The organism is Streptomyces sp. NPDC005752 (genome assembly GCF_040630715.1).
Classification (GTDB): Bacteria; Actinomycetota; Actinomycetes; order Streptomycetales; family Streptomycetaceae; genus Streptomyces.
The window spans coordinates 56,415-112,006 of sequence record NZ_JBEXYB010000025.1; the positions used below are offsets into that span (position 1 = coordinate 56,415).

Sequence of the window (55,592 nt, forward strand, 5' to 3'; positions counted from 1 at the left end):
AAGCTGTCGCTGGACGCGATGATCCAGCGCGATGTGCCGGAGGAGGTGCGCACCTCGGCCTTCGCGCGATCGGAGACGCTGCTCCAGATGTCCTGGGTGGTCGGCGGCGCGATCGGAATCGCGCTCCCCCTCAACGGAGTACTCGGCATGTCCGTCGCCGCCGGGCTCCTCGCCCTCGGCGCGGCCGCCTCCGTACGGGGCCTCCTGGGGGCCGCACGGCGCGGCTCACCGCACCCCCGCGTGGCATGAGCGGCACCGACCGATAACCTTCGGCGCATGACCGTTGCGTTCTTCTCCGGTAAGGGCCGTCGAATCGGCGTCGCTCTTGGTGCCGTGTCCGCGGGACTTCTTGTCCTGTCCGCCTGCGACAAACCGACGCCGCTCGCCACCGTGACGGTCGGCGACAACTCGGTGAGCTCCGAGGCCGCCTGCTACAACGACGGCAACGCCCTCAAGGAGTCCGAGATCCAGGGCTGCCTGAACAAGAAGGCGGAGAAGTCCGTCAAGGTCGCCATGGACGACAAGGTCCGCTTCGGCGTCGACCCCGAGGTCGCGGACAACGGCTGGTCCCTGTTCATCAACGGCCAGCAGGCCGAGCAGGAGCCGTACAAGCGGACCTACCGGTCGATCCCCGGCAGCGCCTTCTTCGCCAGCCAGACGGGCGAGACCACGGCGGACAAGACGCAGGTCAGCATCGTCGAGACCAAGGGCCAGAAGCTCACGGGCATCTGGCACTTCCAGCTCACGAAGACGTCCTGACCCCCTGACCCCGAGGACCTCCGCCGTGCGGATGCTTGTCGTGACCGCTGTCCCGGCCGAACGGGACGCGGTCACGCGTGCGTTCGGGGGTGAGCCGCGGATACGTGAGGTGCCGGGCGCCGAGCTGCACCGGGCCGGCCCCTTCGACGTCCTCTCGGGCGGCGCCGGACCGGCCGCCGCAGCCGCCGCCACCGCCTTCGCCCTGGCCGCCGCGCCCGCCTCGGCCCCTTACTCGCTGGTCTTCTCGGCCGGCATCGGCGGCGGTTTCGCACCCGCCGCGCCCGTCGGCTCCCTCGTCGTGGCGACCGGCATCGTCGCCGCGGACCTGGGCGCCGAGACCCCGGACGGATTCGTGCCCGTCACCGGTCTCGGCTTCGGCAGGGACACCTTCGCACCGCCCGGAGACCTCGTACGGGACGTGGCGGAGGCGACCGGAGCGGTGCGGGGCACGGTCCTCACCGTCTCCACCGTGACCGGCAGCGCGGCCCGCACCGCCGAGCTGCTGGCCGCGCATCCCGGAGCCGTCGCCGAGGCCATGGAGGGCTTCGGCGTCGCGGAGGCCGCCGACCGGTTCGGCGTGCCGGCGCTGGAGCTCCGGGCCGTATCGAACACCGTGGGGCCGCGCGACCGCGAGGCCTGGCGCATCGGCGACGCCCTGACGGCGCTCACCGAGGCGTTCGGCAAGACCGCACCCGTAGTGGAAAGTTGGACCCGGCATGACCGACTCGACCGACACCGTGACTGACACCGCCGCCGGCTCCGCGGGCGCACCGCCCGCCGCGCTGCGGATCGCCTTCTCGCCGTGTCCGAACGACACCTTCGTCTTCGACTCCTGGGCGCACGGAAGGGTCCCCGGCGCGCCCGCCCTCGACGTCACCTTCGCCGACATCGACCTCACCAACGGCATGGCCGAGCGCGGCGAGTTCGACGTGCTGAAGGTCTCCTACGCCGTCCTGCCCTGGGTGCTGGACGAGTACGCGCTGCTGCCGTGCGGCGGAGCCCTCGGGCGTGGCTGCGGGCCGCTGGTCCTCACGAAGGAGGCGGGCGCGGACCTGACAGGGAAGACCGTCGCCGTGCCGAGCGAGCGCTCCACCGCTTATCTGCTCTTCCGGCTGTGGGCTGCCGAGGTCGTGCCGGACGGAGTGGGCGAGATCGTCGTCATGCCGTTCGACGAGATCATGCCCGCGGTGCGCGACGGCCGGGTGGACGCCGGGCTCGTGATCCACGAGGCACGCTTCACCTACCGGAACTACGGCCTGCACAGCCTCGCCGACATGGGCGAGCACTGGGAGCAGACCACCGGCCTGCCGATCCCGCTCGGCGCCATCATCGCCAAGCGCTCGCTGGGCGAGGAGACGCTGGACCGGCTGTCGGAATCGATCCGCACGTCGGTGCGGATGGCCTGGGACGACCCGGAGCGCTCACGTCCGTACGTCCAGGAGCACGCCCAGGAGATGGACCCGGCCGTGGCGGACCAGCACATCGGGCTCTACGTGAACGAGTTCACCGCCGACCTCGGCGAGAACGGCTACGCGGCCGTCCGCGGCCTGCTGACCCGGGCGGCGGCCGAGGGGCTCGTCCCGGCACTGGCCCCGGACGCGCTGGCGTTCACCGCACGCTGACAGCGCGGGCCGGGCCTCGCGGGCCCGGCCCGGCCGTCACACGTCGAGCTGGTCGGCGACCGCCCTCAGCAGGCCGGCGACCTTCGCGCCGGCGGCCTTGTCGGGGTAGCGGCCCCGCTCCAGCATGGGCGTGATGTTCTCCAGGACCGTGGTCAGGTCCTGCACGATCGACGCCAGCTCGTCCGGCCTGCGCCTCTGCGCCGCCGCGACGGACGGCGTGGGGTCGAGGACCACCACGGAGAGGGCCTGGTCACCCCGCTGGCCCGCGACCACACCGAATTCGACGCGCTGACCGGGCTTGAGGGCCTCGACGCCGTCGGGGAGTACTGAGGAGTGGACGAAGACGTCGGCGCCGTCGTCGCGCGAAAGAAAGCCGAAGCCCTTTTCCGAATTGAACCATTTGACCTTACCCGTGGGCACGTCTGTCCTCGTCCTCGTACTCGTCGGTGTGCGCGGGAGAGCCGCGAAACGGCTCCGGATAGCAGTACAGCGGGTCCGAGACCCGCCAAGTCCCAGGCTAATGGCCCAGGGGCCGGACACAAGACGTCGCCGGATGGTTCCGCCGAGCTGGGAACTACCCTTGCCGGGTGAGTACTACTCCTTCCGGCGCAGGCGACCGGCTCGTACAGGTCGGCGCGATCGTCTTCTTCCTCGGCGCCCTGGCCACCCTGGTCACCGTCGCGCCGCTGTTCCTGGGCACCGAACCGTTCCCGCCCATCGCCTACGCGGTGTGCATGCTGATGGGTCTGGGCTTCCTGATCGCGGCGGCGGGGGTGGTGCGCTCGGTGTGGAAGAACTCCCCGAAGCGCGCCGCCGCGAGGTAGCGGACGGGCCCGCCCGCCCTCACCCTCGGCCGGGGAGTCAGGCCGCCGAGACGGTGCTCAGCCAGGCGGGGAACGCCGTGAGGTCCGGAAGGATCACGTCGGCTCCAGCAGCGCGGAGCTCCTCCTCGTCGCACGGCCCGGTGGTGACACCGACCGACAGGGCGTTCGCAGCGCGCGCCCCCCGTACGTCACCGGTGTGGTCGCCGACGTAGATCCGCGCGCCGTGCTCCAGGAGTGCCTCCGCCTTGCCTTCGGCCCAGAGCCCGCCGATCAGCACGTCCGTCGCGATGCCGAGGTGCGCGAGGTGGAGCTTGGCGTTCGGCTCGTACTTGGCGGTGACGACCATCGCCCGCCCGCCGAGCGCCTGGACGGCCTCCACGGCCTCACGGGCGCCGGGGAGCGCGGTCGTCGGCGTGATCGCCGTGTCCGGGTAGATGGCGCGGTACCGGTCGCACGCACCGGCTGTCGCGTCGGCCGGGAACCAGTTCACCATCTCGTCCTCGAGCGGCGGACCGAGCCGGCTGACCACCAGGTCCGTGTCGATGTACACACCCGTCTCGGCGGCCAGTGCCTCGTAGGCGGCCTTGATGCCGGGCCGGGAGTCGATGAGCGTCATGTCGAGGTCGAAACCGACCGTCAAGGTGTGTGTGGGCATAGCACCCATTGTGCCGACCTCCCGGGCAAGGACGTCGGGCCCGTCCGTCACCGGCCGCGGCGAGGGGCCCGGGGGCTCCTGACCGCTCCACGGCGTGCAGAATCACGGCACCCGCCCGCTCCTGCCGAGGAATGAGAGTTGACCCCGCACTCCCTGGCGTTCTACGTCCACACCGTCACCACCGGCACCGTGCTCGGCCTTCGGCCCGACGACCCTCCCGGCCGGGTCGCCGCGGTGCTGGGGACGGACTTCGCCGAGAACACCTTCGACGAGTGGGCGATGCTCCGCGACCACGGCCTGGCGGAGTTCCACTTCCACCGCGCGAGCGCCCGCGCCCCGTGGGCGGGGCACCACTTCAGCCTCCAGGTGCACCGGCTCGCCCGCCGTGACCGTACGATCCCGGGCGAGGTGCTCCGCGCCCGCTACGGGCGCTTCGCCCCCCGGCTCCGGTTCGAGAAGCTGCGGGGCCTCCTGCACCGTCGCGGTGTTCCCCTGCTGGAGGTCCCGGAGTACGCGGGGAACGCTCCGTACTACCGCACCTTCTGGCAGCCCGGGTCGCGGACGGCCGTCTCCTTCGTCGCGACCCACGGCGAATACAGCACACCGGGCAGCCTGCGGGTCGGCGACGTGTACCGGATCCACGCGCCCGTGACCGCCCAGGAGGTGGAACTGCGCAGGGAACGGGCCCGCTGACGCGGGCACTCGGGCCGTCGTGGGCACCCCGGGGCGCTTCCGGGCCTGTGCGGCGTCCCGGGCCTGCGGGCACTTCCGGGCCTGTGGAGCTTCCGGGCCTGTGGAGCGCGGTGTCAGGTCCGCGCCCCACAGGCGGTTCAGGGGGGTGTGCACGGTTCCGGTGACCGCCCGTGCAGGGTTTCGGCGCCGCGTACCCGCGCCTCCGGTCCGCACGCCGGCCTCAGTCGCCGGACGTCATCCGTAGTACCGCCAGCCGCGTCAGCTCACGGCTCTGCGGCTCGGTGTCGAGGGACCGGTGCAGGGCCAGCCCCTCGATCAGCGCGTCCAGCTGGCGGGCTGTGTCCGGTTCGAAGTGCTGCTCCAGCAGACGGCGGCTGCGGTTCATCCAGGCGTGGGTGAGCTCTCGGTACTCGTCGCGCCGCGCGGCGAGCGTGTAGAGCTCCTGGGTGAGGACGAGGTCCCGGCGGGGCCCCTCGGAGAGCACGTGGATCAGGTCGGTGACGGCTTCCCGGGCCTCGTCGGGTGTGCCGGCCCGGCCCAGGTACAGCTCGAAGACGGCCACGATGTGGTCGGCGAAGAGGGTGAAGGCCTCGCGCAGCAGATCGTCGATGCCGCTGAAGTGATACGTCATCGAGCCCAGCGGCACATCGGCGCGCCCGGCGACCTTGCGGTGGGAGACGCCGACCACACCCTCCTCGGCGATGTGGTCGAGCGTGGCGGCGAGGATGCGCTCGCGGCGCTGCGGATCCGTGCGTCCGGTGGCCATGGGACGGCCGGTCAGACGCTGCGGACGACGCGGGCGGGGTTGCCCACCGCGACGACGCCGGCGGGGATGTCCTTCGTGACCACGGCGCCCGCACCGATCACGGAGTCGTCCCCGATGGTCACCCCGGGGCACACGATGACGCCGCCGCCGAGCCAGACGTTGTCCCCGATGGTGATGGGGAGCGCGGCCTCCAGCTTGTCCCGGCGCGGGCCCGGCTCCACGGGGTGGGTGGGCGTGAGGAGCTGGACGTTGGGGCCGATCTGGCAGTCCTCACCGATGGTGATGCGCGCGACGTCCAGCGCGGTGAGGTGGTAGTTGACGAAGGTGCGGGCGCCGATGCTGATGTTGCTGCCGTAGTCGACGTAGAGCGGCGGGCGCAGGTCCACGCCCTCGCCCACGGAGTCCAGGAGCTCGGCCAGGATCGTACGGGCCGCACCGGAGTCCTCCGTGCAGGCGGCCTGGTAGCGCGACGCGAGCCGCACCGCCCGCTGCTGCCTCCGGGCGATCTCCGGGTCGTCGGCGACGTAGAGGTCACCGGCGAGCATGCGCTCGTGGTTGGTGCGCGGATCGTTGGCGAAGTAGTCCGTCGGCATGCGTACGATCGTACACCCCCGAAGTGTACGAACGTACGCTCGAAACCCGCACCCGCCCGCGGGCGGGGCTCATCCCCGCAGCCTGCGTGCCCGCCACACCAGATACGCCGCCGAGGCCACCGCCGCCACCCGCACCACCACGGGCCACACGTCCGTCATCGCGTCACCCACCGCGTCCTCGGCGAGGGGCTCGCCCCAGCGGCCGTCCATACGCCCCCACACCCAGACGAAGGCGCCCGCCACGACCACGCCCGGCAGGCCCATCGCGACCCACTTGGCCTCCGCGCGCGAGAACTTCCGTGAGCTGTAGGCCAGCAGCCAGCCACCCGCGAGCGCCAGCCACGACCCGAGCACGGCTCCGGCCACCAGCAGGGCGGCGGCCAGCAGCAGCAGCGGGTTCGAGAGGCGCGGCCGTGCGGCCACCTCGGCGCCTTCGACGGCCCGCCGGGGACGCAGTCGCAGCCTCATCCGGGGCCGGGGCGGCGGAGCCGGCACGGCATCCTTCCCGTCGGCCACCTTCCCGGACTCCTCCTCGCCCTCCGGGGCGCGGGGTCCGGGCGGCTTCGGTGCGCCCGGGGCTCCAGGGCCGCCCGGTGCCTTCGACGTGCCGGGCAGCCCGAACAGCTCCGGGCTCTCCAGCCCGCCCACGAACCCCGGCACGGCAGTGCCGGGACCCATGGGCCCCTGCGCACCCTGCGCGCCCTCACCGAACGGCCCGGGCTCGATCCGCCACCACTCGGGCTCACCCTCAAAGGGCTCACCCACGGCCGGGGCTTGGCCGAGGCCCGCCATGTGTGGAGCGGACGCCGACGGCCAGTCGGAGCCGGGCTCCGCCGTCGCGTCGGACGACGCACCCTCGGGTGCCGCACGCCGGGGTGCGGCACCCTTGCCCGACGCACCCTTGCCCGACGCACCCTTGCCCGACGCGCCTTGGCCCGACTCGCCCTTGCGCGACACGTCTTTCCGGAGCATCCCCCGCCGTGCCCGTGGCACGGCGCGCGGGCGCTCGGCATCCGTCACCGCGTCCGCCCGGGGCGACGGCAGCGTCACCGCTCCGTCGCCCGACTCGCCAGCCGCGGCGACGAGTTCGTCCGGCGCTCCGAGCCTGCCGATGATGCGCCGGACCACCGCCGGAGAGTCCGAACCGTCCGTGCCACGCTGCCGGTCGATCTCGCCCCGCAGGGTCGCGACGAGCCTCATCCGGGCCCCCGAGGAAAGCTGTTGCTGCTGCGCCAGGTCACCGACCCGGCTGAGGTAGTCGTAGACGAGCCGGTCGCTCTCGATCCCCACGCGCTGGTTCTCCCTCCACACGCCCTGCCCCGACGGTAGCGTTCCAGGGGCTACCGTGGGACGGATGGGGACGACCACACCACCGCGCACGCTCGCCGAGGCTCTGCGCGCCCGGGGCGACGAATCGCTGGCGGGGCTGCTGCGTGCCCGCCCCGACCTGCTGAACCCCGTGCCGAACGACATCACCCAGCTGGCGACCCGGGCCGGCACACGGGCCTCCGTCGTCCGCGCGCTGGAACACCTCGACCGCTTCGCCCTGCAGACCGCGGAGGCGCTGGCCGTCGCGCCGGACCCCGCTCCGTACGACACGCTGCTCGCGCTCCTCACCGGTGACGGCCTGGACGACGGGGCCGGCCGAGACGACGCGGGCGCGGCGATCACCGCCGCGCTGCCCACCGCCCTCACGACCCTGCGCGAACAGGCCCTGGTCTGGGGCGAGGACCAGCGACTGCATCTCGTACGCACCGCACGCGAGCTGCTCGCCCCGTCCCCGCAGCACCCCTCCCCCACCGGTCTCGGCCCGACCGTCGCCGAGGCGACGGCCGGCATGTCGCCGGGCCGGCTGCAGGAGATCCTGACCACCGCCGGGCTGCCCGGCACCCACGACCCGGTCTCCGCCGTCGCGTCGTTGGCCGGTCTCTTCACGGACCGGACCAGGATGGCCGAACTGCTGGACACCGCCCCGGTCGAGGCGCTGTCCGTGCTCGACCGGCTTGTCTGGGGACCGCCGTACGGGGAGCTCACCCCGAATCCCGCCCCGCCCGTGCAATGGCTGCGCGACCGCGGGCTGTTGCTGCCCGTCTCGACGCGCACCGTCGTCCTGCCCCGCGAGGCGGCGCTGCACCTGCGGGCCGGCCGCGCCCACCGCGTGCCCGAGCCCGTGGCGCCGGAGCTCGTGGCGGCGGCCGAGCGCGATCCACAGGCCGTGGACAGAGCGGCGGCGGGCCAGGGCTTCATGGCGTTGTCCACCGTCGAGGACCTCCTGAAGCTCTGGAACGACGGCGGCCCGGCCATCCTCCGCGCGGGCGGCCTCAGCGTGCGCGAGCTGAAGCGCGCCGCCGTCGCGCTCGACTCCCCGGAGCCTGTTGCCGCCTTCTGGATCGAACTCGCCTACGCGGCGGGCCTGCTGGCCTCCGACGGCGAGACCGACGAACGGTATGCGCCGACCCCCGCGTCCGACGAGTGGCTGGACCTGCCCGCCCAGGACCGCTGGACCCACCTCGCCACCGCCTGGCTCGCGGCGACCCGCACCGCGGGCCTGATCGGCGGCCAGGACTCCAAGGGCCGGGCCCTGTCCACGCTCGGCTCCGACCTGGACCGTTCGGCCGCGCCCGAGGTACGCCGACGGGTCCTGACCCTGTTCGCCTCACTCCCTGCGGGCACCGCACCCGACCCGCAGACCCTGCTCGCCCGGCTCCGCTGGGAACGGCCGGTACGCACCCAGGGGCCGGGCGGGCAGGCAGCCCCGGGCGACGCCTCGGACCTCCGCTCCCGGATCGCCCTGTGGACGGTCAACGAGGCGGAACTGCTCGGCATCACCGGCCGCGGGGCCCTCTCCTCCCAGGCCCGCGCCCTGCTCGATGAGGGCCCCGCCCAGGCCGCCGCCCGCCTCGCCCCGCTGATCCCCGAACCCCTGGACCACGTGCTGCTCCAGGCCGACCTGACGGCGGTCGCCCCCGGCCCGCTGGAACGCCCGCTGGCCGAGATGCTCTCGGTGCTCGCCGACGTCGAGTCCAAGGGCGGGGCGACCGTCTACCGCTTCACCCCGGGCTCCGTACGCCGCGCGCTCGACGCGGGGCAGGCCGCCACCGACCTGCACGCCTTCCTCGCCACCCACAGCCGCACACCGGTGCCGCAGCCGCTGAGCTACCTCATCGACGACGTGGCGCGCCGCCACGGCCACCTCCGGATCGGTGCCGCCTCCGCCTACGTACGATGCGACGACGAGGCCGTACTCAACGAGATCCTGGCCGACAAGCGCTCGGCCCCCCTGCGGCTGCGCCGGCTCGCGCCGACCGTCCTGGCCGCGCAGGCCGACCCCGGGTCGCTCCTCGAAGGGCTGCGCGAGATGGGGTACGCCCCGGCCGCCGAGTCCGCCGAGGGCGACGTCCTGATCACCCGCGCCGGAGCCCGCCGCACCCCGCCCCGCACGCCGCCCGTCCCCGTCCCCGAGGGCCCGCCGGTCCCCGACGCCACCCTCCTCGCCGCCGCGGTCCGGGCCGTCCGGGCCGGCGACACGGCCGCCAGAGCCGTCCACAAGGACGCCCCGGACACGGCCACGACGGGCTCCCTCCCCCGCACGACCCCCGCCGAGACGCTGGCGACGGTGCAGGCGGCGGCGATGACCGGCTCGGCGGTCTGGATCGGCTACGTCAACGCGGACGGCGCGGCCAGCCAGCGGGTGATCGCCCCGGTCAAGGTGGAGGGCGGCTTCGTGACGGCGTACGACCACACGGCGGACGAGGTACGGACGTATCCGCTGCACCGGATCACGGGCGTCGCGGAGCTCGCCGACGAGCAGACGAACTGACGAGCTGACGAGCTGACGAGCAGCCGATCTGGCAGGGTGGCCGTTCAGGCAGGGTCCATGTCCCGGACGCGCTGGAACGTCTCCGTGCCGGTGGCGCCCTTCTTCCACTCGACGGTCAGGGTGTTCCCGTTCTGCTCCAGGTTGCCGACGCGGTCCTTGTCCTCGACCCGGACCCCGTCCTCCTTGCAGAGCAGGGCCATCTCCAGGAAGTCACCACTCTCGTCCTTCTGCCACCGTCCCTCGCAGTCCAGGCCGTCGGTGGTGGTGAGGATCGCGTTGACCCGGGCGGGCTCGTCGAGGTGCTCCTCGCCCAGCCCCAGCGTGGAGCCGGAGACCTGCCAGACGGCCTGCAGCCCGGTCCCGGTGGGCGTGGGCACGGCGGGCTCCGTGGAGGGCTCCACGGGCTCGTCCTCCGTCGGGCCGGGGTCGGCGGAGACGGAGACGGAGGGGCTCTCCTTCGCGACGGGCGCCGCGGGCTCGTCGCCGTCGGCCCCGAGCGCGAACCAGAGTCCTCCGCCGATCAGGACGAGAGCCACGAGACCGGCCCCCACGACCAGGCGGGTACGCCGCTTCCCCGGTGCCGGGGGCGGCGCCCCCGCCGGTCCGTACTGCGGCGGCAGGGGGTGGGCGCCGTACGGCGAGGGCTGCTGGGGCTGCTGGGGCCCGGTGGCGTAGGGGTTGTCCGGCACGGGCTGCCCGCCGTGCGGGTTCCCGTACCCGGCCTGCGGCGGAACGTAGGGCGACTGCGTGGGCGGCGGCTGCGGCGGCCAGGGCGGTGGCTGGGTCATGGTGGTCCTCCCCCCGCGGCCGACGCGCTGCCGACCGGGCGTTCTTTTCTATCAGCCACACCTGACTGCCCGTCGGCCGAGGGAGAGGCCGGTCAGGAGACCTCCGGGGTACCGGCAGGTCGAGCTGGGTACGGCCGAAGTCGTACGTGGCCATGTCCTGACGACCCCGGCACTTCGTCTCGACGATCATGAAATGTTCGTCAGGAGGCCGGCAGCCCGCCGAGTGCGGCGGCCTCCCGCAGCACGTCGACGAGCATCGGCATGGTGAGCCGGCCCGTGAACGTGTTGCGCTGACTCGGGTGGTAGCTGCCCAGCAGGTGCAGTTCCTGCCCGCCTTCCGTGGCAGGCAGCACGACGTGCGCGCCGTGGCCGAACACGGGCCGCGGGCGTGGCACCTGCCGGCCCGCCTCGGCCAGCACCGGGAGCAGGGCCTGCCAGCCGAACCCGCCGAGCACCACCACCGCGCGCAGCCCCGGGCTCAGCAGGTCCAGTTCGGCCGCCAGCCACGGGCTGCAGGTGTCGCGTTCCCCCGGGGTGGGCCTGTTCGCCGGGGGCGCGCAGTGCACGGGGGAGGTGAGCCGTACACCGTGCAGGGTGAGCCCGTCCCCCGCGTGCTCCGAGGTCGGCTGCGAGGCCAGACCCACGGCGTGCAGGGCGGCGAAGAGGAAGTCGCCGGCCGCGTCGCCCGTGAACATCCGGCCCGTCCGGTTGCCCCCGTGCGCGGCGGGCGCGAGGCCCACCACCGCCACCGTCGCGTCCGAGGGCCCGAAGCCGGGCACGGGCCGCCCCCAGTAGTCCTGGTCCTGGAAGGCCGCGCGCTTGACCGCGGCGGCCTCCTCCCGCCAGGCCACCAGCCGGGGGCAGGCACGGCACCCCGTGAGGAGCGCGTCCAGCTCACCGAGCCCGGTGCACCGGGGCGCGTGGTGCGCCGGGAACCCCCGGTCGCCGGGGCCCGGTACCGCACCCACCGGCTCCGTGTCGTCCATCCCCTCACGCTACGGGCTCGACGGCCCCGGGACCGCGGTCAGGCACGGCCCCCGGGCGACGACGCGGCAGGGAGCCGCGCACGGGCCCCGCCCGTTCCCGGCCGATGCGGCACACTGGACGTTTGACCGTTCGCACCCGGACGGCCACCCCACGCCGGAAAGGGCCGACGCGCGTGACCGGACCTCTCATCGTCCAGAGCGACAAGACGCTGCTCCTCGAAGTCGACCACGAGCAGGCCGAGGCCTGCCGCCGTGTCATCGCACCCTTCGCCGAGCTGGAGCGTGCCCCCGAGCACATCCACACCTACCGCGTGACCCCGCTCGGCCTGTGGAACGCCCGCGCCGCGGGCCACGACGCCGAGCAGGTCGTGGACGCGCTCGTGGAGTACTCGCGCTACCCCGTGCCGCACGCCCTCCTCGTCGACATCGCCGAGACGATGGCGCGGTACGGCCGTCTCACCCTGTCCAAGCACCCGGTCCACGGGCTGGTGCTGACCTCGAACGACCGGCCGGTGCTGGAGGAGATCCTCCGCTCGAAGAAGGTCCAGCCGCTGGTCGGGGCGCGACTGGACCCGGACACGGTGGCCGTGCACCCCTCCGAGCGCGGCCAGATCAAGCAGACACTGCTGAAGCTGGGCTGGCCGGCCGAGGACCTCGCCGGTTACGTCGACGGCGAGGCGCACCCGATCGAGCTCGACCAGGACGGCTGGGCACTGCGCCCGTACCAGAGGCAGGCCGTCGACGGGTTCTGGCACGGCGGCTCCGGCGTCGTCGTCCTCCCCTGCGGCGCGGGCAAGACGCTGGTCGGCGCCGGTGCCATGGCCGAGGCCAAGGCGACCACGCTGATCCTGGTCACCAACACCGTCTCCGCCCGGCAGTGGAAGCACGAACTGGTGAAGCGGACCTCGCTGACCGAGGACGAGATCGGCGAGTACAGCGGGACCCGCAAGGAGATCCGGCCGGTCACCATCGCCACGTACCAGGTGCTGACCACCCGCCGTAAGGGGATCTATCCGCACCTGGAGCTGTTCGACTCCCGCGACTGGGGACTCGTGATCTACGACGAGGTGCACCTGCTGCCCGCACCCGTCTTCAAGTTCACCGCCGACCTCCAGGCCCGCCGCCGCCTGGGGCTCACCGCGACGCTGGTGCGCGAGGACGGGCGCGAGTCGGACGTCTTCTCCCTCATCGGGCCCAAGCGGTTCGACGCCCCTTGGAAGGAGATCGAGGCGCAGGGCTACATCGCGCCCGCCGACTGCGTCGAGGTCCGCGTGAACCTCACGGACTCGGAGCGCCTCGCCTACGCGACGGCCGAGGCCGAGGAGAAGTACCGGTTCTGCGCGACGACCGACACGAAGCGCAAGGTCACCGAGGCGCTCGTACGCAAGCACCAGGGTGAGCAGACCCTCGTCATCGGGCAGTACATCGACCAGCTCGACGAACTCGGCGAACACCTGGGCGCCCCGGTGATCAAGGGCGAGACCAGCAACGCGCAGCGGGAGAAGCTGTTCGGCGCGTTCCGCGAGGGCGAGATCAGCGTGCTGGTCGTGTCGAAGGTCGCGAACTTCTCGATCGACCTCCCGGAAGCGACCGTCGCGATCCAGGTGTCCGGAACGTTCGGTTCGCGCCAGGAGGAGGCCCAGCGGCTCGGCCGGGTGCTGCGGCCGAAGGCGGACGGGCACGAGGCCCGGTTCTACTCCGTGGTCGCCCGCGACACGATCGACCAGGACTTCGCGGCGCACCGCCAGCGGTTCCTGGCCGAACAGGGGTACGCGTACCGGATCGTCGACGCGGACGAGCTGCTGACGGAGAGCTGACGGCGGTACGGGCGGGCCCGCCCGGGGCTCAGCGGTGGCGGCGGACGACGCCCGCCTCCTCCGCGTACTCGCCGAGGACGGCCACACCGAACGCGGTGCGTGCGTAGACCGATACGGCGCGCACCGCGTTTCCCACGCGGTGGCCTCGTGCGTGACCGGTGACCGCCGTCGCGCCGTGGGCGGGCCCGGTCCTGCGGGGGTTCAGGTGAACGGTGCTCATGCATTCCATGGTGCTCCGCCCGCCCACGCTCCGGCATCACCCGTCGGGCCGAAGCGCGTGGGCGCGGGTATCGGCCGAAAGTCGCACGCCGACCCCTACGGGCCACCGGAGGGCGGAGGGAGGGCGACGGACGCCGGGTCGTAATTCGTTCGCCCCCGGCGGTCGTGGTCGATACAATCGCCGGTCTGCCCGCCTCCCGAACCGTGGTACCGGCCGCCCTTCTGCGCAGCCGGCAGCCGGGGGAGCGCCGCCGACCGGACGGAAACCGGCCGACAACAGCCGCACGCGCCCACCCGCGTGCGCCTCTCTGTGTGTACGTCCCCGAGCGGACCGGGCGGTGAGCCCTGTCCGCCGTCCTGCGTCGAAAAGCCGGAGGCAACACCGTGCCCGCGCACGAAGAGTCAAGCAATCCACTGGTCAGGGAACGGGCGCACCTCGCCGCGTCCCGTGCCGCGCTGCGCGCCATGCGCGAGGACGTGCAGGCCCTCGACATCCGCGACGTCACCGCGAACTGGGTCAACGCCGCCGTTCTGCAGTCCCAGATCGACGACCGCGTCAAGGCGCTCGCCGACCTCTCCCACACCCCGCTGTTCTTCGGCCGCCTCGACTACCTGCACGTCGTCGGCGCCGACAAGGCGGAGGGCGCATCAGGAGGGGTGGCGCACAGCGCCTCGGCCGGGGGTGGTGGTGGGCGACGGGAGGGCGAGCGGTTCTACATCGGGCGCCGCCACGTCCACGACGCCCACGGCGACCCCATGGTCATCGACTGGCGCGCGCCGGTCTCCCAGCCCTTCTACCAGGCGTCCAGGAACAACCCGCTGGACGTCGACCACCGCCGCCGCTTCGGCTACACCGGCGGGGAGCTGACCGCGTACGAGGACGAGCACCTCACCGACCCGGCGGAGACCGAGCAGACCAGCAAGCTCCTCCAGGCGGAGATCGAGCGGCCCCGCGTGGGCCCGATGCGCGACATCGTGGCGACCATCCAGCCCGAACAGGACGAGATCGTCCGAAGCGGCCTCGGCGGAACGGTCTGCGTCCAGGGAGGCCCCGGCACCGGAAAGACGGCCGTCGGCCTGCACCGTGTCGCCTATCTCCTGTACGCGCACCGCGAGCGCCTCGCCCGCACCGGCACCCTCGTCATCGGCCCGAACCGGTCGTTCCTCCACTACATCGAGCAGGTCCTGCCGGCGCTCGGCGAGCTGGAGGTGCAGCAGGCCACCGTCGAGGACCTGGTGGCGGCACGCGTCGAGGTGCGCGGCACGGACGAGGCCGCCTCGGCGGTGATCAAGGGCGACGCCCGGATGGCCGACGTCCTGCGGCGGGCGATCCGCTCGCACGTCACCCCGCCGGTGGACGGCGTCGTGGTGGTGCGCGGCTCCCGGCGCTGGCGGGTACCCGCGTACGAGATCGAGGAGATGGTGGCCGAGCTGCTGGCCCGCGACATGCGGTACGGGGCCGCCCACGAGGCGCTCCCGCAGCGCATCGCGCACGCCGTCCTCGTACGGATGGAGGAGGCGGGCGAGGCCCCCGACGACCGGGTGCAGAACGCGGTGGCCCGCAACCCGGCGGTGAAGGCGGCCGTGAAGGCGATCTGGCCGGCCGTGGACCCGGCGAAGCTCGTGCTGCGGCTCCTGACGGACGCGGAGTTCCTGGCCGCGCACGCGGACGGCATCCTCACCGACGACGAGCGCAAGCACGTCCTGACGGCCAAGCCGGCCCGGAGCGTGAAGTCGGCGAAGTGGACGGCGGCGGACGCGGTCCTGATCGACGAGGCCGCCGACCTGGTGGCGCGCACGCACTCGCTGGGCCATGTCGTCGTCGACGAGGCCCAGGACCTGTCCCCCATGCAGTACCGCGCGGTGGGCCGCCGCTGCTCGACCGGCTCGGCGACGGTCCTCGGAGACCTGGCGCAGGGGACGACGCCGTGGTCGACACGGAGCTGGGAACAGGCACTGTTCCATCTGGGCAAGGCGGACGCCGTGGTGGAGGAGCTGACGGCGGGCTTCCGTGTGCCGCGTGAGGTGATCGCGTACGCCTCCCGGCTGCTCCCCGCGATCTCGCCCGGCCTGGCCCCCGTCGAGTCGGTGCGTGAGGCGCCGGGCTCCCTCGCGGTACGCGGGGTGGCGGCGGAGGAGCTCGACACCTCCGTGGTCGCGGCGTGCGAGGAGTCGCTGCGCCATGAGGGCTCGATCGGCCTGATCGCGGCCGACGCCCGCATCCCTGTCCTGGCCGCGGCCCTCACGGCGGCGGGCCACAGCTTCCTCTCCCCCGGTGAGGAGACGACGGCGGAATCCCGGCTGACCCTGGTCCCGGCCTCGCTGGCCAAGGGTCTGGAGTACGACTACGTCGTACTGGACGAACCGGCGGCCGTGGTCGACGGCGAACCCGACGAACGCACGGGCCTGCGCCGCCTGTACGTCGCCCTGACCCGTGCGGTCTCGGGTCTCGTGGTCCTGCACGCGGCGCCGCTGCCGGAGCTGCTCGCGTGAGCGGGCGGCCGGGTGACCCGGCCGGGCCGTGCGACCGTCACGTCAGTGGCGCCAGGCGGCGGGAGGCTCCCGGCCCTGCGGTCCCTCCGCGTCGAGGTGCGGCAGGATCCGGTCCAGCCACCGCGGTGTCCACCAGGCGGCACGGCCGAGCAGGGTCATCACGGCGGGCACCAGCAGCAGCCGCACGACGGTGGCGTCGACGAGGACGCTGACCGCGAGGCCGAGACCCAGCATCTTGACGACGATGTTGTCGCTGATGATGAAGGCGGCGAAGACGCTGACCATGATCAGCGCGGCGCACGTGATGACCCGCGCGGTGATCTCCAGGGCGTGCGCGACGCTCGCCTTCGGGTCGTTCGTGGCCAGCCACGCCTCATGGATCCGGGACAGCAGGAAGATCTCGTAGTCCATGCTGAGCCCGAAGACGATGGCGAACATCATCATCGGTACGTAGCTCTCGATCGGTACGTCTCCCGACACCCCGAGCGCGGGCCCGCCCCAGCCCCACTGGAAGACCGCGACCACGACCCCGTACGAGGCCGCGATCGACAGCACGTTGAGCACGGCCGCCTTGACCGCGACGAGCAGCCCGCGGAACACGGCCAGGATGACGAGGAAGGCGAGTCCCACCACCACCGCGATGATCAGGGGCAGCCGGCTGGAGACGATGTCCAGGAAGTCGACCTGGGCGGCCGTCGTACCGGTCACGTAGGTGTCCGCCGCGGTGCCGTGGACCGCGTCGGGCAGGACGTCGTCCGTCAGGTGGTTGACCAGGCTCGTGGTCCGCTCGTCCTGAGGCGCGGCGACGGAGTAGGCGGTCGCCGTGAGGACGTCCCCGTCCGAGGTGGCCGCGAGCGGGGTGATGACGGCCGCGTCCGGCACCTTGGCCAGGGACTGCTGGGCCTGGCTCTGCAGTGCGGACCGGTCGCTCTGCGGGACGTCGCTCTGGTCGATCACGAGCGTCAGCGGACCGTTCGAACCGGGTCCGAACGCCGAGGACATGAGGTCGTAGGCACGCCGGTCGGTGAACGACCTGGGATCGGCGCCGTCCCCGATGTGGCCGAGCTGGATGAAGAAGACGGGGAAGGCGAGGACGGCCAGCACCACGACCCCGCCGGCCAGGAACCACCAGGGCCTGCGCTCGACCCGCTGCGCGTACCGGTGCCACGTCCCGTGCGTCGCCCGGCCCCGGCCTGCGGCAGCCTCCGCCCCGGGCTCCGGGCCGGGCTCCGCCCCGGGCTCCGCGTCGGGCTCCGGGCCGGGCTCCGCGTCGGCCTCGACCTCGGCGATGGGCTTGCGCACGTGGATCCGGTCGATGTACCTCCCGATCAGGCCGAGCATCGCCGGCACCAGGGTGAGGGCCCCGAGCACCGCCGTGACGACGGTGACGGCAGCCGCCAGGCCGAGCTTGCCGATGAAGCCGATGCCGGAGACCCAGAGCCCGCAGAGAGCGATGATCACCGTGCACCCGGAGAGCAGCACGGCCCGTCCGCTGGTCGCCGTGGCCGCGCCCGCGGCCGCCACCGGATCACGGCCGTCCACGAGGTTCTGGCGGTGCCGGGTCACCAGGAACAGGGCGTAGTCGATACCGACGCCGAGCCCGATCATCGTGGCCAGGGTCGGTGACACGGTGGCGAAGGTCGTCGCCGCTGCCAGCAGTCCCAGCAGGCCGAGCCCGCAGACGACACAGATGAGGGCCGTGATCAGGGGGAGCAGGGCCGCCAGGAGGCTGCCGAAGCCGATCAGCAGCACGAGGACGGCCACCCCGAATCCGATGGCCTCGCTGACGCGGTCGTTCGCCTCGGGACGGGCCAGCTCACCCAGCGAGCCGCCGTACTCCACCTCGGCGCCCGCCGAGCGGAGCGGCTGCACGGCGGAGTCCACACCGTCGAGGTATCCGGAGCCGAGGCTGGAGGGCTGCTCGCTGAACCGAACGGTGATGTACGCCGTCTTCCCGTCGGCGGAGAGCGGGCCGACGTCCGGTCCGCCCGTGCTGCTCGGCGCGGTCAGCGGGTTCTGTGCGGACAGCACGTCGGGGAGCTTCTGCAGGCTGCCGACCACCGTCGACATCTGGCTGCTCAGCTCGCCGAGTTGCTTGTCCGCGTCGTGCACCACCACCTGGCTGCCGTAACCGCCGGCGGAGGGGTCGTGCGCTTCCAGGACGTCCAGGCCGTCCTGCGACTGGGTGCCGGGAATCGCGAAGTTGTCCGAGTAGTCGCCGCCGTACGCGTGCTGGAGGCCCTGGAGCACGGCGAGCGCGGCCAGCCACAGGACGATGACGATCACGAAGTGTCGCGCGCACCACGCCCCGGTCGCGTGCAGCGTCCCCGTGCGGCGCGCGTCCGTGCCGGAGTCGTGGGCGGGCTGCGGGTGCGACATGTGGACTCCGGGCTGGAGCGAACACCTGGGACACCAGCATTCAAAGCCGGTCCCGCCGTCGCGGCACCCCGGAGTGGGAGAACGGGTGACGCCGCCCGGCCCCGGGGCGCCGGCCTCCGCCCCGAAGGCCCGTCAGCCGTCGAGCGCCGCGCGCCACTCCCGTACCGCCGCCGCGTCCACCCGACCGCTCCAGCCGCCCGGCCGCGCCGCTCCGCCGATGTGGAAGGCTTCGATTCCCGCGGCGCGCAGGCGCGGCACGTGGTCGAGGCGCAGGCCCCCGCCCACCATGATCTGCGGCTCGTAGCCGGGCAGGTCCGAGCGCCCCGCCTCGGCCAGCAGGACGTCCATGCCCGCGTCCACCCCGTCGGGCGAGCCCGCCGTGAGGTAGGTGTCGAGCCCCGGCAGGTCGGCGAGGTGCTTGCGCAGGACGTCACGGTCGGCCGCGCGGTCGATGGCGCGGTGGAAGGTCCACGGGCAGCCGTTCAGCTCGGCGACGAGTCGCTCGACGGCCACCAGGTCGGCGTGACCGTCCTGGTCGAGGAAGCCCAGGACGAACTCCTCCGCCCCTGCGGCACGCATCGCGCGGGCCTTCTCCACGAGGACGCCGATGTCCCCGGCGGCGAATCCGTCCGCGACCCTGAGCATCACCCGCAGCGGGATGCCGACGGCGGCCTTGATCTCCGCGAAGACCTCCACCGGCGGGGTCAGGCCGTCGGCCGCCATGTCGGTGACCAGTTCGAGACGGTCCGCACCACCCGCCTGCGCCGCGACCGCGTCCTCCGCGTCGAGAGCGATCACCTCCAGGACTGCACGGTTGCTCATGGTGTTCCATTCCCTCGGAGCGGCTGCGGACTACAGGTCTAGTCCAATAACCAGACTACGGGGCGGTGACCCGGGGCGCAGCTCCCCGTCGGAACGCATGCGTGAAGATACGCGAGGCCGCGGCGGCGTCCGACGGGCGGACGCGCCGCGGCCTCGGGGGTCACGGAGCGGGGACGTCAGGGCTGGATCGGCATCGACCAGCAGTTGGAGACGGCCTTCTTGCCGGAGAGCCGGTCGGTCAGCCAGGAGATGGCACTGCCCTGGTCGGTGAGGAGCGGGGCGAGGTGGTTGGTCATGATCTTGTCGCCGAGGTTGGGCAGCCGGACGGCCTCGTACGTCACGTCGCCGCCCTTGCGGCACCAGTCCACCGCGAGCTGCTTGGCCTGCTTGTGGGGGACTATGTCGTCCTGGACACCGGTCGCGAGCCGCACCGGGGCCGTCGGCTTCAGGTTGCCCAGGCGCTGCTGGGCGAGCATCGCCTGCAGCTTCGGCTCGGCCGCGATGACGTCGGCGAGCGACTTGCCGTTCGCGGTCCACTTCTTGCTGTTGGCGAAGCCGTAGCCGAGGATCGCGTCGCCCACGCACATGGTGGAGGTGTCCTTCAGCGCGGCCTTGCCGACGTCGTTCGTGTGCGCGTCGACGATCGCCTTCAGGGACGGGTCGGACTGGGCGAAGCCGTTGATCGACCAGCCGAGCGCACCGGCCAGGGCACTGCCGTCGATGCCCTTCATGACCTCGGTGAGGTCGGCGGGCGGCGCCCCCGCGTAGGTGCCCGCGAGATTGACGTCGGGGGCGTACGTGGACTGCAGTTCGGCGGCCGAGGCGCTGGCACCGCCGCCCTGGCTGTAGCCGTAGAGGCCGACCTTCGAGGCCGGGGTGATCGAGGCGCCGTCGACGGAGCGGGCCGCGCGGGCCGCGTCCAGGAGGGCGTGGCCCTCGTCGACGCGGTCGACGTAGGTGTGGAGCCGGTCGGTCGCGCCGAGGCCGGCGTAGTCGGTGACGACGACGGCGGCACCGGCCGCCAGGAAGCGGTAGACCGCGATGTTGTCGTAGCCGATGGACACCGTCCCCTCGCCGATCGTGAGCGGGTGCTGGAGCGACAGCGACGGGGCGCACTGGTCACCCTGGCCCATGGTCCCGGAGGCCAGCGCCACCAGGGGGCGGGAGCCGCCGCCCTTCCACGCGGCGGACGGTTCGATGTACGCGCCGGTGACGGCGACGGGCCCGCCGCCCGCGTCGGTGGACTTGTACATCAGGCGCGTAGCGGTGCCGGGCATCTGCCGGCCGTCCAGACCGGGGAGGCTCACCCCGAGCGGCAGGGGCTCCGCGCGGACGAGTGCGCCGTCGGCAGCGGGCAGCTGCGCCGGCGGGTCGTAGAAGGCGGGGACGGTCACCCCCCGGGAGACCACCGGCTCCGACGAGCCGGCGGCGAAGGCCGGTACGGCCGCAGTGCCCAGGCACGCGGCGGCGGCGACCGAGGCGGCCAGCAGACGTCCCGTGCGGCGTCCCGGCCGGCGGGGTTCCAGGAGGTGGGGGGTACTCGTGGTCGAGCTCGAACGGGTCGTCTTGCGGGGACTCACGGCTCACTCCTCGCTCTGCTCCGATGAACGTGAGCGCAAGCTAACACCGGGCCCTTACCTGAGGTAACTCATCGGTAAGTTACGCTTCGGTAACGTAGCGGCGGGCCCGGCCCGGCCCCCCGACCCGCCCCGCCCTGCCGGACCCGCCCCCCTACCGGGGCCGCTGCCCGATCTCGTCCACCACGCCCGACTTCACCCGCCCCCTGACCTCCACGTATTTCTTGCCGCCCTTCAGCTCGCGGCCCACCGTGTGGGCTCCCTCGACCCCGTCCAGGCGCATGCCGAGGTAGGCCCAGCTGCCTCGTTCGAATACGGGACCGAACGTCATCCCGGGATACGAGACACCGATCCCGTGGCGGCCGAGAGCGTCCACCTCGTCGTCGTCCAGGACGATGCCGGGCAGCTTCGCCAGAGCCTCGAACGCGGCGGCCTGCAGTCCGGCCGGCATGGCTCCCGGGCCGCGCAGCAGCAGGCACAGGTCCATGTAGGCCGACCGGCGGTCCTTGCCGTCCTCCGCGTGCCCGAGCGCGTCGAGGAGCCGGTCCGGATCGGTCGGCAGCTTCCTGAGCTCCGCGTACCCGGTTGGCGGCCACCGCACCTCGTGCTCGGTCAACGGCGGCTGCTCGTGCACCCGTTCGCCGTAGACGTACCTGGAGGGCCGGGAGCCGTCCACGGACAGCCAGACCCTGTCCGTGCGCGTCGTCGGCCTCCCGCCGTCCAGAGGAGTCCGCGTGGCGATCTCCTCGGTGTAGAAGTACTGGTCGTCACGCGGGGCAGGCATCCCGGTGCCGTCGGCACGCGTCCGGTCGGCCGCCCGGTGCAGCACCTGGGCCGCGGACAGCGTGGTCATCCGCGGTCCTGGCCCGTCGTCCGTGGCGACGACCACGGTGGTGAGCACGGCCGCGGCCGCCGTCGCGGCGAAGCCCGCCCGCAGCACCAGCCGCCTGGGCACCGCGCGGCGGGTCCGGCAGGTCTCCTCTGCGACGGCGCGCGCCAGCCGGGCCCGGGCGGCCGTGCGGGCCTCGTCGCCCGGCGCGGGCACATCGGCGTACAGCTCCCGCAGAACGGTGAGGTCATCCATGGTCGGGCTTCTCCTGAACCTCGTTCGGACGTGTGGGATCCGCCCCGCCCAGTGCGTCACGCACCCTCTTCCGTGCCCGGTGCAGCCGGGAGCGCACGGTGCCCACGGGTACGCCGAGCGCCTCCGCCGCCTCCGCGTAGTCCAGGTCGCCCCACGCGATGACCAGCAGGACGTCCCGGTAGCGGGCGGGCAACGCGGCGAGGGCCCCCGCGAGTTCGGCGCGGGTGCCCTCGGCGCTGACCCGGGCGGCCACCCGGTCCGCCAGCGGCTCCCCGTCCCCGCCCCGTTCGTCCGGGGCTGCGGAGGCGGCACGCGACAGCGCCCTGAGGCGTCGGGCCTCGGCACGCCGGTGCCCCCGTACGAGATTGGTGACGATGCCGTAGAGCCAGGGCCGCGCCTGCGGCTTCGACAGGTCGTATCCGCGGCGCTGCTGGAAGGCGATCACGAAGGTCTCGGCCATCAGGTCGTCGGCCGCCTCGGTGCCGAGGCGACGGGCGGCGTACCGGTGGATGTCGTCGGCGTACCGGTGGAACAACTCGGCGAAGACGTCGGGATCGCCCAGGGAGCGCCGGACGATCGAGGCATCGGACTCGGGGCCCGGGTCCGTGCCGACGTCGGCGGTGGCGTGCCGGGCTCCGAGCTCCGGCGGGGCGGTCACTGGTCGGTTCTCGGGCTCATGGGCTTCCCTCGAAGAGGCGGACTCGGTCACCTCCTGTTGGCCGATGCCGCGATCCGGGTTCCCGTCACGCCCGCACGAACCGCACCGGTGTCCCCGGGACCGCCTGCGCCGCCCCCGCCAGCGCGGCCTCGGCGACCACGCCCACGACCGGGTAGCCCCCCGTCGTCGGATGGTCGTTGAGGAACACCACGGGCAGCCCGTCCGGCGGCACCTGGACGGCTCCCAGCACCATGCCCTCGCTGGGCAGTTCGCCGTCCCGGGCGCGCCGCAGGGCGGGGCCCTCCGTGCGCAGCCCGATGCGGTTGCTCCGCTCCGAGACCCGGTACGCGGCGGTGGTGAGTGTGCGCAGGGCCGCCCCGGTGAACCAGCTGTCGCGCGGGCCCGGATACAGGGGCAGCACCAGCTCCGCGGGGATGCCCGGCCAGGGCACGGTGTCGACGCACGGAGCGCCGCCCGGCCGGCCCAGCGGCAGGACGTCGCCCTCGCGCAGGACCGGCGGGCCGAGGCCCGAGAGCAGGTCCGCGGATCTGCTGCCCAGCACAGGCTCGGGCTCCAGTCCGCCCGCGAACGCCAGGTACCCGCGCACCCCGTGCACCGCGGGCCCTGCCTCCAGGACCGCACCGCCGGGTACGCGGACGGGCTCGCCCCACGCGACCGGGCGGCCGTCCACCGTGACCCGGCACGCCGCCCCGCCGACGACGGCCTGCACGGGCCGGGTTCCGGTCACCCGGACCGCGCACCCTGTGAGCGTCGTCTCCAGCACCGCCGCGTCGGGGGCGTTGCCGACGAGCCGGTTGGCCAGCCGCCGGGCGGGCCCGTCCAGCGCCCCGGCCCGGGGCACGCCCAGATGCGCCCAGCCGGCGCGGCCCTCGTCCTGCACGGTCGTCAGGGCTCCCGCCCGGACCACTTCGATCCCCGCACTCATCCGCGCACCCCCGCCGGCACGAACCGGACCCGGGCCCCGGGCGTGAGCAGCGCCGCCGGCTCCCGCCCCGGGTCCCAGAGGGCGTCCGGCTCGGGCGTCCTCCCGATGAGCTGCCAGCCGCCGGGCGACGGGCGCGGATAGACCCCGGTGTACGGACCGGCAAGGGCCAGCGCACCGGCGGGCACCCGGGTCCGCGGGGTGGTCCGGCGCGGCACGCTCAGGTGCCCCGGCAGACCCGTGAGATATCCGAAGCCGGGGGCGAAGCCGCAGAAGGCCACCCGGAATTCCGTACGGGCGTGGACGCGGGGCACCTCGTCGACGGCGACGCCCCACGCCTCGGCCACGTCGGCGAGGTCCGGGCCGTCGTAGACGACGGGTATCTCGACCGCCTCCCCCGCTCCCCGGCTCGGCGGCGGTACGGTCCACGACCGCAGCCGCCCCGCGAGCGTGCGGTCCTCCACCCCGTCGAGCAGTACCGTCCGCGCGCCCGGCACGATCTCGCGCACGCCGTGGAGCTCCCCGGCGGCGCGGCGGCGGAGCAGCTCCGCGTGGAAGGCCTCGGCGTCCTCACCGGAGTCCAGTTCCACGAGCAGGGCGCGGGGGCCGGCCTCCAGCACCCGGACGCCGTTCACGCGAACGCCTGTACGCGGATGCCGACTTCCTCCAGCGCCGTACGCACCCGCAGGGCGAGCGCCGCCGCGCCGGGGGTGTCGCCGTGGACGCAGAGCGACCGGGCCGCGACGGCTATCCGTCCGCCGTCCACCCCCGTCACCGCTCCGTCGACGGCCATGCCGACGCTGCGGCGTACGACCTCGTCCGCGTCGTGCACCACGGCTCCCGGTTGACCCCGTGGCACGAGCGTGCCCTGCGGGGTGTACGCGCGATCGGCGAACGCCTCCTCGACGGCGGTCAGTCCCTCCGCCTCCGCACGGGCGAGCAGCCGCGAACCGGGCAGCCCGAGGACCGCCGGGCGGCCGCCCGCGAGCAGCACCCCCGCGACGACGGCGGCGGCCTGCTCCTCGTCCCGGACGACCCGGTTGTAGAGGGCGCCGTGCGGCTTCACGTACGAGACGGTGGAACCGGCCGCCTCCGCGAAGACCCGCAGGGCGCCGATCTGATAGGCGATCTCGGCGGTCAGCTCCTCCGCCGGGACGTCCATGGCGCGGCGGCCGAATCCGGCGAGGTCGCGGTAGGAGACCTGCGCCCCGATGCGTACGCCCCGTTCCGCCGCCGTGTCGCAGACCCGCCGCATCACGGAGGCGTCGCCCGCGTGGAAACCGCAGGCCACATTGGCGCTGGTGACACACTTCAGCAGCGCCTCGTCCTCGGTGAGGGTCCAGCGTCCGAACCCCTCACCCAGGTCCGCGTTGAGGTCCATCGGCCGCGCCGGGCGCGTCACACTCGTCAGATCCGTCACGGGCGCACGCTAGCGATTGTTCAACAATCTGACAAGAGCCGGGGCCCTGCCCGAGACCCTCGTACGGTTCACTGAGCACAGAGCACCGCGCGCGGCTGACGGAACACCAGGCACGCCCTGAACTCCGGAGACGGCCGGCGGCACAGCCGACGCGGCAGGCACGACCGTACGACAGGCGCGACAGGCAGGGGACGGGGCATGGCGGGGAAGACGAACGACGGGAGGCGCGGTGCCGCGCCGGATCTCTCGGAACTGGCGACGCACAGCGCCTCCCTGGAGCGGTCCGGTACGGCCGAGCGGGTCGCGGCCGTCCTGCGGGACCGGATCACCGAGGGCTACTTCCCGCCGGGCAGCCGGCTGTCCGAGGAGAGCATCAGCGGCGCCTTGGCCGTGTCCCGCAACACCCTGCGCGAGGCGTTCCGCCTGCTGTCCCACGAACGCCTCCTGGAGCACCGCCTCAACCGGGGCGTGTTCGTCCGCATCCTGGCCGTGGACGACCTGGTCGACATCTACCGGGTGCGGCTCCTCGTCGAATGCGCGGCCCTGCGGACCCTGGGCGAGCCCCCGTTCGACCTGGCGGCGGTCGAGGCGGCGGTGTCGACCGGTGAGCAGGCGGCGCTCCAGGACGACTGGCCCGCCTGCTCCACCGCCAACATCCGGTTCCACCAGGCGCTGGCCGGCCTGGCGAATAGTCCCCGCACCGACGAACTGATGCGCAACGTCCTCGCCGAACTGCGGCTCGCCTTCCACGTGATGGCCGACCCCCGCCGCTTCCACGAGCCCTACCTCACCCGCAACCGCGAGATCACGGACAGGCTCACAGGAGGTGACGCGGCCGGCGCCGAGCGGATGCTGGCCTTCTACCTGGAGGACTCCAGGCGTCAACTGGCGGAGGCGTACGCACAGCGGCTCACCCAGCGATGACACCGGATCGTTCGATGATCCACACTCTGCTCCACCGCTCCCACCACACCCTTATTTCCCTATGCATGCGGGCAGATGGGTACATGAAACCCGCCCCTCTCTCCTCCCGCACCACTGATTGAAATCGATGCATCCCACACCCTTGTAGGATTGTTGAACAAGACCTTAAGGTCTCGCGTTATACCCCCGTCTGACCAGGACCGTGCACCGCCACGTCCCTGCGCGGAAGAAGGCCGACGCGTGATCGTTCTCCTCGGCGTGCTCGTGGTGATCCTCGGATTCGCCACCCGCCGCAATCCTCTGCTCGTGGTGGGTGCCGCCGGCATCATCACGGGGCTGCTCGGCAAGCTCTCGCCGCAGGAGGTGCTGGCCTCGTTCGGCAACAGCTTCGCCTCCGCCCGTTCGGTGACCGTCTTCGTCATCACGCTGCCCGTCATCGGGCTCCTGGAGCGTTACGGACTCCAGGAGCAGGCCCGTACCCTCATCGGCAAGCTGGGCAAGCTGACCACCGGCCGCTTCCTGACGCTGTACCTGCTGATCCGGCAGCTCACCGCATCCGTCGGCCTCACCAGCATCGGTGGCCCCGCACAGAGCGTGCGGCCCCTGATCGCCCCGATGGCCGAAGCGGCCGCCGAGGCCAAGGCAGGCCGTCCGCTGCCGCAGAAACTGCGCGAGAAGGTCCGCTCCCACGCGTCCGGCGCCGACACCATCGGCGTGTTCTTCGGCGAGGACTGCTTCATCGCCATCGGGTCGATCCTGCTGATCACCGGTTTCGTGAACTCGACGTACGACCAGCACCTCGAGCCGCTGCACCTGGCCCTGTGGGCGATCCCCTCCGCGATCTGCGCCTTCCTGATCCACGGGGCCCGCCTGCTCAACCTGGACCGGCAGCTGGAGCGCGAACTCGCCGTCACAGCGGCCGAGAACGACCTGGCGGCGCACGCCGGGATCCGCACGGAGGACGCCAAGTGATCAAGTCCGAGTACTTCTTCTGGCTGGTCGGCGCGGTGTTCCTCGTCATGGCCGCGCAGATGGCCGCGGACCGCACCAATCCGAAGCGCTTCGGCTCCGCCGGCTTCTGGGGTCTGCTGGGCGCCGCGTTCTTCTACTCCACGGGAGTCGTCGACAAGTCCCTCCCCGCCGAACCGCTGGGCGTCGCCGTCCTGGTCCTGATCGTGCTGGGCGGCTTCGGTCTCACCGGCAAGGGCGAGTCGCACACACCGCCCCGCGAGAAGCGCGCGGCCTCGGCAGCCCGCTTCGGCAACAAGCTGTTCCTTCCGGCGCTCACCATCCCCGTGGTCGCGATGATCTGCGCGACGCTCGTGAAGAACTGGAAGATCGGTGGCGAACCGGTCCTGGAGCCGGGTTACGAGACCATTCTCGGGCTGGGCGTCGGCGCGATCGCCGCGTTGGCCGTGGGCATGGTGCTCCTGCGGGAGCGCAAGCTCTCCGTACCGCTGCACTCCGGCCGCAACATGCTCGAGTCGATGGGCTGGGCTCTGCTCCTTCCCCAGCTGCTCTCCGTCCTCGGCTCGATCTTCCAGACCGCCGGTGTCGGGGACCAGGTCGGAAGGATCACCGAGGCGATGCTGCCGGACGGCCAGAGGCTCGTGGCCGTGGCCGTCTACTGCTGCGGCATGGCGCTGTTCACCATCGTCATGGGCAATGCCTTCGCCGCGTTCCCGGTGATGACCGCCGCGATCGGCTGGCCCGTCCTCATCGAGCAGATGAACGGCAACGCGCCCGCCGTCCTCGCGGTCGGCATGCTGTGCGGCTTCTGCGGCACGCTCGTCACGCCGATGGCCGCCAACTTCAACCTGGTCCCGGCGGCACTCCTCGAACTCAAGGACCAGTACGGCCCGATCAAGGCACAGCTGCCCACAGCGGCGGCCCTGCTGGTCTGCAACGTCGCGATCATGGCGCTCTTCGCCTTCTGACCCGAGGCACCCCGCCCCGAGATCCCCCGACCCGGCCCCGGCCCCTCGGCCCGAAACACCCTCTGGAGTGACCCCGATGTCCCCCGCGCTCCCCGCCGCGTACGCCGTCCCCTTCGCGGAACTGGCCCTCGCCAACGTCGTACGCGAGTACCCCAACGCACCCGCCCACCTCTACGCCGGGCCCGAGGAACTCGTCGCGCCCCGTGAGCTGCACCCCGCGTTCTACGGAGGCTACGACTGGCACTCCACGGTCCACATGCACTGGCTGCTCGTCCGCCTCATGCGGCGCTTCTCCGCGACCGGCGACCTTCCGGCCACCCTCACCACCCGGGTCCGCGAAGTCCTCGACACCCATCTGACCCCCGAGAACATCGCCGTCGAGGCGTCCTACCTGCGTGGCCGGCCGCACTTCGAGCGCCCCTACGGCTGGGCCTGGCTGATCGCGCTGGCCGCGGAGTGCCGGGCCCTCGCCACGCCCGACGGCGTCCGCTGGGCCGACGCCCTGGCCCCCGGCGTGGCAGCGGTCGGGGACCTGCTCACCGCCTGGCTGCCCAAGGCGACGTACCCGGTCCGGCACGGCGTCCACAACAACAGCGCGTTCGGGCTGGGCCTGATCATCGACGCGGGCACGGCCGCCGGGCTGCCGGCGCCGGTCCTGGACGCGGCGGCGGAGCGGCTGCGGACCTGGTTCACCGACGACCACGACGCCCCCGCCCACTGGGAACCCTCCGGTCAGGACTTCCTCTCCCCCGCACTCGTCGAGGCCGACGCGATGCGCCGGGTGCTGCCGGTGGCCGAGTTCCGCACCTGGATCGCCGCGTTCCTCCCGGCCCTGGTCTCCGCCGCGCCCGACTCCACTCTGCTGGACCCGCCGGTGGTCTCCGATCACGCCGATCCGCAGATCGGCCACCTCCTCGGTCTCACCCTGAGCCGGGCGGCCGCCCTCCGCACGATCGCCGACGCGCTCCCGGACGGCCCGGCCCGTACCGCGCTCCTGGCCTCGGCCGAGGCCCATCTCGCGCTCGGCCTGCCGACGGTGTCCTCCGGGGACTTCTCCTCGGACCACTGGCTGGCGACGTACGCGGCACTGGCCCTGGACACGGCGCCCGGGCACTGAGAAGGCGCACCGTCCCGCGCGCCCGGCCGGGGGACGGGCCGGGCGGGCGGGGCGTACGTCCTACCCTCGGCGTATGAGCGACAGCGGCACCTCCGAGACCGGCCCCTCAGAAAACCCGCACACCGGCGGCGCCCTCCGTGACCGCTGGCGCGGGACGCTGCTCGCCGCACGCGGCGGGACGGCCCACGGTCCCGATCCCGCCCCCTACGCCGACGCCCTCCTCGCGCGCTGGGCCGAACCCCAGCGGCGGTACCACACCACCGCCCACCTGACACAGGTCCTGGACCACGTCGACACCCTGGCCGGCCACGCCTCCGACCCGGAGCTGGTGCGCCTCGCCGTCTGGTTCCACGACGCGGTCTACCGCCCCGACCGCTCCGAGAACGAGGAGCGCAGCGCGGCGCTCGCCGAGCGCGCCCTGCCCGAGGCCGGTGTCCCCGACGCCGCGACGGCCGAGGTCGCCCGGCTGGTCCGGCTCACCGTCACGCACGATCCGGCGGACGGCGACACCAACGGCGAGGTGCTGTGCGACGCGGATCTCGCGATCCTCGCGGCGGCCCCCAAGGAGTACGCGGCATACGCGGCGCAGGTGCGGGAGGAGTACGGCTTCGTCCCGGACGACGCGTTCCGCGAGGGGCGCTCCGCCGTCCTGCGACAACTGCTGGCGCTGCCCCGGCTGTTCCGTACGCCTCACGGTGCGCGGGAGTGGGAACCGAGGGCGCGGCAGAACCTGACCACCGAACTGGAGCTTCTCAGCCGGTGAGACAAGGGAATGACAGGGACGACAGCACTGTTGGCCACTGTCATGCCCGATTCTGCTTCCAGCCGTCCCCGTATGCCGATGGCCGTCTACATCCTCGGCCTCTCGGTCTTCGCTCTCGGTACCAGTGAGTTCATGCTGTCCGGGCTGCTGCCGCCCATCGCCGACGACATGGGCGTGTCCATCCCGAAGGCCGGACTCCTCATATCCGCCTTCGCGATCGGCATGGTCGTCGGCGCCCCGCTGCTGGCCGTCGCCACCCTGCGGCTGCCCCGCCGCACGACGCTCATCGCTCTCATCACGGTCTTCGGGCTGGGCCAGGTCGCGGGCGCGCTGGCACCGACGTACGAGGTGCTGTTCGTCTCCCGGGTCCTGAGCGCACTGGCGTGCGCCGGATTCTGGGCGGTGGGCGCGGCGGTCGCCATCGCGATGGTGCCGGTGAACGCGCGGGCCAGGGCCATGGCCGTGATGATCGGCGGGCTGTCGATCGCCAACGTGCTCGGCGTACCGCTGGGAGCGTTCCTCGGGGAGAGCTTCGGGTGGCGTTCGGCGTTCTGGGCGGTGGGGGCCGCGTCCGCGATCGCCCTCGTCGGCGTCGTCACCCGCATCCCGCGCATTCCGCTGCCGGACGAGAAGCCGCAGCTCAAGCGCGAGATCGCGATCTACCGGGACCGTCAGGTGTGGCTGTCCATCGTGATCACGGCCCTCGCGGCGGGCGGTGTGTTCTGCGCGTTCAGCTACCTCGCACCGCTGCTGACGGATGTGGCGGGACTGGATTCGGGCTGGGTGCCGTGGGTGCTCGGGCTGTTCGGTGTCGGCGCGCTGATCGGGACGACCATCGGCGGCCGGGTCGCGGACGCGCACCTCTTCGGGGTGCTCCTGAGCGGGATCAGCGCCTCGACGGTCTTCCTGGTGGCACTGGCCCTCTTCGCGTCGAACCAGGTCGCCGTCGTCGTCCTGGCGTTCCTGCTGGGGCTGTCCGCCTTCTACACGGCGCCGGCCCTCAACGCCCGGATGTTCAACGTCGCGGGCGTCGCCCCGACGCTGGCGGGGGCGACCACCACGGCCGCGTTCAACCTGGGCAACACGAGCGGCCCGTGGCTCGGCGGTGCGGTGATCGACGCGGACTTCGGCTTCCGGGCGACGGCCTGGGCGGGTGCCGCGATGCTGGTGCTCGGTCTGGCGGCGGTGACGGTCTCGCTGCGACTGCGCGGCGGCGGTACGCCGTCCCGCCGGATCGCGGGCACAGGGGTACACACCGGCGGGGAGCAGCACACCGGCACGGATCAGGTCGCCGGTTCCGAACACGCCGGGGGCACGGAGCATGCCTACACCTGAACAGATCTGGGCGGACGCCGATCTCCCCGCCCGCCGGCTCGCCGGGCTGGCTCTCAACCCGTCCGTGCCGACGAGCATTCTGCTGCGGCTGCTCGCCGACGCCCCGCCGGCCGTACGGATGGTGCTGTGCCGGGACCGTGCCCTGCCCGACGCCGTCGTCGACGCGGTGATCGAGCACCCCGACACCCGCACCCGCAGCTTCTTCGCCCGTAACCATCACGTCGATCCGGACCAGCGGGTTCGACTGCTGGACGACCCCGAGTGGTTCGTCCGGGCCCACCTTGCCGAGGGACCTCGGACGGCCCTCCTCGCCCGGCCCCGGCCCCTGCCCGACGAGGCCGTCGTCCACATGATCAGCACGTACGACGACGAGCTCCTGGGTGGTCCCTTCTACCGGCAGATCTCGGCCGGTCTGCGCCGGTCCATGCCCACCCACCCGATCGCGAAGGTCCGCCGCTGGGGCGTCGGCATGTGGGCGTCACTGTCCGCCGACCTTCGGGCCGCACTGCTGACGGACCCCGACGACGGCGTCCGCGAGACGGCCCGGCGACATGCGTGCCATCAGGACCCGGTGTGGGTGGAGAGCGCGCTCCCTGACCGGCCGTGCCACGCCCGCGTCGACATGCTGCTCCACAGTGCCCTGAGCAGAGCTGTGGTGGACAGCGTCCTCGCCACGCCCGTGGGCGTGGAGGACAAGGCGATGATCGCCGTCAACCCCACCCTCCCTCCCCGTGCCGTGATCCTCCTGGCCGCCGATCCGGACCCGGAGATACGGGGCCGGATCGCGCACCGCGCGGACCTGGGGCCCGCCGAGCGCCGAGCTCTGGTCGCCGATCCCGACCCGGCCGTGCGCACGAGGGTCGCGCACCGCGCGGACCTGGGGCCCGCCGAGCGCCGCACGCTCGCGACGGACCGCGACCCGGACGTCCGGCTGGCCGTGTCCGTCCACCCCCGGCTGAGCGAGGAGGAACGCGCCCGGATCGACTACGAAGTCCCCCAGGACGACGACTTCGAATTCCGTTTTCCGTCCGAGACACCCCAGGACCCCGAGTCCGTCCGCCGGAACGCACTCTCCGGTCACCCACTGCTGCGCCGGCAGGCGGCCGGCGATCACCTGCTGCCACCGGACCTCGTCGCCCGCCTGGCCGACGATGACGACCTCGGTGTGCGCGTCCTGCTGGCCCAGAACCATCCGGACGCCCCCGCACCACTCCTGTTGCGCAGTTTCCTCGAGTACACCGGCCCCGGGCGCGGTCACCTCACCACCCGGCCGGACTTCCCGACCGACGGGCTGGCCGCCCTCGCCGACCACGAGGACCCCGCGGTCCGGGCCTTGGCCGTACGCGACCCCGGAACCGGGCCGGAAGCCGTGGACCGGCTCTCCCGGGACCCGGACCCTGCCGTGCGGGCCGCGGCGACACGCCACCCGAATCTTCCGGAGTCCCGGCTGGCGGAACTCCTCGACGACCCGGAGGCGGCCCACGACGCCGCCGCGAACCCGGCGCTGAACCCGGACACGGTGCGCCGGCTGGTGAGGACGAACGGCCTGCGGGCGCGGCCGACGGCGTAGAAGACCCGGCGGAAGGCCCGCCGCGCCCATCGGGGAACGAGCGGGCACCGACGGGGCCGCGGTCAGAGGGCGGGCCGCCCCTTCGGCCGCCGCAGCCCCGCCTCGGTGAGGCGGCGCACGATCTCCTTCGACCCGACCTCCCGCGCCCCGGCGCGCACCGCGTCCGCGTAGTGCGCCTCGGGCACGTCGTAGTGGTCGCGCTCGAAGGCGCGGGGCGGGCAGCCGATCGTGGCGGCGAAGGCGTGCAGTTCCTCGAACGACACGTCACTGACCAGGTGCGACCACAGGCGGCCGTGCCCCGGCCAGGTCGGCGGGTCGATGTAGACGGTCACCGGCCGAGCACCTCGGCGAGCGATCCCACCCGCGCGACGGCCACCGTCGCCTTCGTGCAGACCCAGTGCGGGTCGGGGCCGAGCTCCGGCTCGACGTCGAGGGCGTGCGGTCCCTCGTCCGTGCACACCGGGCACAACGGCCAGCGCCCGTGCTGCTCCAGGAGCGCGTCCTGGACGTCCTGCGCGACGAGCCCCGTGACGAAGGACACGCCTTCGGGCCACTGCTCGACCCACCACCTCCGGTGGGCTATCGCGTCCTCGACCATCGAGACGATCCCGGCTTCGGCCACATCTCCCGCGACGAGGTCGGCCATCACCAGCGCACGCGCGGTGTGCAGCTCCTGTTCCAGGCTGTTCAACTCCATGGCCCCATTGTCCCCCTGTCCTCCGTACGGCAGAGCGTGATCCTTCAGAGGTAGGGACCAAAGGGGGGTTGACGGGATTCACCCGTGAAAATATCTTTCAAATGTGACCAATGAAGTGAAGGAAAGTTTCAATCCGGACTCCCCGCCCGCCCCTGCGGCCCTCGCGGCCAAGGTGCGGACCCTGGCTCCGTCCATGACCCGTTCCATGCAGCGGGTCGCCGAAGCCGTCGCGGGGGACCCCGCCGGGTGTGCCGCCCTCACCGTCACCGGTCTCGCCGAACTCACCGGCACCAGCGAGGCGACGGTCGTCCGCACGGCCCGCCTCCTCGGCTACCCGGGCTACCGGGACCTCCGTCTCGCGCTCGCCGGCCTCGCGGCCCACCAGCAGTCGGGCCGGGCACCCGCCGTCACCGCCGACATCGCGGTCGACGACTCCATCGCGGACGTCGTCACGAAGCTCGCCTACGACGAGCAGCAGACCCTCGCCGACACGGCCGCCGGTCTCGACACGGTGCAGCTCGGGGCGGCCGTGGCGGCCGCGGCGACCGCGCGCCGCATCGACATCTACGGCGTCGGGGCGTCGTCACTCGTCGGCCAGGACTTGGCGCAGAAGCTGCTCAGGATCGGCCTGATAGCCCACGCCCACATGGACCCGCACCTCGCCGTGACCAACGCCGTGCAGCTGCGCCCCGGCGACGTGGCCATCGCGATCACCCACTCCGGCTCCACGGGTGACGTCATAGAGCCGCTCCGGGTCGCCTTCGACCGGGGCGCGACGACGGTCGCGATCACAGGCCGCCCCGACGGCCCCGTCTCGCAGTACGCGGACCACGTGCTGACCACCTCCACAGCGCGGGAGAGCGAGCTGCGGCCCGCCGCCATGTCGAGCCGCACCAGCCAGCTCCTCGTCGTCGACTGCCTGTTCATAGGAGTCGCCCAGCGGACGTACGAGACGGCCGCGCCCGCACTGTCCGCCTCGTACGAAGCGCTCGCCCACCGCCACACGCCACGCAGCCGCTGACCCCGGCAGCACCCGCACCCCCGCGATCCGAACCAGAACGAGAAAGCAGAGCGCTGTTCATGACCTCCACCACCGACGCGAACGCAGACACCCCCGTACCCGAGGGTTACGGCGAACTGCGCGCCCAGCTCGCCACCCTCACCACGGAGGCGTTCCGGCCGGAGCTCGCCGAGATCGACCAGCTGCCGACGCAGGAGATAGCCCGCATCATGAACGGCGAGGACAGCACCGTCCCCGCCGCCGTGGCCGAGAAGCTGCCGCAGATCGCCGCCGCGATCGACGCCACCGCCGAGCGCATGGCGCGCGGCGGCCGGCTGGTCTACGCGGGCGCCGGCACCGCCGGCCGTCTCGGTGTGCTCGACGCCAGCGAGTGCCCGCCCACCTTCAACACCGACCCGTCCGAGGTCCTCGGCCTGATCGCGGGCGGCCCCTCCGCCATGGTCAAGGCCGTCGAGGGGGCCGAGGACAGCAAGGAGCTGGCCGCCGCCGACCTCGACGGCCTGGGCCTCACCGCCGACGACACCGTGGTCGGCATCTCCGCCTCGGGCCGCACCCCGTACGCCATCGGCGCCGTCGAGCACGCCCGCGCCAAGGGGGCGCTCACCCTCGGCCTCTCCTGCAACGCGGACTCGGCGCTCGCCGCGGCAGCCGAACACGGCCTGGAGATCGTGGTCGGCGCCGAGCTGCTCACCGGCTCGACCCGTCTCAAGGCGGGCACGGCCCAGAAGCTCGTCCTCAACATGCTGTCGACGATCACGATGATCCGGCTCGGCAAGACCTACGGGAACCTGATGGTCGACGTGCGCGCTTCCAACGAGAAGCTGCGCGCCCGCTCCCGCCGGATCGTCTCCCTCGCCACCGGCGCCGGTGACCAGGAGATCGAGGCGGCACTCGCCGCCACCGACGGCGAGGTGAAGAACGCCATCCTCACCATCCTCGGCGGGGTCGACGGACCTACCGCCGCCACCCTCCTGGCCGAGTCCGACGGCCACCTCCGCGCGGCCCTCGCGGCCGTCCGCACCACCTGACGCACCACACCCCCGCACAGCAAGGCACCACGCACCATGGCTACTGAAGACAAGAACCGCGCCACTGCCGCCGCGATCCTGCCGCTCGTCGGTGGCGCTGCGAACGTCAGCTCGATCGCCCACTGCATGACCCGGCTCCGGCTGGGCCTGCACGACCGCTCCCTCGTCGACGACGAGGCCCTCAAGGCGGTCCCCGCCGTGATGGGCGTCGTCGAGGACGACACCTACCAGATCGTCCTCGGCCCGGGCACCGTCGCCCGGGTCACCCCCGAGTTCGAGCAACTGGTGGAGGACGGCCGGGCGTCCGGGACGCCCGCACCCGCGCACACGGCGGAGGAGCTGGCCGACAAGGGCGCGGCCCTCAAGGCGCAGCGGAAGACGAAGAACGCCACCCCGTTCAAGCTGTTCCTGCGCAGAATCGCGAACATCTTCGTCCCGCTGATCCCCGCCCTGATCGGCTGCGGCATCATCGCCGGCCTCAACGGCCTGCTGGTGAACCTCGGCTGGCTGACCTCGGTCACCCCCGCCCTGGCCGCGATGGCCTCGGGCTTCATGGCCCTGATCGCGGTCTTCGTCGGCTACAACACGGCGAAGGAGTTCGGCGGCACGCCGATCCTCGGCGGCGCGGTCGCGGCGATCATCGTCTTCCCCGGGGTCGCGAACATCGACGCCTTCGGCCAGACCCTCTCCCCCGGCCAGGGCGGCGTCCTCGGCGCCCTCGGCGCCGCGGTCCTCGCGGTGTACGTCGAGAAGTGGTGCCGCCGCTGGGTGCCCGAGGCACTGGACGTCCTGGTCACCCCGACGCTCACGGTGCTGATCTCCGGCCTCGTCACGATCTTCGGCCTGATGTACGTGGCCGGCGAGGTCTCCTCCGCCATCGGCACGTTCGCGGACTGGCTGCTCTCCACCGGCGGCGCGGGTGCCGGCTTCCTGCTCGGCGGCTTCTTCCTGCCGCTGGTGATGCTGGGCCTGCACCAGGCCCTGATCCCGATCCACACCACGCTGATCGAGCAGCAGGGCTTCACGGTCCTGCTCCCGATCCTCGCCATGGCCGGAGCCGGCCAGGTCGGCGCGGCAGCGGCCGTGTACCTCCGTCTCCCCCGGAACGAGTCGATCCGCAAGACCATCAGGTCCGCCATGCCCGCAGGTCTGCTGGGCGTGGGCGAACCCCTGATCTACGGTGTCTCGCTCCCGCTGGGCCGCCCGTTCGTCACGGCCTGTGTGGGCGGCGCCTTCGGCGGCGGCTTCGTGGGCCTGTTCAACCAGCTCGGCGACTCGGTCGGCTCGACGGCCATCGGCCCGTCCGGTTGGGCCCTGTTCCCGCTCCTGGACGGCAACCACGGCCTCGGCTCCACGATCGCGATCTACGCGGGCGGCCTGCTCGTCGGCTATGTCGCGGGGTTCGTCGCCACGTACTTCTTCGGCTTCAGCAAGGCCCTGCTGGCGGAGTTCGACGTCAGCCAGGAACCGGCCGCCTCCACGGTCGCGGCCACCGGCCCGGCCTCCCCCTCGGGCTCGGGCGACACCCAGCCGAAGAAACCCGCCGGAGTCTGAACGCGCCGCTCGCGGGCCGCGAGCGGTCACGGGGAGCCCAGGAGATTTTCCGTACGAACACGTGTGTGTAGGCAATGCATCGCCGGGCACACGCTGCTCCGGAGGTTGATAACAATGGTTCCCCTGCTTCTCGTTCTTCTGCTCGCCCTGATCCTTTTCGGTGCCGGTTTCGCACTCAAGGCACTGTGGTGGATCGCGGTGATCGTGCTCGTGGTCTGGCTGATCGGATTCTTCGTACGCCCGGCGGCCGGCGGCGGTAAGCGCGGCCGGTGGTATCGCTGGTAGAAGACTCTGAACAGCACTGATGCGGGTGGCCCAAGACCTGATGGTCTTGGGCCACCCGCATTTTCGCGTGTTATCGAGATTCCATGGGTGTGGACCGGAGAAGTAGGGGCAGCCGATTCACTGAGCGGCACTCCTCATCATCCCGATGAGAATCGCCGTGCCGAATTAACCGTCGAGGAGGGAGCCGAAGAATGAGCGACAACCTGTGGGGCTACCAGCCTACGAGCGGCCACACCGCGGGCGCCGATCTGACCGGATTCTCGGTCGAGGCGACGGACGGAAGCATCGGCAAGGTCGACAAGCACTCCGACGACGTGGGCTCCGCCTATCTGGTCGTCGACACCGGCGTCTGGATCTTCGGCAGGGAAGTTCTGCTCCCGGCAGGCACGGTCAAGGGGATCGACACCGAGCACAAGAAGATATTCGTCGACCTGACCAAGGACCAGATCAAGGACTCCCCGGAGTTCGACAAGCACAAGCACGCGAACGACCCGGGCTATCACGCCCAGGTCGGCGGCTACTACGACGGCTACCGGCTCGGGTGACACCGCAGCACCACACGCACAGCGGGGCCGGCTCCTCATACGGAGCCGGCCCCGCTGTCGCGGTGTGCAAGGCACCGGCGGGCTCTCCCGGGGAGCAACCCGTCGCCCACCGGCATCTCAGTGTCCGCGTGGCCCTCCGCAGGACGAGCACGCAGAGGCCGTTCAGACGGGGAAATCCGCTGTCAGCAGGGTGACATCGAAGGGCCCGGGCAACGAGAGCGGCTTCCCGAAGGGCTCCGAGTCGGAGTGCTTGTACGTCCCGTCCTCGCTCGGCTCCGTGAACAGCGTGGACATCGCACCACGCGTGTCGAACCGGTCGATCAGCAGGTACATCGGGACGCCCGCCCGCGCATAGGCGCGGTACTTCTTCGTCCTGTCCTCCCGGGCGTTGCCCTGAGACGTGATCTCGACGATCAGAAGCCCCTCGGACGCGTCCAGCGGGTCGCTGATCTCCGGGTCGGCAGCCGCGATCAGCTCTCTCGGCATCACGACGAGGTCCGGAACGTACAGCTTGTCGAGGGGCGCGACGTGCACACCAAGCGTCTGGTAGATCCCCAGCTCATCGGGGAGGCCCCTGTAGAGAACACGCTGCACCGTTTCGGCGATGCCGTTGTGGTGCGCATGAGGCGGCGGTACCAAGACGATCTGCCCGTCGTCGATCTCGGCGCGCCACCCCTCGGGCACGTCCAGTTCCTGCCATGTGCGCAGCAGGTAGTCCCACAGGCGGCCCTCAGAGCCCTGATCGCTTTCGGCGGCGGTCATCGCAGGTCCCTCCTCCTGTGGCCGTACGCGGGAGCGTAGATCGACTTGTTCGCGGCGGTCCGCCGCTCCCCTCAGCGTCCCACGATCGTGTGACGCTCGCAGTGACCTCACCGCAGGTGTCCCTGCGCTCGTCGAGCCCGAGGAACCGGCCACCCGTTCTCACGCATCTCTCCAGACATGACGAACGGCCAGGCACGTGGCGGCAGCACGCACCGAACGGCCCCGGGAGGCGAGCGGCCGGCGGAGGGGGCGTACGCGGCGGAGCCCGGCATCGTCCGCACCACACTCGCCGTCCTGCGCCGCGACGGGCTCCGGCTGTACGGCCGGGCGGCCCGCGTCACCGGCCTGGTCGCGCTGGGCGGACTGCTGCTGACCGTCGTGGGGTTCGTCGCCGCCTGGCCCGAGTTCACCGAGATACGGCTGGGCGCGATACAGGCCCGTATCTACGAGGACTCCTACGCCCCCGACGGCACCCGCGTGAACACGATGTGGCTCATCCTGCTCGCCTGCCTGCCGTTCCTGATCCTGCTGCTGCACCTGGCATGCGCCTCCCTCCAGACGGCGTGCTCCCGAGCCGCCGCCGAAACGGGAGACTGCGGCCCGCGTGGCCGTTTCCGTACGGTCCTCGGTGTGTACGCGCTGCGCGGGGTGCTCGTGTGGACCCCTCTGGTGCTCGGCATCCTGGTGGAGGAGTACTTCACCACCACCCTGTTCAGGGAGTACACCGCGATCGTCCCGAAGTGGGAGTACCCCAACCTGTTCCCCCTGCTGTCCTACGGCGCGCCCCTGCTGGGCCTGGCTCTGACGCTGCTGCTCCGGTTCGGCTGGGTCCTGGCCCCGGCAGCCTCCGCGAACGAAGGCCTCGGCCCCCTGGCCGCGCTGCGCCGCTCCTGGTCGCTGACCTGGGGCCGGGCGATCTCCTGGTTCCGCACCCTGGCCGTCGCGCTGCCCCTGGGCGGGCTGACCGTCGGCCTGTACCTACTGCTCCAGGCCGCCGCCCGGCCGACGCGCTCCCGGGCGGCCTCCCTGTTCCTGGAGTGGGGCCCGGACAACACCTACGCCGCCTACGTCGCCGGGGTCCTCGCCCCCATCGCCGTCGCCCTGCTGCTCACCGGCGCCCTGGTCCTCCCTCCGGCTCACACCACCCTGGCGGTACTCCACCAGCGGCTCGCCCGGACCGGGGAGCGGCGGTCCCCGGGCACGGCGGTCACCCCGGCGTGACCGCCGGGGCGGGCCTCACGGCAGGTGCTTCCCACTCAGGACGGCAGCCTGCCCTCGCGGTTGATCTCCGTCACCCGGGCCCGCAGCACCAGCCCCGGTGGAGCCGGCCGGACGGATTCCGGCGGGCAGTCCCACTCCGCGCCGCCGCCCGGCGGACGCAGCTGCAGATACGGCCCGACGCGGCCCATCACCCGGCCCACCCGGCCGTCCCGGCCGTCGACCGCGAAGGTCCCGGGCTCCGGCATACACGGCTCCAGTCCTTCAACTGTCATGAGCGGCCTTCGCTTCGAGCCGCTCGCTCAGCCGCAGCGCCGTCTCGATCGAGCACCGGCCGAGGTCCACCAGCGCTGCCGGCTCGTCGCCCGCGCACGACACCGGGTCGATCCGCAGCGACGGCAGCTTCACGCCGACCCCCGCGAGCCCGTCCCGCAGCCGCGCCACCGCGTCCTGTGCCGCCTGCACTCTGCCCGCTGCCTCTTTGCGCCGTTCCGTAGCCGTCGTCATGATCTTCCCCATTTCCACGCTGAGTAGTTGGTATGCCTACTCAGCGTGGCCAATTCCTCGCTACCGTGGGAGAGGTGCCGCTCCAACTCCCGCACGCCGGCCACAGGGAGGCGCCTTGGCCGAGCCCGGGCCCTGCTCCGCCATCCCAGAAAGGCCTTTCGCAGGACGACCCGGGGGCGCCCCTGTTCGTCAGCGCTTGCTTCATCGGGCAACGGGAGGCGGGTACGCGACGAATGCGGGCCGACCAGGACCAGGAGCCGGACGAGGCGCTGGGCGGGGCGGCTTCATCGCGCGGAACTGCGTCGCGCTGAAGCAGCCGAAGCGCCCGGCCCCCTTCGCGGTGGCGGCGGAGGCGGAGGCCGTCGCTCGCCACCGGCCTCAAGCCCGCCCTGGACCACCGGCCAGGACGTGCTGAGTCCTGACAGCGGAGGCAGGGTGTTCCGACCCGGGCCGCTCCGTCATGGGCTCTGCGCTTGCCCGGAGCTCGACTGCTGCCCCGTCGCACGGCGGGATGAGTCCACGATCTGCTGCAGGGCCGCGGCGTGTTTCTCCAGCGCGGCGCGCCCGGCCGCGCTCAGGGCCACCCAGGTGCGGGGGCGCTTGCCGACGTAGCCCTTCTTGACGTCGACGTAGCCGTGGCTCTCCAGCGTGCTGATCTGCTTCGAGAGGGCGGAGGCCGAGACCTCCGCCGTCTCTCTGACCCACGACCACTCCGCCCACTGGGTGCCCGCCAGCAGCGACACGATGGTCAGCCGTGTGGAGTCGAGGAGCACGGAATCGAATTCAGCGCGCGGCACCCGGATCCTCCGTCACCGATCGCGCGCCACGCACTGCGCGGGCCCTCACCGCCTGGTCCCACGCCGGCCCCAGGAAGATCACGGCGGCACCCAGCAGGGCCCCGGCACCCGAGCGCCAGTACGGCAGGTCGAGCGATACGCGGGATCCCAGCACCGAGATGACCAGGCCGGTCGCCATGACCGCGAGCAGCGTGAGCCGCCTCCGGCGCAGGAACGCACCGTCCAGTTCCTCCTTGCGCCTGCCTGTGCGGTGGCCGAGCAGAGCCGAGCCCCGCCGCGTGCGCAACAGGACGACGTAGGCCACCGCCAGCGCCGCGTATCCGATGGACACCCAGGCCTGCGCGTCATCGCCGACCCAGTCGGGCGCGGCCAGCAGCAGGAAGGCCGCGAGGCCAAGGACGACGTACACCCACCTCGCACCCCCGCTGCCCTCGGCCGCCTGTATCCGGCGCTGCTCGACGTCCCGCAGAGTACGTGCGGCCTCGTCCGGTGTCGGATTCGGATGCACAGACATCGCTACCTCCATGAGTCGAGGGCGGGGCGGTACACCCAACCCTGTTTCCTGTAAGGAAACTAGTTTCCCCATGTAGGTGAGTCAACCACCCGGCACGCACCAAATCCTCTGGGCGTGAGTGGACGAGGCCGGAAACCGGGATGGGATTCCCCTTGATCGTGGACACCCGGAGGGTGAGATCCTGCGGTTCCGGAGCAGGTACCACCAGGTGGGAAGTACGTACACGAAGCGCAGACCGAGGAGCTCAGCGGCGCGCGGTCACGCTCGTCGAACCTCGGCGAGACGATCACCGTCGTCGCCCGGACCTCGGTACCGATGCCCGCGCTCGGCTGGTCCCGCCGGGCCCAGGCGGACCGGGGCGAAAGTGAGTCCGGCGAGCCGACCGGCGCAGGACGCGAGGAACTCAGCGGCCGCTATCCACCCCCGCCCTGGTCCACAACTGCGGCAACACGGCCTGGAAGTCATCAGCGCCCGCAACACCGCCATGCTCGAAGCCGTCGCCGAACCTTCCTCCCATCGTGATCAGTGACCTCTTCGGCGTCAGCGCAAGCAGCGCCCACAGGTGGGCTCGGTTCACCCAGGACAGCTGGACGCACTACCTCTCTGCCTGCTCCGACGACGAAGCGGGATCGGCAGAGGGATCTTGATGTCAGTGGTCAGTTCAGATTCCCCCACCGCCGGCCACAGGAAGCCATCCGGCCGTGCCTGCACCGGGTCGCAGAGCCTTCTTCGACTGGGAGCGTCGCCTGTCACGGCAGTTGGTTGAACGCCTGGTCGGCATCGGCTACGGCTTCGGGGTGAACGTCGTGGGCGGTGCGACCATCGGCGATCTTCTGCCAGTTGGTCCGGGCGAGCACCCGTTGGACCGCGAGTACCTGGGCGGCCAGCAGGCGTGCCTGGATGCCCTCGCCGAGGGCGTCCGCCAGCGCCTCTTCGTCCTCCAGCTGGTACCGCGTGAGCCGTCCTGCCAGGCTCGGCGTGGTGAACACCAGCCGATGGAACGCCACCACCTCGGGGTGATCGTTGAGGCCGGTGACGGGGTCGTACCGATCGAGGCCGGCCCGGAAGTGCCGGTGCAGTGCCGTCACCGGTTCGATGCCGGACCTACGGTCACGTACGACGCGTGCCGCCTCGCCCTGATGGTCCGCAAACCGGTGCAGCACCAGGTCTTCCTTGGTGGGGAAGTACCGGAAGAGGGTCGGCTTGGAGATTTCGGCTGCCGCGGCGATGTCGTTGACCGAGACACGGTCGAAGCCGCGCTCCAGGAACAGCGAGACGGCCGCGTCGCCGATGGCGTCGCGCGTCCGCTCCTTCTTGCGGGCCCGCAGTCCCGTCGACTCGCTCATCCGATCACCGTAACATTCGTGACCGAGTTGCGTTTTTAACCGAGTGACGTTTTCATGGGCGGCATGCATCAGACGGACATTCCTCCCGTGCTCGTAACCGGGGCGACGGGCCGGGTCGGCCGCGTCGTCATCGACCAACTCCTCGACGCGGGCGTGCCGGTCCGTGCCCTCACCCGTCGCTCCGAGGCGGCGGCGACGCTGCCGGCGAAGGCCGAGGTCTTCGTCGGCGACCTCACCGTGCCCGAGTCCCTCGACCCGGCATTGAGTGGCGCCGGTGCGGTCTTCCTCGTCTGGACCGCCCCGCCTCAGGCCGCGGAGGCAGTCGTCGAGCGGCTCGCAGCCCACGTGCGGCGGGTCGTCTTCCTCTCCTCCCCGCATCAGACGCCACACCCCCTCTTCCAGCAGCCCAATTCCATGGCGGTGCTGCACGCCGGCATCGAGCGGCTCATCGCGGCCACCGGCCTCGAGTCGACGATCATCCGGCCGGGGATGTTCGCGTCGAACTCGCTGGCCTGGTGGGCGCCCGCGATCCGGGCCGGCGAGGTCGTCCGGTGGCCTTACAACGCCTCCGAGTCGGCACCGGTCGACGACCGCGACATCGCAGCCGTCGCGGCGCGAACGCTCTATCAGGGCGGCTACGTGGGAGGCGACTACGTCCTTACGGGCCCCGAATCGCTGACCCAAGCCGCGCAGGTGGACGTCATCGGTGACGCCCTGGGGCGCCGGATCGCATTCGAGGAGATAGCGCCGGACGAGTTCCGAAGTCTGTGGGAGAGTACGGTGCCCAGCTCGGCCGTCGACATGCTGCTCGCCGCGTGGAGTGCGGCGGTCGGACAGCCCGCGTACATCACCACTGCGGTGGCCGACATCCTCGGGACGGCGCCGCGAACGTTTCGCCAGTGGGCCGTCGACCACGCCATCGCGTTCACGGAGGGTTCGTGACCTCGTCGACCGCGACCTGCGGCCCAGGCCGCAGCCCTCAGTCCGCCGTTGCCCCGGCCCCACCTCCGGAACGTGCCGAGCGCGTGGGCGCGTGCGGCTCAGGCAGCCCGGGGCACCGTGCGTACCGACAGGACGCGCGCCTGCGGTCCAAGTGCGCGACATCGAGTGGCGCCTGCGGGCCCGACTGAACAGTGCAGGGTCAGAACGCCGCCTCTTCACCAGTCGGCCGGCAGCCGGCTGCCCAGGCCGCAGCCCGATCGCCTCTAGCGGAAGCCCCGGAAGACGCCGTCGTCACCCGCGGCGGCGACGAAGTCCTCCCAGTCCATGTTGCCGAGGTAGATGTTGTTCTCGATCGACCACAGTTCTGCGGCTGTGACGCGCAGTTCGCCGAACTGCTGCTCCGCGTCCTCGCCGTCGCCCTCGCCGTCGTCCTCGTCGTCGTCGTCCTCGTCGTCCTCGTCGTCCTCGTAGGGCGGGACCGCGAGTAGCGGCATCCCAGGCGCGAAGAGCGCGGTCGTGTCCGCCACGATCAACATGGAGTCACTGTTACCGCTGGCGAGGGCCAGTGCGAGGACCTGTTCGGTCGTCAGATCGCTGTAGTCGGCATCGTCCACTATGTGAACATTCGCGAGGAAGCCGTCCTTGTTCGGCGTTGTGATCGCCGTATGGAGGGCTTGCCAAGCCGACTGGTCGGAATAGTCAGTGCGGATCAGCAAACTGTTGTCCGTCTGCGGCAGGCTCTTCAATGGAATTCTCTCCCAGTGGGCAGGTTCAGCAGTGCTGCGGACTGCAGCGCGCGGTGTGTCCTCAGTGCTGACGCTATGCGCCGGGTCTGACAGGAGGCCCGCTTCGGCCCGCCGCCCCACACCGCGCCCTCGGGCAAGCGGGTGGCCGTCGCCGGGATCGAGTCCTTCGGCCCGTCCGGCGAGTACCGGACCTGACCTCTTCCGCGGACCGGCCCCGAACCGTCCATGCCCGCCACCGCGTACGACGCCGGCCCCCGGGAACGAATCCCGGGGGCCGGCGTCGTACGGGTACTGCGGGTACCGCTCGAACTGCTGATCCGAGGATCAGAAGTCCATGTCACCGCCCGGCATGCCGCCCGGAGCGGCCGCAGAGGCCTTCTCCGGCTTGTCGGCGATGACGGCCTCGGTGGTGAGGAAGAGCGCGGCGATGGACGCGGCGTTCTGCAGGGCGGAGCGCGTGACCTTCGCCGGGTCGATGATGCCCTCGGCGATCATGTCGACGTACTCGCCGGTCGCGGCGTTGAGGCCGTGACCGATCGGCAGGTTGCGCACCTTCTCGACGATGACGCCACCCTCGAGACCACCGTTGACGGCGATCTGCTTGAGCGGGGCCTCCAGCGCGAGCTTCACGGCGTTGGCGCCCGTGGCCTCGTCACCGGTCAGGTCGAGCTTCTCGAAGACGGCCGAGGCCTGGAGCAGAGCCACGCCACCACCGGCGACGATGCCCTCCTCGACAGCGGCCTTGGCGTTGCGCACCGCGTCCTCGATGCGGTGCTTGCGCTCCTTGAGCTCCACCTCGGTGGCGGCGCCGGCCTTGATGACGGCCACGCCGCCGGCCAGCTTCGCGAGGCGCTCCTGGAGCTTCTCGCGGTCGTAGTCCGAGTCGGAGTTCTCGATCTCGGCACGGATCTGCTTGACGCGGCCCTGGACCTGGTCGCTGTCGCCGCCACCGTCGACGATGGTCGTCTCGTCCTTGGTGATGACGACCTTGCGGGCGGTGCCGAGCAGGTCGACGCCGGCGTTCTCCAGCTTGAGACCGACCTCCTCGGAGATGACGGTGCCACCGGTGAGGATGGCGATGTCGCCGAGCATGGCCTTGCGGCGGTCACCGAAGCCCGGAGCCTTGACGGCGACGGACTTGAAGGTGCCACGGATCTTGTTGACGACCAGGGTCGACAGGGCCTCGCCCTCGACGTCCTCCGCGATGATCAGCAGGGGCTTGCCCGACTGCATGACCTTCTCGAGCAGCGGAAGGAGGTCCTTCACGTTGCTGATCTTGGAGTTGACGATCAGGATGTACGGGTCGTCGAACGACGTCTCCATACGCTCCATGTCGGTCGCGAAGTACGCCGAGATGTAGCCCTTGTCGAAGCGCATACCCTCGGTGAGCTCGAGCTCCAGACCGAAGGTCTGGGACTCCTCGACGGTGATGACGCCTTCCTTGCCGACCTTGTCCATCGCCTCGGCGATCTTGGCGCCGATCTCGGTGTCGGCAGCGGAGATGGAGGCCGTCGAAGCGATCTGCTCCTTGGTCTCCACGTCCTTCGCCTGCTCCAGCAGAGCGGCGGAGACGGCCTCGACGGCCTTCTCGATGCCACGCTTCAGAGCCATCGGGTTGGCACCCGCGGCGACGTTGCGCAGGCCCTCGCGGACGAGCGCCTGGGCGAGAACGGTGGCGGTGGTCGTACCGTCGCCGGCGACGTCGTCCGTCTTCTTGGCGACCTCCTTGACCAGCTCCGCACCGATCTTCTCGTACGGGTCCTCGAGCTCGATCTCCTTGGCGATGGAAACACCATCGTTGGTGATCGTGGGCGCGCCCCACTTCTTCTCGAGGACGACGTTACGGCCCTTGGGGCCGAGGGTGACCTTGACGGCGTCGGCGAGCTGGTTCATCCCGCGCTCGAGACCGCGCCGTGCCTCCTCGTCGAACGCGATGATCTTGGCCATGTGAAGTGGTCCTCCCGGACAGGGGTGGATTTCTCCGGACCGAGAGGCGCCCGCGACGGACGGCCAGCGTGCTCTGTGGTTCCTTGCCCCACGGAGCCTGCGGGCCTCACCGGCCCGGTCCAAGTTCTGTCACTCTCACCTGGAGAGTGCTAACGCCAATAATTAGCACTCGACCCCTGCGAGTGCAAGCGTCCCCCTCCGTCGGTGGACAACCGGGAGGGGCGCACACACGCACGAAGGGCCCGTCCCCCTCTTCGGAGGTACGGGCCCTGCGTGTGTGAGTGGTGTCGTCGGCCGACCGCGCCGAGCTCAGCCGACGGCGAGCTTGACCATGTCCGCCTGCGGCCCCTTCTGGCCCTGCGAGATCTCGAATTCAACTCGCTGACCCTCTTCGAGGGTGCGGTATCCGTCCATCTGGATCGCGCTGTAGTGGACGAAGACATCCGCACCACCGTCGACCGCGATGAAGCCGTACCCCTTCTCCGCGTTGAACCACTTGACGGTGCCCTGAGCCATAGCCTTACTCCCCTATTACTGGCCCTTGCGCAGGTCCGCACTTCGCGGACCCGGGTCAGAAGTCACCCTCCGACAGGAGAGGGTGGCGTGCGCCGGAACGCGTCGACCGCGGCCGAATGTATCTGCCCAACTGCCCTCTGCAACAGGTCAATCGGACGAGAATTCTGGGCACGGGCGACCGCACGCAAGGGGCGAATTCGCTGGATTCCAGGGCAAGTCGGGCCTGACAAAGGCCACTTATGCCTCAAGGGGTTCACGCACTTTGGCTGTTTCTTGCCGCGGCCGGGCGCATTCTCATATGCGGGCGGCACGGGAAGCTGCGGTGACTTCCCCAACTCTACCGCGCTCAACCATGCGGAATGGCCCCCTCCACATGTTGTGCGGAGAGGGCCACTGTGCTCACGCCGTGCGGTCGGGCAGCCGCGCCCGGGGCCGTGCGGTGATCAGCCTCCGGCGACGGCCGGGATGATCGAGACGCCGGCGCCGTCCGGGGTGACCGCGTCCAGGCCGCCCTCGAAACGCACGTCGTCGTCGTTGACGTACACGTTGACGAAGCGTCGCAGCTTGCCCTGGTCGTCCAGGACGCGGGCCGCGATGCCCGGGTGGTTCTGCTCCAGGGAGGCGATGACCTCGGAGAGGACCGACCCTTCCGCCGGGACCTCGGCCTGACCGCCCGTGTAGGTGCGGAGGATGGTGGGGATGCGGACCTTGACGCTCATGTACGTGCCTTCCTTCGGTCTCGGGTGGTCAGTTGGCGGCGGCGAGGCCCGCGTCGCGGAACGCGTCCAGACTGGGCCGGATCGTCGCCGACAGGCCCGTCGTGGGAGCGACCGCGTCCAGGGTCTTCAGCCCGTCGCCGGTGTTCAGGACGACGGTCGTCAGGGCCGGGTCGAGCAGACCGGCGTCGATCAGCTTCTTCGTCACACCGACCGTCACCCCGCCCGCGGTCTCCGCGAAGATGCCCTCGGTGCGGGCCAGCAGCTTGATCGCGTCCACGACCTGCTCGTCGTTGACGTCCTCCACCGCGCCGCCGGTGCGCCGGGCGATGTCCAGGACGTACGGACCGTCGGCCGGGTTCCCGATCGCGAGGGACTTGGCGATCGTCTTCGGCTTCTGGGGGCGCACCACGTCGTGGCCGGCCTTGAAGGCGGTGGAGACCGGGGAGCAGCCCTCGGCCTGTGCACCGAAGATCTTGTACGGCTTGTCCTCGACGAGGCCGAGCTTGATCAGCTCCTGCAGCCCCTTGTCGATCTTCGTGAGCTGCGAGCCGGACGCGATCGGGATGACGAGCTGGTCGGGCAGCTGCCAGCCGAGCTGTTCGCAGATCTCGTACGCCAGGGTCTTGGAGCCCTCGCCGTAGTACGGCCGCAGGTTGACGTTGACGAAGCCCCAGCCCTCGCCGAGCGGGTCGCCGATGAGCTCCGAGCAGAAGCGGTTGACGTCGTCGTAGTTGCCCTCGATGCCGACCAGTTCACCGCCGTACACCGCGGCCATGACGACCTTGCCCTGCTCCAGGTCGTGCGGGATGAACACGCAGGAGCGGAAGCCGGCGCGGGCGGCGGCGGCACCCACCGCACCGGCGAGGTTGCCGGTGGAGGAGCAGGAGAGGGTGGTGAACCCGAAGGCACGGGCGGCCTCGACGGCGATCGCGACGACACGGTCCTTGAAGGAGTGCGTCGGATTGCCGGAGTCGTCCTTGACGTACAGGCCGCCGGTCACGCCCAGCTCACGGGCGAGGTTGTCGGCCTTCACGAGCTTCGTGAAACCGGGGTTGATGTTGGGCTTGTCGGCGACGTCGGAGGGGACGGGCAGCAGCGGCGCGTAGCGCCAGATGTTGTCCGGGCCCTCGGCGATGCGCTTCTTCAGCTCTTCGGGGGAGCCGCTCGGCAGGTCGTACGCCACTTCGAGCGGCCCGAAACAGGACACACAGGCGAAAATGGGGCCGAGCTCGAAACGCTCGCCGCATTCGCGGCAGGAAAGTGCTGCGGCGGGACCGAGGTCCACGGCGGAAGAATCGGTGTTCTCTGCAACTGTCTGCACGGCCATGATGGCGGAGGCCCTTTCTCCTCATCTTCCTCGCGACGTATTTCGCCGCAAGACGGAATTGGCACCTTCCCCACCGTGACCTCGCGGCCGGCAGGAGGGTTGCCGGGACTTCGACGGGCCGTTCCCTCAGTCCCTCTGGATGAGCGCTATGGCACCGGACCATGGATCCGGGCGTTTATTCGCGGACCGACCCCGACATGCGAGGGTCATCCGCGTTGTTCAAGACTGTAACCGAAGCACTGGACGGTTGAGATAGTCGTCCGAACCGCGAGATGGATCACATACAGGGAGTATCGACCGTGCTGGAAGAGGTGGAACGCTGGCTGACCAGGCGTTCCTGGTCAGCTGCCGACCGCCCGCTCGACCGGCTCACCGCCGCGCGGGCGAGGGATCCGCACCGCTCGCGTGTGAGCGTCGTCCTGCCCGCGCTGAACGAGGAGGCGACGGTCGGCGCGATCGTCGCGGAGATCCGCCGCGAGCTGATGGAGGAGGTCCGGCTCGTCGACGAGCTGGTGGTGATCGACTCCGGATCCACCGACGGGACCGCCCAGGAGGCCCGCCGGGCCGGCGCCCGGGTCGTGCACCGGGACGCGATACTCCCGAGGGTCCCCGCCCTCCCCGGCAAGGGCGAGGTGCTGTGGCGATCGCTGCTGGTCACCGACGGAGACATCGTGTGCTTCGTCGACGCCGACCTCAAGGAGTTCTCGGCGGACTTCGTCTCCGGAATCGTCGGCCCCCTGCTGACCGACCCCTCCGTGCAGTTCGTCAAGGCCATGTACGACCGGCCGCTGGGCGAGACCGCCGGCCAGGGCGGCCGGGTGACCGAACTCGTGGCCCGCCCGCTGCTCAACCTGCACTGGCCGCTGCTGGCGGGCTTCGTCCAGCCGCTGGGAGGCGAGTACGCGGTGCGGCGCTCCCTGCTCGAGCGGCTTCCCTTCCCGGTCGGTTACGGGGTGGAGCTGGGCCTGCTCGTCGACGCGCTGCACACGGTCGGCCTGGACGCGCTGGCACAGGTCGACGTCGGCGTGCGCAGGCACCGCCACCAGGACGGCCAGGCCCTCGGCCGGATGGCGGCCACGATCTACCGCACGGCCCAGCTGAGGCTCTCCAGGGGGTCGCTCGTACGGCCCGAGATCACCCAGTTCGAGCGGGGCCCCGACGGCTTCGTCCCCCGCACCCACCCGGTGGACACCGAGGAGCGGCCGCCGATGCGGGAGATCGCGGAGTACGCGTCACGGAGTGCGGCGTAACGGTTCCTTACACCCGTCTCCGCACGCGCTTCACGTTTGGCGGCTTCCCGAACGGGCTAGGTTCGGGTACATGGTCTCCGAGCACGCTGCCCAGGTCCTCGTCGCGTCCAACCGCGGCCCGGTGTCGTACGCACTGCGGGAGGACGGCACGCTCGACTCGAAACGCGGCGGGGGCGGGCTGGTCTCCGGCCTCAGCGCCGTCGACGACAAGCTGTGGGTGTGCGCCGCCCTGAGCGACGGTGACCGCGAGGCGGTCCGGCGCGGGGTGTCCGAGCCCGGCGTCCGGATGCTCGACATCGACGCCGGCGTCCACGCCGACGCGTACAACGGCATCGCCAACTCGGTGCTCTGGTTCGTCCACCACATGATCTACCAGACACCGGTGGAGCCCGTCTTCGACGCGGAGTTCCGCCGGCAGTGGGCCTCCTACGAGGCGTACAACCGGGCCTTCGCCCAGGCCCTCGCCGAGGAGGCGGGCGAGGGCGCCGCCGTCCTGGTGCAGGACTACCACCTCTCGCTGGTCCCCGGCATACTGCGCGAGCTGCGCCCCGACCTGCGGATCGGGCACTTCTCGCACACCCCCTGGGCGCCCGTCGACTACTTCCGGCTGCTGCCCGACGACATCGGCGAACAGCTGCTCAAGGGCATCCTGGGTGCCGACCGCGCCGCCTTCCTGACCCGCCGCTGGGCGGACGCCTTCATCGGCTGCTGCACGGAGATCCTCGGCGGCACCGGCCACACCCGCATCGGGGTGCACGGACTGGGCGCCGACGCGGACTTCCTGCGCCGCCGCTCCCGCGAGGCGGACGTGGACGAACGCATGGAGGTCCTGCGGGAGCAGGTGGGCGCGGACCGGCGCACGATCGTGCGGGTGGACCGCACGGAGCTCTCCAAGAACATCGTCCGAGGGCTGCACGCCTACCGGGCGCTGCTGGAGGAGCGCCCCGAGTGGCGGGAACGCGTGGTGCACATCGCCTTCGCCTACCCCTCGCGGCAGGACCTCGCGGTCTACCGCGACTACACGGCGGAGGTCCAGCGGGTCGCCGACACGGTCAACGCGGACTTCGGCACGGAGGGCTGGACCCCTGTCCTGCTCCAGGTCGACGACGACTTCGCCCGATCCCTGGCGGCGTACCGGCTGGCGGACGTGGCCCTGGTCAACCCGATCCGCGACGGCATGAACCTGGTCGCCAAGGAGGTCCCGGTCGTCTCGGACCACGGCTGCGCGCTCGTGCTCTCCCGGGAGGCCGGGGCGTACGAGGAGTTGGGCGAGGACGCGATCGTGGTCAACCCGTACGACGTGTCGGCCACGGCGACCGCACTGCACGACGCGCTCACGATGGACCCCGACGAGCGCGGCGCCCGCTCGAAGCGGCTGGCCACCGCCGCGACGGCGCTGCCGCCGCAGCAGTGGTTCCTGGACCAGCTTGACGCGTTGCGGAATTGAGAACCGGGAGAGCTGTCCCCGGTGCGCGTCCCGCGACCTTCCGCTCACGACTCGTCAGACGCCGCCCGCGCCGCCTGCTCCGGCCGCCTCCTTCCCGCGCTCCGCCTGATCGCTCTCGTCGTGCTGCGAGGCGTTGACCGAGAAGGCGGGGTCGTCCCACATGTCCGGCGGAGACGGATTGCTCGGTAGCGGACCGATGTCGCCGCTGTGCCCCAGAGGGCCGGTACACAGAGCGAAGGGCCCGGTACGAGGGTCCATGAGGACGCCCAGGTGTGGATCCGCGTGGTGCAGCCACCAGTTGGACATGCCGAGGGACGCGTCAGTCCTGAGGTACTCGAAAGCGCGCCACAGCGCCGTGATCCTCACGATCGCTTCGGGGTGCAGCCACCAGTCGGCGCACCAGGCGAGCGTTCCCGCGCCGACGGGCCGGCACAGGATCTGAGCCAGGTACTCGTCGTAGAACACGGCCACCGAATCGAACACGAACGCCCCGTCGGCCGTCTCTTCGCCCGTCGGGCCGCCTTCCGTGTCATCGCCACGCTGCATCGACTCGTCCTGCTGTTCCGCCATCGGTCATGCCTCCTGCAATCGCTTCCATGGGCCGGTCAGGCCTCCGCCAGACCGAATCGTCGTCGCACATCAAAGGCTTCGGACCTGCGCCCGCAGGCCTCCAGGAGCAGCACCCATCGCCTCGCCGCGTCCAGAAGGGTGGTACGCGGCGGTGACGCTGATCCCTGGGCGAGTTGTCGGTATATCTCCGTGGCTTCACGTGCCGGAGGCAGTCCGCGCAAGAGGTGGGGCATACCACCGGCCACGTACTCCAGGCGGGCCAGCTCGTACAGATGTGACGCCAGCCGTTCCTGTGCCTCGGGCGTCCGGCCGACCTCCGTACGCAGGAGTTCCACAGCTCGCCGCCTGGGCGGGATCGGGTCATCTCCCAGAGAAAGGAATGCCATCAGCCCTGAGACCAGCGCGAGAGCCTCGGCGTAATCCCACGTCATCTGGTCGGGGGCCTCTCGCCATCGCCGTCCGTACACCTCCACCGACTCCACCGCCGTGTCCAGTGCCTCCTGCGTGCGGCCGAGGTCGCTGAGGAACCGCGCCTTGTCGAACAGAGTCCTGGCCATATCCCGCTCATGCACGGCGGCGTGGAGCGCCACGAGTTCACGCCGGACGACGAGCTCCTTCTCGGCCGCCTCGAGCGCCTCCTGCAACCGCCCGGCCTGTTCGAGAAACCACGTCTGGGTGCCGAGATCATCGCCCAGCCTCCGACCATGAGCCGCCGGGTTGTCGGCATGCAGTTCCCTGCTGAATGAAACCGCCTCGGCTATGGCACCGAAGGCTGCCTCGCGACGCTCCATTCTCCACAGCGTGAGGGCCCTGTTGCGGTACAGCAGACGCAGATCGACCTTGCGCCTGATGGGAGCGGCGACGTCCACACGGTCATAGAGTTCGCGCGCCTCGAAGGAGGTCTCGAGGCTCTCCTCGTCCGGCTGACTCGCCGCCAGGTTCACCAGACAGTGCGCGAGGTCGGCGTTGTACGTGTCCGGGTTGTCGGCGGCCAGACGCCGCCGCAGGGCGACCGCCTCTTCCGAAGCCGCCTTCGTCTTCTGGAGGGCCATGCCGGCGCGCCAGTAGTGCCAGGACATCCTGTTCAGTGTGCGAGCGAGAGATGCCGTATAGGCGTCCGGGTTCTCGCCGGCCAGCCTGCGCTCGATGGCCAGCGCCTCCTCCGCGGTGGCCTGTCCTTCCTCCAACGCCCCCAAGTCGGTCTGGCAGACCGCCAACGTGCGTAACGACTCCGCGTAGGACGCCAAGTACGACGCGTCCTGCTCGGCCAGCCTGCGGCGGATCGCGACCGACTCCCGCGCTGCGTCCCCTGCCTCCGCCCACCGAGTGATGTCGTCCAAGCTGAAGGCGAGTGAGTTCAGCGCTTTGGCCAATGCTTCCCGTGCGGTACCGGGGCCGCTCCGTTCCAGCTTCCGGCACAGCGCGACCGCCTCCTCCACCAGTGCGAGGGATGCGCGCCCCTGGCCGGCCTCCCATTGCTGGCTCGACAGCTGTATCAGTCCGTCGACCAGTAGCCGCTCGTACTCCTCCGGGTGAGTGGCGGCCTGTCTGCGGCAGATGGCCAGCGCCTCTTCGGCTGCGTCCAGCGCTCCGCGCCAGTCCCCCAGCCCGCCCACGCGCCGGGCACGCTCCATCAACGACCAGGCCAGCCCGTCCTCGCCGTCCTCCGCTCCGGCCGTCCCGCGGTAGCGGTCCACCAGCCGCCCGGTCAGGGAGCCGGCGAACCGGGCCAGTGCGCTGGACGACTGCGGGAGCGCCGCCGCGCCCGCTCTCAGCACGTCGGTGTCGAACAGTTGCCGGTCCAGCAGCACACCGAGCTGTTGCAGGACCGCGTCACGGAGCCGCGCGCGGCCCGCGTTGGCGTGCGCCACGACAGAACGGGTCAGCACCGTCATCGCCTGCACCTGCTGGGCCGGCCCCGCTCCGAGCATGAGCGCGGGAAGCAGGCCGGGAACCTCGATCGCGGTGGTCGAAGCCTGGTACTCAGCCACCCGGTCGGGCTGCAGGGAGCCCCAGAACGCGTCATGGGCCGCTGGATAGAGCCGCCCTACGAACTCGGCCACCTGCCAATGCTGCGCCGCGCCCATGCCTGGGACGCGGCTCGCCACCGCCATCGCCTCCTCCTCGTCGGCAGCGCCGCACAGAGTGGCGGCCGCGACGACTCGGCGCATCAGGGGAAGCGGCAGCTTCAGGTCTCCGTCGGCTCGGAGCGTACGCTCCCAGTAGCGCTCCTCATGGCGCAGCAGAGTCGCCTCGACCGCCTCCCCGGGAACGGCCTCCAGCGGCGCGGGACCCGCCTGGAGCAAGGCGACCAGCGCTTCCATCTGCACGTTGAGCGCGGTCGCGTATCTGCGGCCGGACATGTCGGCGGGGGCGGGCATTCCGCCGGCGAGGGCCGCCCAGCCGTACCCCTGGTAGTCCTCCGTCTGCGCGAGCCTGTTCGCTATCCCGTGCAGTGCCGCCTCGAAGGCAGCCCGGCGGTCTGCCGATGACACGTCCAGCGGGCCGAGTTCGGTGGTCGGTGCGAGGGCGAGGATCTCGTGCGCGACGTGCCCCGCCTCGTACGGGTCGAGCTGCCACCCGCCGGAGGAGCGGGCCACCAGCAGGAGCCGTACGGTGTGCCCGGCCTTCGCCACATCGCGCAGCCGATCGATGAGGTGGCGGATCCAGCGCGGCCGGGTCTCCGCGTAATCGACGACGAGCAGCAGGTTCCGTGCGCAAGCCCCGAAGGCCCGCAGACTCTCGTCCGTGACCGACGAGAGGCCGTTGCCGTACCAGGCCTCGTCACCGAGATCCGCGCGCAGAAGACCGCTCACCCAGCTATGTTCCCGCCGGACGGCACCTACCACCTGCCGGGCCATCCGGCTCTTGCCCTGGCCACCGGGACCGGTCAGCACCCGGACCGCGAGATTCCCACCACGGACCTGTGGCGACTGCCCGACGCACCAGTCGAGCAACTGCCGAATCTCGCTCCCCCGCCCGCGGAACGGCGCGGCTTCGACATCGGCGCGCAGCAGCATCGCCGGCGAGCGCACGTTCCGCTCCGGTGCGGCAGGGTCCAGCAGCGACGTCAGTTCGGCAGGTTCGGCGACCGGCTCGTGACCACCGGAGGCGGCGCTCAGGGCCACACGGAAACTCTCGTCCTTCAGGAGCTCGCCGGCGCGGGTGGCGGTCAGCCGAGCGCCCGCCGTGGCCCTCCGGTCCCGCCGGACCACGCCCAGCAGAAGGTCTCCGCTGAAGACAGGAGCTCCCGACATGCCCGCCCACCCCGGCCCCTCCCCGGCGGGCAC

General features: G+C 71.6%; 56 protein-coding genes and 1 riboswitch (2 of these 57 cut by a window edge). Of the genes, 25 read left to right on the forward strand and 31 right to left on the reverse strand.

Going from position 1 to position 55,592, the window contains the following annotated elements; all coding sequences use genetic code 11:
* The 4 genes in view from ABZ441_RS21670 to ABZ441_RS21685 are tightly spaced (at most 27 nt apart) and all read left to right on the forward strand, a layout consistent with a single transcriptional unit that may run on beyond the window.
* A protein-coding gene (locus ABZ441_RS21670) for an MFS transporter (RefSeq protein WP_358976576.1) crosses the window boundary here: on the forward strand, positions 1–249 show its end. The gene continues 1,185 nt to the left of window position 1, outside the view; the window shows 249 of its 1,434 coding nt (coding positions 1,186–1,434); its start codon lies beyond the left edge, outside the window; it ends in the stop codon at positions 247–249.
* A gap of 27 nt (positions 250–276) precedes the next feature.
* Positions 277–759: a DUF2771 domain-containing protein gene (locus ABZ441_RS21675; RefSeq protein ID WP_358976578.1), complete on the forward strand. Its 483-nt coding sequence runs from the start codon at positions 277–279 to the stop codon at positions 757–759.
* Positions 760–784: 25 nt separating this feature from the next.
* Positions 785–1,504, forward strand: coding sequence for a futalosine hydrolase (locus ABZ441_RS21680; RefSeq protein WP_358976581.1), 720 nt, complete (start codon positions 785–787; stop codon positions 1,502–1,504).
* On the forward strand, positions 1,476–2,381 hold the full coding sequence (locus ABZ441_RS21685) for a 1,4-dihydroxy-6-naphthoate synthase (RefSeq protein ID WP_358976584.1): 906 nt from the start codon (positions 1,476–1,478) through the stop codon (positions 2,379–2,381). Before ABZ441_RS21680 ends, ABZ441_RS21685 begins: the two co-directional genes overlap by 29 nt.
* Positions 2,382–2,417: 36 nt before the next feature.
* Here the strand turns inward: ABZ441_RS21685 and ABZ441_RS21690 are convergent, their stop codons facing one another.
* On the reverse strand, positions 2,418–2,801 hold the full coding sequence (locus ABZ441_RS21690; protein WP_205018169.1) for a cold-shock protein: 384 nt from the start codon (positions 2,799–2,801) through the stop codon (positions 2,418–2,420).
* Between the two features lie 167 nt (positions 2,802–2,968).
* Here ABZ441_RS21690 and ABZ441_RS21695 point away from each other — a divergent pair, with 167 nt between their 5' ends.
* Positions 2,969–3,205 (forward strand): hypothetical protein, encoded by a 237-nt coding sequence (locus ABZ441_RS21695; RefSeq protein WP_358976589.1) that lies wholly within the window; start codon positions 2,969–2,971, stop codon positions 3,203–3,205.
* A 37-nt stretch (positions 3,206–3,242) separates the two neighbouring features.
* On the opposite strand, the gene ABZ441_RS21700 is transcribed toward ABZ441_RS21695, so the two are convergent.
* Positions 3,243–3,860, reverse strand: a complete 618-nt coding sequence (locus tag ABZ441_RS21700) for an HAD family hydrolase (protein ID WP_358976592.1) — start codon at positions 3,858–3,860, stop codon at positions 3,243–3,245.
* Between the two features lie 138 nt (positions 3,861–3,998).
* Here ABZ441_RS21700 and ABZ441_RS21705 point away from each other — a divergent pair, with 138 nt between their 5' ends.
* Positions 3,999–4,553: a hypothetical protein gene (locus tag ABZ441_RS21705; RefSeq protein ID WP_358976595.1), complete on the forward strand. Its 555-nt coding sequence runs from the start codon at positions 3,999–4,001 to the stop codon at positions 4,551–4,553.
* Positions 4,554–4,773: 220 nt separating this feature from the next.
* Here ABZ441_RS21705 and ABZ441_RS21710 read toward each other — a convergent pair whose 3' ends face one another.
* From ABZ441_RS21710 to ABZ441_RS21720, 3 genes are all read right to left on the reverse strand, one after another.
* Complete coding sequence (locus ABZ441_RS21710) at positions 4,774–5,319, reverse strand: TetR family transcriptional regulator (RefSeq protein WP_358976598.1); 546 nt, start codon at positions 5,317–5,319, stop codon at positions 4,774–4,776.
* A gap of 11 nt (positions 5,320–5,330) precedes the next feature.
* Positions 5,331–5,912, reverse strand: a complete 582-nt coding sequence (locus ABZ441_RS21715) for a sugar O-acetyltransferase (protein WP_358976601.1) — start codon at positions 5,910–5,912, stop codon at positions 5,331–5,333.
* A 69-nt stretch (positions 5,913–5,981) separates the two neighbouring features.
* Entirely contained in the window at positions 5,982–7,202 is a 1,221-nt protein-coding gene (locus tag ABZ441_RS21720; protein WP_358976604.1) for a hypothetical protein, read from the reverse strand.
* Positions 7,203–7,266: 64 nt separating this feature from the next.
* Between ABZ441_RS21720 and ABZ441_RS21725 the strand changes: the two genes are divergently transcribed.
* A complete protein-coding gene (locus tag ABZ441_RS21725) occupies positions 7,267–9,732 on the forward strand; it encodes a helicase C-terminal domain-containing protein (RefSeq protein ID WP_358976607.1) in 2,466 nt (821 codons plus the stop codon).
* A 44-nt stretch (positions 9,733–9,776) separates the two neighbouring features.
* Here ABZ441_RS21725 and ABZ441_RS21730 read toward each other — a convergent pair whose 3' ends face one another.
* Entirely contained in the window at positions 9,777–10,520 is a 744-nt protein-coding gene (locus tag ABZ441_RS21730) for a hypothetical protein (protein ID WP_358976610.1), read from the reverse strand.
* A gap of 200 nt (positions 10,521–10,720) precedes the next feature.
* The gene (locus tag ABZ441_RS21735; protein ID WP_358976613.1) at positions 10,721–11,506 is read right to left on the reverse strand and encodes a uracil-DNA glycosylase; all 786 of its coding nucleotides are present in this window, start codon (positions 11,504–11,506) and stop codon (positions 10,721–10,723) included.
* A 173-nt stretch (positions 11,507–11,679) separates the two neighbouring features.
* Between ABZ441_RS21735 and ABZ441_RS21740 the strand changes: the two genes are divergently transcribed.
* Complete coding sequence (locus tag ABZ441_RS21740) at positions 11,680–13,323, forward strand: DNA repair helicase XPB (protein ID WP_358976616.1); 1,644 nt, start codon at positions 11,680–11,682, stop codon at positions 13,321–13,323.
* A gap of 28 nt (positions 13,324–13,351) precedes the next feature.
* Here ABZ441_RS21740 and ABZ441_RS21745 read toward each other — a convergent pair whose 3' ends face one another.
* Positions 13,352–13,543, reverse strand: a complete 192-nt coding sequence (locus ABZ441_RS21745; protein ID WP_358976619.1) for a hypothetical protein — start codon at positions 13,541–13,543, stop codon at positions 13,352–13,354.
* A 383-nt stretch (positions 13,544–13,926) separates the two neighbouring features.
* Here ABZ441_RS21745 and ABZ441_RS21750 point away from each other — a divergent pair, with 383 nt between their 5' ends.
* On the forward strand, positions 13,927–16,035 hold the full coding sequence (locus ABZ441_RS21750) for a UvrD-helicase domain-containing protein (RefSeq protein WP_358976622.1): 2,109 nt from the start codon (positions 13,927–13,929) through the stop codon (positions 16,033–16,035).
* 42 nt (positions 16,036–16,077) lie between these two features.
* On the opposite strand, the gene ABZ441_RS21755 is transcribed toward ABZ441_RS21750, so the two are convergent.
* From ABZ441_RS21755 to ABZ441_RS21790, 8 genes are all read right to left on the reverse strand, one after another.
* The gene (locus tag ABZ441_RS21755; protein ID WP_358976625.1) at positions 16,078–18,414 is read right to left on the reverse strand and encodes an MMPL family transporter; all 2,337 of its coding nucleotides are present in this window, start codon (positions 18,412–18,414) and stop codon (positions 16,078–16,080) included.
* A 132-nt stretch (positions 18,415–18,546) separates the two neighbouring features.
* A complete protein-coding gene (locus ABZ441_RS21760) occupies positions 18,547–19,236 on the reverse strand; it encodes a copper homeostasis protein CutC (RefSeq protein WP_358976627.1) in 690 nt (229 codons plus the stop codon).
* Between the two features lie 176 nt (positions 19,237–19,412).
* Complete coding sequence (locus ABZ441_RS21765) at positions 19,413–20,816, reverse strand: lipase family protein (RefSeq protein ID WP_358976629.1); 1,404 nt, start codon at positions 20,814–20,816, stop codon at positions 19,413–19,415.
* Between the two features lie 151 nt (positions 20,817–20,967).
* Positions 20,968–21,897, reverse strand: coding sequence for a CU044_5270 family protein (locus ABZ441_RS21770; RefSeq protein ID WP_358976632.1), 930 nt, complete (start codon positions 21,895–21,897; stop codon positions 20,968–20,970).
* On the reverse strand, positions 21,890–22,474 hold the full coding sequence (locus tag ABZ441_RS21775) for an RNA polymerase sigma factor (protein WP_358976763.1): 585 nt from the start codon (positions 22,472–22,474) through the stop codon (positions 21,890–21,892). Before ABZ441_RS21775 ends, ABZ441_RS21770 begins: the two co-directional genes overlap by 8 nt.
* 166 nt (positions 22,475–22,640) lie before the next feature.
* Entirely contained in the window at positions 22,641–23,501 is an 861-nt protein-coding gene (locus ABZ441_RS21780) for a biotin-dependent carboxyltransferase family protein (protein ID WP_358976635.1), read from the reverse strand.
* Positions 23,498–24,133 (reverse strand): allophanate hydrolase subunit 1, encoded by a 636-nt coding sequence (locus ABZ441_RS21785; RefSeq protein ID WP_358976638.1) that lies wholly within the window; start codon positions 24,131–24,133, stop codon positions 23,498–23,500. Before ABZ441_RS21785 ends, ABZ441_RS21780 begins: the two co-directional genes overlap by 4 nt.
* Entirely contained in the window at positions 24,130–24,879 is a 750-nt protein-coding gene (locus ABZ441_RS21790) for a 5-oxoprolinase subunit PxpA (RefSeq protein WP_358976766.1), read from the reverse strand. Before ABZ441_RS21790 ends, ABZ441_RS21785 begins: the two co-directional genes overlap by 4 nt.
* 237 nt (positions 24,880–25,116) lie before the next feature.
* Here ABZ441_RS21790 and ABZ441_RS21795 point away from each other — a divergent pair, with 237 nt between their 5' ends.
* The 7 genes from ABZ441_RS21795 (at position 25,117) to ABZ441_RS21825 (ending at position 32,564) form a co-directional block, all read left to right on the forward strand.
* Entirely contained in the window at positions 25,117–25,842 is a 726-nt protein-coding gene (locus ABZ441_RS21795) for a GntR family transcriptional regulator (RefSeq protein ID WP_358976641.1), read from the forward strand.
* A 240-nt stretch (positions 25,843–26,082) separates the two neighbouring features.
* Positions 26,083–26,814 carry a DUF969 domain-containing protein gene (locus tag ABZ441_RS21800; RefSeq protein ID WP_205018147.1) on the forward strand — a complete coding sequence of 244 codons (732 nt, stop codon included), beginning with the start codon at positions 26,083–26,085 and terminating at the stop codon, positions 26,812–26,814.
* Positions 26,811–27,779, forward strand: coding sequence for a DUF979 domain-containing protein (locus tag ABZ441_RS21805; protein WP_358976644.1), 969 nt, complete (start codon positions 26,811–26,813; stop codon positions 27,777–27,779). Before ABZ441_RS21800 ends, ABZ441_RS21805 begins: the two co-directional genes overlap by 4 nt.
* Positions 27,780–27,855: 76 nt before the next feature.
* A complete protein-coding gene (locus tag ABZ441_RS21810) occupies positions 27,856–28,896 on the forward strand; it encodes a DUF2891 domain-containing protein (RefSeq protein ID WP_358976647.1) in 1,041 nt (346 codons plus the stop codon).
* Between the two features lie 73 nt (positions 28,897–28,969).
* Positions 28,970–29,659 (forward strand): hypothetical protein, encoded by a 690-nt coding sequence (locus tag ABZ441_RS21815; RefSeq protein ID WP_358976650.1) that lies wholly within the window; start codon positions 28,970–28,972, stop codon positions 29,657–29,659.
* A 72-nt stretch (positions 29,660–29,731) separates the two neighbouring features.
* Positions 29,732–30,994, forward strand: a complete 1,263-nt coding sequence (locus ABZ441_RS21820) for a Cmx/CmrA family chloramphenicol efflux MFS transporter (RefSeq protein ID WP_358976769.1) — start codon at positions 29,732–29,734, stop codon at positions 30,992–30,994.
* Positions 30,981–32,564 carry a hypothetical protein gene (locus ABZ441_RS21825; RefSeq protein WP_358976653.1) on the forward strand — a complete coding sequence of 528 codons (1,584 nt, stop codon included), beginning with the start codon at positions 30,981–30,983 and terminating at the stop codon, positions 32,562–32,564. Before ABZ441_RS21820 ends, ABZ441_RS21825 begins: the two co-directional genes overlap by 14 nt.
* A 62-nt stretch (positions 32,565–32,626) precedes the next feature.
* On the opposite strand, the gene ABZ441_RS21830 is transcribed toward ABZ441_RS21825, so the two are convergent.
* Together ABZ441_RS21830 and ABZ441_RS21835 are read right to left on the reverse strand one after the other, a co-directional pair.
* Positions 32,627–32,896: a DUF4031 domain-containing protein gene (locus tag ABZ441_RS21830; protein ID WP_205018143.1), complete on the reverse strand. Its 270-nt coding sequence runs from the start codon at positions 32,894–32,896 to the stop codon at positions 32,627–32,629.
* A complete protein-coding gene (locus ABZ441_RS21835) occupies positions 32,893–33,261 on the reverse strand; it encodes a hypothetical protein (RefSeq protein ID WP_358976656.1) in 369 nt (122 codons plus the stop codon). The genes ABZ441_RS21830 and ABZ441_RS21835 overlap by 4 nt, the downstream gene beginning before the upstream one ends.
* Positions 33,262–33,364: 103 nt before the next feature.
* Between ABZ441_RS21835 and ABZ441_RS21840 the strand changes: the two genes are divergently transcribed.
* The 5 genes from ABZ441_RS21840 (at position 33,365) to ABZ441_RS21860 (ending at position 37,694) form a co-directional block, all read left to right on the forward strand.
* The gene (locus ABZ441_RS21840) at positions 33,365–34,282 is read left to right on the forward strand and encodes a MurR/RpiR family transcriptional regulator (protein ID WP_358976659.1); all 918 of its coding nucleotides are present in this window, start codon (positions 33,365–33,367) and stop codon (positions 34,280–34,282) included.
* Positions 34,283–34,341: 59 nt separating this feature from the next.
* Entirely contained in the window at positions 34,342–35,310 is a 969-nt protein-coding gene (gene murQ, locus ABZ441_RS21845; protein ID WP_358976661.1) for an N-acetylmuramic acid 6-phosphate etherase, read from the forward strand.
* A 36-nt stretch (positions 35,311–35,346) separates the two neighbouring features.
* Entirely contained in the window at positions 35,347–36,864 is a 1,518-nt protein-coding gene (locus ABZ441_RS21850) for a PTS transporter subunit EIIC (protein WP_358976664.1), read from the forward strand.
* Positions 36,865–36,978: 114 nt separating this feature from the next.
* Positions 36,979–37,149: a hypothetical protein gene (locus ABZ441_RS21855; protein WP_031093367.1), complete on the forward strand. Its 171-nt coding sequence runs from the start codon at positions 36,979–36,981 to the stop codon at positions 37,147–37,149.
* A gap of 191 nt (positions 37,150–37,340) precedes the next feature.
* Entirely contained in the window at positions 37,341–37,694 is a 354-nt protein-coding gene (locus ABZ441_RS21860) for a PRC-barrel domain containing protein (protein WP_358976668.1), read from the forward strand.
* A gap of 162 nt (positions 37,695–37,856) precedes the next feature.
* On the opposite strand, the gene ABZ441_RS21865 is transcribed toward ABZ441_RS21860, so the two are convergent.
* Positions 37,857–38,456: a Uma2 family endonuclease gene (locus ABZ441_RS21865; RefSeq protein WP_358976671.1), complete on the reverse strand. Its 600-nt coding sequence runs from the start codon at positions 38,454–38,456 to the stop codon at positions 37,857–37,859.
* A gap of 177 nt (positions 38,457–38,633) precedes the next feature.
* On the opposite strand from ABZ441_RS21865, the gene ABZ441_RS21870 reads away from it, so the two are divergent.
* Entirely contained in the window at positions 38,634–39,677 is a 1,044-nt protein-coding gene (locus ABZ441_RS21870) for a hypothetical protein (protein ID WP_358976674.1), read from the forward strand.
* A gap of 35 nt (positions 39,678–39,712) precedes the next feature.
* Here ABZ441_RS21870 and ABZ441_RS21875 read toward each other — a convergent pair whose 3' ends face one another.
* The 5 genes from ABZ441_RS21875 to ABZ441_RS21895 all read right to left on the reverse strand — a co-directional run bounded on the left by ABZ441_RS21875 (position 39,713) and on the right by ABZ441_RS21895 (position 42,838).
* Entirely contained in the window at positions 39,713–39,922 is a 210-nt protein-coding gene (locus tag ABZ441_RS21875) for a hypothetical protein (RefSeq protein WP_358976676.1), read from the reverse strand.
* 16 nt (positions 39,923–39,938) lie between these two features.
* Positions 39,939–40,181, reverse strand: coding sequence for a hypothetical protein (locus ABZ441_RS21880; protein WP_358976679.1), 243 nt, complete (start codon positions 40,179–40,181; stop codon positions 39,939–39,941).
* Between the two features lie 458 nt (positions 40,182–40,639).
* Positions 40,640–40,978, reverse strand: a complete 339-nt coding sequence (locus tag ABZ441_RS21885) for a transcriptional regulator (protein ID WP_358976682.1) — start codon at positions 40,976–40,978, stop codon at positions 40,640–40,642.
* Positions 40,965–41,492, reverse strand: a complete 528-nt coding sequence (locus ABZ441_RS21890) for a hypothetical protein (RefSeq protein ID WP_358976685.1) — start codon at positions 41,490–41,492, stop codon at positions 40,965–40,967. The genes ABZ441_RS21885 and ABZ441_RS21890 overlap by 14 nt, the downstream gene beginning before the upstream one ends.
* 749 nt (positions 41,493–42,241) lie before the next feature.
* Positions 42,242–42,838, reverse strand: coding sequence for a TetR family transcriptional regulator (locus ABZ441_RS21895; RefSeq protein ID WP_358976688.1), 597 nt, complete (start codon positions 42,836–42,838; stop codon positions 42,242–42,244).
* Between the two features lie 87 nt (positions 42,839–42,925).
* Here ABZ441_RS21895 and ABZ441_RS21900 point away from each other — a divergent pair, with 87 nt between their 5' ends.
* Entirely contained in the window at positions 42,926–43,780 is an 855-nt protein-coding gene (locus tag ABZ441_RS21900; RefSeq protein ID WP_358976691.1) for an NAD(P)H-binding protein, read from the forward strand.
* Between the two features lie 263 nt (positions 43,781–44,043).
* Here ABZ441_RS21900 and ABZ441_RS21905 read toward each other — a convergent pair whose 3' ends face one another.
* The 5 genes from ABZ441_RS21905 to thrC all read right to left on the reverse strand — a co-directional run bounded on the left by ABZ441_RS21905 (position 44,044) and on the right by thrC (position 49,035).
* Positions 44,044–44,394, reverse strand: coding sequence for a hypothetical protein (locus ABZ441_RS21905; RefSeq protein WP_358976694.1), 351 nt, complete (start codon positions 44,392–44,394; stop codon positions 44,044–44,046).
* A gap of 456 nt (positions 44,395–44,850) precedes the next feature.
* Complete coding sequence (gene groL, locus ABZ441_RS21910) at positions 44,851–46,473, reverse strand: chaperonin GroEL (RefSeq protein ID WP_033297197.1); 1,623 nt, start codon at positions 46,471–46,473, stop codon at positions 44,851–44,853.
* Between the two features lie 309 nt (positions 46,474–46,782).
* The gene (locus ABZ441_RS21915; protein ID WP_003967346.1) at positions 46,783–46,989 is read right to left on the reverse strand and encodes a cold-shock protein; all 207 of its coding nucleotides are present in this window, start codon (positions 46,987–46,989) and stop codon (positions 46,783–46,785) included.
* A gap of 443 nt (positions 46,990–47,432) precedes the next feature.
* Positions 47,433–47,708, reverse strand: a complete 276-nt coding sequence (locus ABZ441_RS21920) for a MoaD/ThiS family protein (protein ID WP_358976699.1) — start codon at positions 47,706–47,708, stop codon at positions 47,433–47,435.
* Positions 47,709–47,736: 28 nt separating this feature from the next.
* Entirely contained in the window at positions 47,737–49,035 is a 1,299-nt protein-coding gene (thrC, locus tag ABZ441_RS21925) for a threonine synthase (protein ID WP_358976702.1), read from the reverse strand.
* An 18-nt stretch (positions 49,036–49,053) separates the two neighbouring features.
* A riboswitch (SAM riboswitch) is annotated at positions 49,054–49,181 on the reverse strand.
* Between the two features lie 153 nt (positions 49,182–49,334).
* Between thrC and ABZ441_RS21930 the strand changes: the two genes are divergently transcribed.
* On the forward strand, positions 49,335–50,285 hold the full coding sequence (locus tag ABZ441_RS21930; RefSeq protein ID WP_358976772.1) for a glucosyl-3-phosphoglycerate synthase: 951 nt from the start codon (positions 49,335–49,337) through the stop codon (positions 50,283–50,285).
* Between the two features lie 70 nt (positions 50,286–50,355).
* Positions 50,356–51,732 carry a trehalose-6-phosphate synthase gene (locus tag ABZ441_RS21935; protein ID WP_358976705.1) on the forward strand — a complete coding sequence of 459 codons (1,377 nt, stop codon included), beginning with the start codon at positions 50,356–50,358 and terminating at the stop codon, positions 51,730–51,732.
* 54 nt (positions 51,733–51,786) lie between these two features.
* Here the strand turns inward: ABZ441_RS21935 and ABZ441_RS21940 are convergent, their stop codons facing one another.
* Positions 51,787–52,302, reverse strand: coding sequence for a DUF4913 domain-containing protein (locus ABZ441_RS21940; RefSeq protein ID WP_358976708.1), 516 nt, complete (start codon positions 52,300–52,302; stop codon positions 51,787–51,789).
* Between the two features lie 35 nt (positions 52,303–52,337).
* Positions 52,338–55,592, reverse strand: partial view of a trypsin-like peptidase domain-containing protein gene (locus tag ABZ441_RS21945; RefSeq protein WP_358976711.1) — the 3' portion only. The gene runs 480 nt beyond the window's last position; only the last 3,255 of its 3,735 coding nucleotides appear in the window; its start codon lies off the right edge, out of view; it ends in the stop codon at positions 52,338–52,340.

Bases quoted from the DNA above. Each gene is read 5' to 3' on its own strand.
- ABZ441_RS21675 (WP_358976578.1), top strand. From the start codon at position 277: ATGACCGTTGCGTTCTTCTCCGGTAAGGGCCGTCGAATCGGCGTCGCT.
- ABZ441_RS21685 (WP_358976584.1), top strand. From the start codon at position 1,476: ATGACCGACTCGACCGACACCGTGACTGACACCGCCGCCGGCTCCGCG.
- ABZ441_RS21700 (WP_358976592.1), bottom strand. From the start codon at position 3,860: ATGCCCACACACACCTTGACGGTCGGTTTCGACCTCGACATGACGCTC.
- ABZ441_RS21710 (WP_358976598.1), bottom strand. From the start codon at position 5,319: ATGGCCACCGGACGCACGGATCCGCAGCGCCGCGAGCGCATCCTCGCC.
- ABZ441_RS21715 (WP_358976601.1), bottom strand. From the start codon at position 5,912: ATGCCGACGGACTACTTCGCCAACGATCCGCGCACCAACCACGAGCGC.
- ABZ441_RS21725 (WP_358976607.1), top strand. From the start codon at position 7,267: ATGGGGACGACCACACCACCGCGCACGCTCGCCGAGGCTCTGCGCGCC.
- ABZ441_RS21730 (WP_358976610.1), bottom strand. From the start codon at position 10,520: ATGACCCAGCCACCGCCCTGGCCGCCGCAGCCGCCGCCCACGCAGTCG.
- ABZ441_RS21735 (WP_358976613.1), bottom strand. From the start codon at position 11,506: ATGGACGACACGGAGCCGGTGGGTGCGGTACCGGGCCCCGGCGACCGG.
- ABZ441_RS21745 (WP_358976619.1), bottom strand. From the start codon at position 13,543: ATGAGCACCGTTCACCTGAACCCCCGCAGGACCGGGCCCGCCCACGGC.
- ABZ441_RS21755 (WP_358976625.1), bottom strand. From the start codon at position 18,414: ATGTCGCACCCGCAGCCCGCCCACGACTCCGGCACGGACGCGCGCCGC.
- ABZ441_RS21760 (WP_358976627.1), bottom strand. From the start codon at position 19,236: ATGAGCAACCGTGCAGTCCTGGAGGTGATCGCTCTCGACGCGGAGGAC.
- ABZ441_RS21770 (WP_358976632.1), bottom strand. From the start codon at position 21,897: ATGGATGACCTCACCGTTCTGCGGGAGCTGTACGCCGATGTGCCCGCG.
- ABZ441_RS21780 (WP_358976635.1), bottom strand. From the start codon at position 23,501: ATGAGTGCGGGGATCGAAGTGGTCCGGGCGGGAGCCCTGACGACCGTG.
- ABZ441_RS21790 (WP_358976766.1), bottom strand. From the start codon at position 24,879: ATGGACCTCAACGCGGACCTGGGTGAGGGGTTCGGACGCTGGACCCTC.
- ABZ441_RS21795 (WP_358976641.1), top strand. From the start codon at position 25,117: ATGGCGGGGAAGACGAACGACGGGAGGCGCGGTGCCGCGCCGGATCTC.
- ABZ441_RS21810 (WP_358976647.1), top strand. From the start codon at position 27,856: ATGTCCCCCGCGCTCCCCGCCGCGTACGCCGTCCCCTTCGCGGAACTG.
- ABZ441_RS21815 (WP_358976650.1), top strand. From the start codon at position 28,970: ATGAGCGACAGCGGCACCTCCGAGACCGGCCCCTCAGAAAACCCGCAC.
- ABZ441_RS21820 (WP_358976769.1), top strand. From the start codon at position 29,732: ATGCCGATGGCCGTCTACATCCTCGGCCTCTCGGTCTTCGCTCTCGGT.
- ABZ441_RS21825 (WP_358976653.1), top strand. From the start codon at position 30,981: ATGCCTACACCTGAACAGATCTGGGCGGACGCCGATCTCCCCGCCCGC.
- ABZ441_RS21835 (WP_358976656.1), bottom strand. From the start codon at position 33,261: ATGGAGTTGAACAGCCTGGAACAGGAGCTGCACACCGCGCGTGCGCTG.
- murQ (WP_358976661.1), top strand. From the start codon at position 34,342: ATGACCTCCACCACCGACGCGAACGCAGACACCCCCGTACCCGAGGGT.
- ABZ441_RS21850 (WP_358976664.1), top strand. From the start codon at position 35,347: ATGGCTACTGAAGACAAGAACCGCGCCACTGCCGCCGCGATCCTGCCG.
- ABZ441_RS21855 (WP_031093367.1), top strand. From the start codon at position 36,979: ATGGTTCCCCTGCTTCTCGTTCTTCTGCTCGCCCTGATCCTTTTCGGT.
- ABZ441_RS21860 (WP_358976668.1), top strand. From the start codon at position 37,341: ATGAGCGACAACCTGTGGGGCTACCAGCCTACGAGCGGCCACACCGCG.
- ABZ441_RS21865 (WP_358976671.1), bottom strand. From the start codon at position 38,456: ATGACCGCCGCCGAAAGCGATCAGGGCTCTGAGGGCCGCCTGTGGGAC.
- ABZ441_RS21870 (WP_358976674.1), top strand. From the start codon at position 38,634: ATGACGAACGGCCAGGCACGTGGCGGCAGCACGCACCGAACGGCCCCG.
- ABZ441_RS21875 (WP_358976676.1), bottom strand. From the start codon at position 39,922: ATGCCGGAGCCCGGGACCTTCGCGGTCGACGGCCGGGACGGCCGGGTG.
- ABZ441_RS21880 (WP_358976679.1), bottom strand. From the start codon at position 40,181: ATGACGACGGCTACGGAACGGCGCAAAGAGGCAGCGGGCAGAGTGCAG.
- ABZ441_RS21890 (WP_358976685.1), bottom strand. From the start codon at position 41,492: ATGTCTGTGCATCCGAATCCGACACCGGACGAGGCCGCACGTACTCTG.
- ABZ441_RS21895 (WP_358976688.1), bottom strand. From the start codon at position 42,838: ATGAGCGAGTCGACGGGACTGCGGGCCCGCAAGAAGGAGCGGACGCGC.
- groL (WP_033297197.1), bottom strand. From the start codon at position 46,473: ATGGCCAAGATCATCGCGTTCGACGAGGAGGCACGGCGCGGTCTCGAG.
- ABZ441_RS21915 (WP_003967346.1), bottom strand. From the start codon at position 46,989: ATGGCTCAGGGCACCGTCAAGTGGTTCAACGCGGAGAAGGGGTACGGC.
- ABZ441_RS21920 (WP_358976699.1), bottom strand. From the start codon at position 47,708: ATGAGCGTCAAGGTCCGCATCCCCACCATCCTCCGCACCTACACGGGC.
- thrC (WP_358976702.1), bottom strand. From the start codon at position 49,035: ATGGCCGTGCAGACAGTTGCAGAGAACACCGATTCTTCCGCCGTGGAC.
- ABZ441_RS21935 (WP_358976705.1), top strand. From the start codon at position 50,356: ATGGTCTCCGAGCACGCTGCCCAGGTCCTCGTCGCGTCCAACCGCGGC.
- ABZ441_RS21940 (WP_358976708.1), bottom strand. From the start codon at position 52,302: ATGGCGGAACAGCAGGACGAGTCGATGCAGCGTGGCGATGACACGGAA.